Genomic DNA, 57671 nt, shown 5'->3' with positions numbered 1-57671 from the left:
CGGCGGCCGAAGCCGACGCTGCGTCCTCCGCCGGTGCCCGCCTGGCCGCGCCGCATGGTGTCCAGGCGTGTCGTGCCGCCGTTGACGTCGGAGAAGCGTTCCCAGCGGTGGTAGGGGACGGCTTCGACGGTCATCTCCAGGCCGACGCCGGACTTCTCGCGCCCGACGAGCCGGGCACCGCGCGGGGCGGTGAAGACGCTGGGCTGGTCGGTCAGCAGGCGCAGCAGTTCCGCCTCGTCGAAGCGGGCGCGCAGGTTCTTGGGCAGGGCCCCGATGATCTGCCGGGCCACCAGCTCGGGCGAGCGGAGTGTGGTGACGCCGGGGCCGTTGAAGAGTCCGGTGGGGCCGGTCCGTGCCGGTCCGTCGGCCGGGGTGCCGTCGCCGGGGTCGCCGTCGGGGTGGAGCAGGACGGCGGGCAGCCGACTGCCGTCGGCGAAGGTGACGGTGCGCGGCGCCGGGCCCGGCGGCGGGGCGTCCGGGCCGGTCATCAGGCGGGCGGGGCGGTGTCGTTCGAGCTGGGTCTCCAACGGGACCGGATCGCCACGGTCGGGCGTCTCGGTCTCCTCGGGGCTGTCGTCCGTCGTCTGCTCGACCGGCTTGGTGCCGCCGGAGTCCTGCCCGGTGAGGTCCGCCCCGACGGAGACCTGGGGGACCTCCTGCGACGGATCCTGCGGGAGCGGGGACGGGAGCGGGGACGCGGTGGCCGGGGCCTCGGACGCGGCCGGGTCCGCCACGGGTGGAGGCGGTGTCGTGGTCGGGGTCGGGAGCAGGGCGTCGAAGTGGTCGGTGCCGTTGTACGCCAGGTGCAGGGTGCCGCCGCTGCCGCCGGGGTGCAGCGACGTGACGGTCGAGCCGCCCGTGCGCGGGTCGGGCTGCACCAGCCGCAGATCCAGGTCCAGGGTGTGGGCCAGGGCTTCCGGGAGCAGGTCGGCGAAGGGCGAGGCCCACAGGCCGGGGTGTTCGGCGGCCGCGGCGACCAGGGCGCCCGGGCCGAGGCGGCGGGCCTCGGCCGGCGTGGGGGCGATGTCGGCGAGCTGGGGGTAGTCGCCGGCGCGCAGCAGCTGCCGCCACCTCTCGGGGTCGCCCCGGGTGACGACGGCTCGGGCGATGTCGTTCCACTCGGCGGTGATGCGCGCGCGCTCGTCGGCGTCGTCCACCCCCGCCAGGGCCCGCATCCGCAGATCGTCCACGACGGAGTACACCGGGTCCGGGAACGCCAGGGCGGCGGCATGGCCCAGCTCGGTGTTCGCGATCCGGTCGCGCAGCAGCCGGCGCAGGCCTGCGATGTTCCGCGCCGCCCACGCGGGCGGAACCGGCCGGCTGCGGGCGCTGTCGAGCAGTGCCCTGAAGAGGCAGTTGCCGCCGCCGGGCGTGTCCAGTCGCGTGAAGGCGTGACCGTCGGCGTGCACCGTGAGGGCGGGCCCGGTACCCGCCTTGCTGAGGGTCAGGTCCTCGGCGAGGCTTTCCGCCCGGCCGGGGGTGGGGGCCAGGTCGGGTCTGCGACGGGCGAGTTCGGCCGTGTCCTCCGGGCTGAGGGCCAGCTCGGAGAGCGGCAGCGGAGTGTCGGACAGCGACCAGGTGATCTGCGCGGACGGCGCGTAGGCCAGTCCGTGCACGTCCTGCGGCGAGACGAGGGTGGTGGGCGGGAGCGCGGGCGGCGGCGGAGGCAGCAGGGTGTCGAGTGTGGCATCGGGGCCCGAGGCGGAGCGCAGGCCGGCCGCGGCGCGCAGGAACCGGGTGTACTGCTCGCGGGTGGGCCCGTTCGCGGGGCCGGTGCCGGGGTTCTCGGTGGTACCGCTCCAGTCGGTGACCATCCGGCGGAGCAGGTCAGGAGTCATGCGGCCGTCGCCGTAGCGGGGCGCGGTGTCGGGGCTGCGCCAGCGCAGGCTGTCCACCAGGGCGAGACCCGCGAGCAACTCGCGATTCTCCGGGCGCTGCTCGGCGCCCGGGCCCAGTGCGTCCCGCAGCGTGCGGATCTGCTGGAGAGTGCGGGCGAGCGTGAAGGCGTCGGCCGGTTCGGGGCCGGTGTGCAGTCCGGCGTCGCGGGCCAGCTGGTCGAGGCGGGCGCCGGTGGGTTCGGGAGTGAACAGCCGCCAGCGGCCCGGCCCTTCGGGACCCTCGGTCAGAACGGCGCGGACGTTGCCGTCGCGGTCGCGGGCGGTGCCGACCTCGGTGGTCGGGGCGTACACCGGCCGCCCGGTGCGGTTGGCGACGTGCTGGGCGACGGGCAGGCCGGCGATCTGCGGCTGCCGTCCCGTCTCACAGGAGAACAGGACGATGGGCCGGTTCGTATCGCCGTCCCGCGACCAGGACTTGAGGACCTCGCCGAGCTGGACGCCGCTCACCTTCACGGTGGGGTGCGCGGCAAGCTCGGTGCCGAGCGTGACGGTACGGGAAGTGCCGTGCCCGGCGAAGTAGTCGGCGCCGCCCTCGGTGCCGGAGCCGGGCAGCGGGGTGGGCGGGCCCGTGAAGACGGTCCGGGGCACGTCGGGTGTGGCCTCGGGATCCGGGGCCGGGGGAGGGGGAGTGGAGACGGGAGTGGAGATGGTGCGCACGCCACGGAAGGTGTCCTGCCCGAGGAGCGCGCGGCGCCCTTCGCTGTGCGCCGTCCCGTCCTCGGTCGGGCTCTGCGAAATGGTCAACGTCCGTACGGCGCGGCCGGGTTGTGGCTGTGTGGTGGTGTCGGACACCCAGCGGCGGAGCTGCGTGACGGGCACGGTGTGGCCGGTGAGGGTGGTGACGACCTGCTGTCCCTGGGGCCGCGTCGTCGTGCTGTCGGCTGCGCCGCCTGTGCCCTCCGCAGGCCGCACGATGACCCGCGCGGGCGCCGGGGTGGCGGGAGCGGGGGCTTGGGAGGGCTCGTTGTCCGGTGTCGTCGGTGTCGTCGGTGTCGTCGGTGTCGTCGGTGTCGTGGGTGTTGTCGTTGGCGGGGGTGGGGCGGTGCCGTCGCCGGATTCCAGGTGGAGGCCGGTGGCGGGTTCCGCCCACGGGCGCGAGAGGGTGGCGAGCTTGGCCGCGGCGGGGAGGTCGAGGGCGGTGTCCACCGTCGTCCGGGTGCCAGGTGCCGGGGACTTGGCCTCGGACAGCACCTTGGCCGCCACGGGGTCCGTGGCCGGGGACGTCGACTCGGTGCGGAGAGGCTTCTCGCTCGGCGGGGGTGTGCTGTCGGCGCTGTCCGAGGTGGTGGTGGGGAGTTTCGGTCCGCTCTCGGTGGCGGGCCGGGGCGTGGGGCCGGTTGGTGCGGGTGCCCCGAGGGCGTCGGCGAGCGGCAGCAGCACGTCGGAGCCGGGGAAGGCGGCGTTGGTGTCCGCGTCCAGGTGCGTGTCCGCTGCGGCGGTGGGCGGCGGGCTCGCGAGCTTGCGTACCTGGACGGGCTGGCCCGGTCCTTCGCGAGTGAGCTCGACGGCCGCGCGTACCGGACGCCCCGCTGCGTCCGTCGAGCTCGGCGGTCCGAGCACGACGGCCCGGTCGGTGCCGGCGTCGTCCAGCAGGACTGCGGCTTCGGGCGATCCCTGCACCGGCGGCGGCTGCTCGGAGACGACGACGGTGAGCGGTGACGGGGTGGGTTCGGTGAGGACGGGCCCCCCGAGCTCCTTGTCGGCGGAGTCGGCTGCCGTGGCGTGGTTCTCCGGCGTGGTGAGTACGTCGCCGGGGGAGGGGGCGGTGTCGGAGGAGCTGGTCGTCGTCACCTTTGGCGCTGCGGACGCGAGGCCGTCCGGTGTACGGGCGTCCTGGGACGACGAGGAGGCGGGTGCCGATGTGCCTCCGGTGGTGACGCCGCCCGGCTTGGCTCCGGCTCCGGCTCCGGTGCTGGTGCTGGTGCTGGTGCTGGTGCCGGTGGCGGTGCCGGTGCCGGTGGCGTTCTGCGTGGCAGCAGCGGTCTGTGCGCCGGAGGTGGGCGAGCTGGTGGCGGCGGGACCGGTCGCCGTCTGGGGCGGAGGCGTCTGCGCCTGATCCTGGCTGACCCCGCTGGTCCGGCTGTCCTGGCTGTCTCGGCTCACCTGATCCTGGCTGGCCGGGGTGTCCGCGGCGAGCGTGATGTCGCCGGACAGCGGCGCGTCGACGGTGACCGGCACTCCGAGCGAGTCGAGGGCACGGCGGACGTCATCGGTGTCGATCTGAGCGGTCGGGCTGTTCCCCGTCGGCACCACCCGCACCTCAGGCCGCTGCGCCAAGCTGTCGTGCAGGGCGTCGCGCACGCCGATCTCGGTGCTGCCGGGGGACTGGGTGCCGCGAAGCGCGGCGATGTCGCGCAGCGCCTGTTCGCGTATCTCGGGTGTGCCGTGGTGGACCTGCTGCCACAGCGCGTTCTCGGCCGCGGTCACCGGCAGCGGGCCGGGGGAGTACGCCGGTGGGTCGACGCTCGTGTACGGCGGCGGGGGCGAGCCCGCGGTGAAATCGGCGGACGGCGAGAGACTGCCGTCCAGGGTGTCCGAGCCGGTGGTTGGCGTGGGAGCGGGCGTGGAGGTGCCGCCGCCGGGGGCGTCCTGGGAGGAGCCGCCGGTGCGGTCGCCCTCGCCCTTGCCGTCGCGGGAGCGTGTGGCATCGGTGGTGTCGTGGCCGCCGCCCGGAACCGTGGGCGGCTGGACGCGCAACTTGTCGATGGCGTGGCGCAGTTCCGCGCCGCTGTTGATGGCGATGTCCGTGAGGGTCGCCTCGACCTGGCTGCTGATGCCCGCGCCGACGAAGGTCGACCAGCTCGTGGACCAGTCGCCGTCGAAGGCGCCCTTGATCAGGATCTCCGCGAGGGCTTCGCCGGAGCCGGCGGCGAGGAAGTCGGCGGTGCCCTTCAGCCCGTAGTGGCCGGCCAGCGCGCCCGGCCGGTCGGCGTTGTGGCGCAGAAGCTGGTTGTTGCGCCACAGGGTGGGGTTGTTCCGGAAGGAGAGGGGGCCGTCCCGGAAGGTGGTCGGGGTGTCGCGGTGCGGGGTCGGGCCGTTCGGGGAGGGGCCGTTCGGCGACGGATCCGGGCCGGGACGGTCCTTCGGTGTGTGGTCGAGATGGGGGCCGGGACCGGTCTTCAGGTCGAGGTTCGGGGGGTTCTTGAAGCTGCCGTCGGGGCCGTTCTTGAGGAAGTTGTGGTCGTAGCTCTTGACGATGCTCTTGGCGAAGTCGTCGAAGATGCTGGTGAACAGGCCCGCGGCGGCGCCGAACGCGGCGGACTTGAGGATGTCGTTCCAGTCGAAGCCGTCGGGGCGGCGGCCGTTGGGGGCGAAGTTCATCATCGCCAGCCGCACCGCGAAGGTGGTGAACGCCTCGGCGAAGGCCTCCGTCAGGGACGGCGCCAGGTGCAGCCGCTGCAGCAGATGGCTGAGCGTGGTGAGGATCATGAAGCGGCTGCGCAGCTTGGCCATCATGATCTGGCTGGCCGAGGCGCCGCCGGTGAAGAAGGACATCGCCAGGTAGATGGCGATCTCGATGAGCAGCCGGATGACCTCGGCGATGACCTGCCACTTGGACTCCATGATGTCCATGGAGGTCTTGCGCCGGCCTTCGGCGATCTTGTCGAGCTGCTCGGCGAACTCGCGCAGGTAGTTCTTGCCGCCGTCGTCGATGAGCATGCCCATCGCCTTGGCGTACGACTTGGCCAGGTCGTCCGGCATGGACTCGGCGATGTCGTGGATCGACTTCTCGATCAGCGAGGACAGCCGGTCGAGTTTGCGGCCCAGCCCGGAGTAGGGCGTGCGGCTGTCGTAGGCCAGGTCCTCGTCGGCGTCGATGAGCTTCTCCCCGGTGAGGATGAAGATCATCGCGTTGACCTCGGGCGATGCCTGCAGACTCATCGGGGGCCGCCCTGAGCGGTGTGCGGGCAGCGCGGGGCGGCCGCTCCCGGCGCGGTGCGGGAGCGGCCGGTACGGCTCGGGTCAGCGGCGGCCATGCCCGGTCGGGCCCCCGTCGCCGTTCAGCCCGTCGGTCTCGATCCGGCTGTTGCGCTGCTCGATGCCCTCGATGTTGCGGTCGCGGGTGTCCTTCATCATCCGCACCTGGGCGAGGGTGGCGTCGGTGATGCCCACCAGGGCGTCGCGGATGGACATCATCGTGTCCTTGGTGGTCTGCCGCTCCTTCTGCTCCTGCGGCTTGGCCTTCTCGGCGAACTCCCCTTCGGTGCCGGGCCAGCGGACCGTGGGCGCCAGCTCGTCGAGGAACTCCTCGGTCATGCTCCGGGCGAGGGAGCCGATCTCCTCCAGCTGTCCGGCCAGCGCCTCGATACGGTGCGGGTCGACGTAGTACCGCTGTCCCACCGCTCAGTCCTCCCCGTCCTCGTCGAGCGCGTCCCGCCAGGCGGGGCCCTGCTCGGCGCCGCGTGCCGTGTCCTCGTCGTCGTCGCGCAGCACCTCGGGGCCGAAGATCCGCTCCCAGTCGACCTCGAAGCCCTTCAGCTCGGGCACGTTGCTGCTGGGCTCGGTGAAGGGAGCCATCGCCTTCATCACGTGCCGGTTCATCTTCAGTCGCGCCGCACCGGCCGCCTCCAGGACGCTGGCGGCCAGCTCCTGCGGAGACATGTCGCGGTACTTGTGCTCCAGGAACTCGATCCCGGTCAGTTCGCCCTGCGGGCCCACGGTCGCCCTGACCGCGCGGTCGGAGGAGAGCACCGCGAACGACGCCTGCCGCAGCTCGCGTTCGGTGCGTGCCACCGCCTCCTGGGCTGCCTGGAGCTCGGCCATCGCCTTCTCCAGGCGCTTCTCCAGCGGTTCCGTCACGCTCGCCCCCTCCCTTCTGCGTCCATCCGTGCGTGCGGGCGGACGTCCGTCCCCGTCACTCGGTCCGGCCGCCCGGACCGTCAACTGTCCTGCTGATCTTGCCTCGTTGCGCTCCCGACGGGAAACCCGGGGCCGCTCGGTGGTGCGCCGACCGCGCCGGTCACCGGCCGATGACGGCCGGCGCGCCGCCTTCGTCGGTGCCCCACACGTCCGCGTCCTCCTCCAGGTAGTCGGCGGACGTGGTGGCCCTGCGGCCCGGTTCCGCCTCCTCCTCGGAGGACTCGCCGCCGGTGGTCGACACCCGGGAGGCCGGCGCGAGGAAGGTGGCGTCGTCCTCCTGGCGGTTCCACGGGCTGCGCCGACGGCGGTTGCGCCGCTCGCTCTCCTCGGCCGCGTCGACGAGGACGGCGCGCACCCGCTCGCCGTTGCCCCGCTCACCGCCCGCACCCATGCCGCCCATGCCGCCCATGGGCATGCCGGGACTGCCGGGCATGCCGGGGCTGCCGGGGGCACCGGCCAGGGCAGCCGGACTGAGCGGAGTGGCCTGGCTCTCCGAGAGCGGGGCGGCACCCCCGGAACCGTCCGCGGCGAAGGACTCGCCCGCGGAGAGGCCGCCGGGAGCCGCGGTGCCGGCGGAGAAGCCACTGCCTCCGCCGAGGCCCAGGTCGGACAGCGGCACGTCCCGGGAGGTGGTGAAGTCGCTCCCGCCCCCGGTCGTGTTCAGGTCGCCCAGGCCGTCGAGTATGTCCGAACCGCCGCCGTCACCACGTGCGTTGAGGTCGCGCAGGTCCACGGTCTCGGTGCGGCCCTGCGGATCGGTGACCGTGGCCACTCCGGTGTCCGGGTCGATGACCTGCCTGCTGCCGTCGGGGAAGTCCGTGGTGAGCAGGCCGTTGTCCAGGCGGGTGGTGGAGCCGTCCGGGTTCGTGACCTTCGCCCCGTGGGTGAGGTCGGTGGTCGTCGTGGAGCCGTCCGGGTGCGTGGTGGTGAGCATCCCGTTGTCCGGGTCGAAGACGCTCTCGCTGCCGTCCCGGAACGTGGTGGTGAAGTCGCCGTCGGTGTCGAGCGAGGTGTGCCCCCCGGTGGGCGTCTCCAGGCCGGACCGGTCGATGTCGAAGCCGTTCAGATCGCCGAGATCACCGATCGACTCGGTCGTCACATCGGGGTTGAGATTCCCGAGGTCGCCGAGATCCCCGAGGTCACCGAGCTGGTTCTGGGCGTTGAGGTCCCCCAGGCTGCCGAGGTTCTCGGTGGTGGTCGTGCCGTCCGGGCGGGTGGTGGTGGCCTGGCCGGTGTCGGGGTCGACGGTCTGGGTGGTGCCGTCGGGGAAGGTGGTCGTGAGCTTGCCGTCGTCGCCGAGGGTGGTGGTCGAGCCGTCGGGGTTGGTCACCGTGGCGCCGTTGCCGAGGTCGGTGGTGGTGACGGAGCCGTCCGGGTGGGTGGTGGTGAGCACCCCGGTGTCCGGGTCGAAGGAGGAGCGTCCGCCTTCGGGGAACTCGGTGGTGAGGTCGCCGCCGCTGGTGAGCTGCGTGTTGCCGCCCGTCGGGGTGTCGAGCACCCCGTCGCCGCCGTTGATGCCTTCGAGGCTGCCCAGGTCGGTCGTCGTGGTCGTGCCGTCCGGGCGGGTGGTGGTGGCCTGGCCGGTGTCGGGGTCGACGGTGTGGGTGGTGCCGTCGGGGAAGGTGGTCGTGAGCTTGCCGTCGTCGCCGAGGGTGGTGGTCGAGCCGTCGGGGTTGGTCACCGTGGCGCCGTTGCCGAGGTCGGTGGTGGTGACGGAGCCGTCCGGGTGGGTGGTGGTGAGCACCCCGGTGTCCGGATCGAAGGAGGTGCTGCTGCCGTCCGGGAAACCGGTGGTGAGTTTGCCGCCGTCGAGCTGGGTGCTGCCTCCGGTCGGCGTGCGCAGAGAGGAACCGGGGCCGTTGTTCAGGCCGCCGAGGTTGCCGAGGCTCTGGGTGATCGTGTCGTCGGCCGCGTTGTTGTTCGTACCGCCGGGGCCGTTGTTCAGCCCGCCGAGGCTGCCCAGGTTCGTGACCGGGGGGATGCCGCCCGGCGTGCCCTGGCCGTCGCCGCCCGTGCCGTTCACGTCGCCGAGGCTCCCGGTGACCGGGATGTTCTGGTTCAGCAGGTCGTCGAGGCTGCCGAGGCTCTGCTGCTGCGGCCCGTTCGGGTCGTTCAGGCCGCCGAGGCTCTCCTCCATCGCCTTGCGCTGCTCCTCGGCCTCGCGCTTGGCCTCCTCCTGCTCGCGCTTCTGCTCCTCGCGCAGCTCGTCGGCGTACTTCTTGTCCTCGTCACGCTGCTGGTTCTGCTCGTTGCGCAGCTCTTCCTGGTACTTCCTGGCCTCTTCCTGCTCGCGCTCCTGCTCCGCGCGCAGTTCGTCCTGGTACTTCTTGTCCTCCTCGCGCTGCCGGTTCTGCTCGTTGCGCAGCTCCTCCTGGTACTTGCGGTCCTCCTCGCGCTGACGCTCCTGCTCCGCGCGCAACTCGTCCTGGTACTTGCGGTTCTCCTCGTTCTGCCGGTTGATCTCCCGCTTCTCGTCCTCCAGCTTCTTCCTCTCGTAGTCGTCGGCGGCCGTCGTGGTCGACTTCGGCTCGGGCAGGTTCTCCGAGAAGTCCTTGCCCAGATCGAGGAAGTGGTTGTTGAGGGAGGACTGCACCTGGGCGGCGGGCTTGCCCAGGTACTCGTCGACGCCCTGGGTCCAGATCTTGACCGCCTTGTCACCGACCTTCGCCCAGTTGGCGATGTCGGTGAGGTCGCCGTACTCCGGATGCTCCTGGAGGAAGCCGGCCTGGGGCGTGTGGTAGGTGGAGCTGCTGTAGCGCGAGTACGACACCTTGATGTCGGTCTTGGCGACGTTGTTCGCGTCCACCCACTGGGCGAGGTCGTCCAGCACGTAGCGCAGCACCTGGTGCGGGTCGTAGTAGGGGGACTTGGCCCAGTCGAGCCACGCCTTCAGCAGGGTGTCGGCGGCGTCCTCCAGGTACTTGCGGCCCAGGGACAGGGCGCGGGAGTAGACCGTGTTGCCCGTGCCGGTCTCGCTGCCGGAGCCCGGGCTGGAGTTGAACGTCTCGACGTAGTTGTCGTAGTTCTCGCGGATCTTCTTCAGCAGGCTGCGGAAGACCTCGGCCGCCTCGCCCTTCCAACTGGCGTCGTCCCGCCCGAAGCGGTCCTCCCAGTCCTTCAGCACCACCGCGTGGTCCTTGAAGAACTTGGCCGCGTAGTCGAAGGACTCGCCGGCGGTGTCGAAGGAGTTCAGGTCCACCACGTCGCCGCCGCCGACGCCCAGGTTGCTGAAGCGGGCGTCCTGGGTGCTGCCGCCGAGCAGGGCGAGGAGCGCCGCCCGCGGCCCGTTCATGTACCGGGCGAGCGGGATCGTGCTCATCTTGTCCTTGTTGTAGTCCGTGAACTCGTTGCCCTCACGGACCTGGGCGTCGTGCACGTTGTCGGCGTTGGGATTGGCGAAGATGATCTCCTCGCCGGCCTTCACCCGGCCTTCGAAGACGATCCGCGCCTGCTTGATCTGGGTCTTCTTGCCCCGGTCGAAGAACCAGATGTCGTAGTCCTCGCCGGTGTTCACCAGGAAGCCGGAGTCCTTGACGAGCAGGCTGAGGCTGCGGTCCTTGATGTCCATCCGGAACAGCTTGCCGCCGTGGTCCGAGCGCAGGGTGTCGAAGATCGTGGCGCGGTCGGGTACCGGATAGCCGGTGATGTGGGTGACCAGGGTGGCCCAGGTGTCGGACGACGGATCGCTGGCGTTGTCGAACTTGTCGAGGTTCGCAACGGAGTTGGGATCGTACCGATCGGCCACCGGGCGCCCTTTCTGGTCGGTGCCTGTCATCCGTGCCGGTGCACGGCGTCCTCATGCCGTGTGCAGCCGGGTGTGCCACGGGGCGTGCCGGTCGGTCCGGGAGCGGGGCCGGCACGCGCGGCGTGATGTCAGGTCTCGTCGTTGGTCCCGCCGGAACCGCCGGCGGTGAGGGTGTCCACCTCTTCGAAGGTCATCAGCAGCGTCTGCGCGTCGATGGCGGAGAGGTTCTTGTCCTTGGTCTTGTTGGCCTCGTCGATGGTGTCGCTGAGGGCCTCTTTGAGCTCTTTGAAGAGCTCCATCTGGTCGCCGAGGAGCTTGTCGATCGACTCGGCCGCGGCGCGCACGTCCTCGATCAGCTTCGGGCCGGACACCAGCGGCTCGGTGACCATCTTGCCGATGCGCAGGAGCTGCTGGTTCTGGTCCAGGTTGCCCGGGGTGGTGTGCCCGTCGATGAGGTGGCCGAGCGGGCGGATGTGGGCGCCGTCGCCGTCCTCGCGGTGCTTCTTCGCGGCGGTGTACACCGGCTGCACCTCGTTGTCCCGGAAGTTCTCCATCTGCTTGAGATCAAAGTGCTTGACGTCGGCCTTCTCACCGGCCATGGGACGTCCTCCTGCGACTTGGTGCCGGACGGGGGGCGGGCGGCACCGGCACGGCCTCCCGCCCGGCGTCCGGAGCGCGGGAAACCGTACCGGTGAGGGGCCGGACCGGTGCCAGCCGGCCCGGCCCGGTGCTAACGAGCCCGGACGTTGCCCCAGTTGTCGGCGCTCCTGCGCTCGTCACGGGAGTGGTTGTCGTGGATGCTCTGGATCAGCTCGCCGCTGTCACCGAGCAGCATGGCCATGTTCTTGGTGGCCTGGTCCCACTCGGCCTGGACCTGGACGTACATCTGCTGGTCGGAACCCTCCCAGGAGCTGACGAGCGGCTTGAGCTCGTCCTCCAGGGTGTTGAGGGTGTTGATGATCTGCTGGGTCTGGTCCCGCAGATCCTCGATGGCCCGCTGGACCACGGGATACTGCACGTCGATGATGCCGTCGGCCATGACGTCTCCTCTCGGGTGGCCGGGCGCCCTGGCCCGGGAAGCTCACGGGGTCCGGCCTCGTCCGGAGGGCCGATGCCGGAGGGGGAAGTCAGAGCAGTGCTTCGAAGACGCCCTGGGTGGTCTTGCTGTTGAGGACCTCGGTCAGGTCCTGGTTCTCCTTGGCCAGACGGTCGGCGGAGGTCACGTTCTCCTGGAGCGCGTCGATCATCTTGCTGATCTGGACGACGACCTTCTGCGCCTCGGCGTTCCAGCTGCGGAAGAGCTTGAGGAGGGCCTGGCCCTCGTCGCCGCCGACGCCGGAACGCGCGGCCAGTTCCGCCACGTTGGTCTGGATCTTCTCGACCTGGGTCCGGGCCGACTCCAGGGACGAGACGCCCCCCAAGCCCTTGGCGTAATCCGCTTTCCTCGCGGCACTGTCCGCCACGTCGCGCTCCCTTCGTTCGAGCCAGTCCTGATCACCACGTTGCTCGCCGAGGCTAAAGAGAACCTCGCGTTCCGCGCAACGCGCGCAGGGTTGTTTTTGAGCTTCGGTCGCTTCTTCAAGGACCTTACATACAAGTCGAGTTGCGAGGAGGTTTCGTCGGGGTGAAGGTATCGGCTTGTCCGGCCGACGCGTGCGCGGCCGTCTTTCCTCCGTGCCGCGCGATACGGGCAGGAAGCGGGCACTCGAAGGCGGCAAACGGTCACCGCGACGGCGCGTTTCCGAAATGTCCGCGCAGCCCGCGGTGATTTCGCGAGACTGCCCGCCGGTATTCTCTGAGCTTTATTTGAGCTTTCTTCCCGGCTTCGGGCATTTCTTGTGACGGCCTCCGGTGGCGGCGGGGGCCGGGGGCGGTTGTTTCGCCGCGCCCGGTGTCCACGCCCGGCCCCGCCGACTACGCGCCACCGCGCTTCAATTCGGCTGGAATTCGCCCTTGCCGCCGCCCCATTCCTTTTCGTTCGGTGTGTACGGGTCCCTTGTCCGGATCACTGCGGGGTGCCGACTGTGTCGGCCTTGTCCGCCCCGCCCTCCGCCGTGCGCTCGCCGCCCGCCGCGCGCTCGTCCTCCCGCTCACCGGTCGTGCACGTGGGGGCCGTGACCCTGGTCTTGGCGGCCCCGGAGGCGGCGGCCGGGTCCAGGTCCGCTCCGGTCGGGAAGGAGGCCAGCAGTGGCGCCGGCACCGAGTCGATGTCCCCGGTCTCGTAACCGAGCGCGGAGAGCGCGTCCTTGGAGGCGACCCGGTACTTCACGCCGTTGTCCGCCACCAGGTAGGTGGTGCCCGCGTGGGCGGCGCCGCTCGCGTGCAGCGCCCGGACCAGCGCGCCGTGCCCCGGCCGCACGACCGCCGCGTCCGGCGGCGCGCAGGCGGGCTCCAGCGGCTCGTCGGTGCCCTCCGGCACCGCCACGGGGGCGAGCTGGGTCAACGGCACCAGCACCGAGCTGATGCGGACGCCGCCGTCCGCGCCGTCCACCTTCGCGCACAGCGCGCTGCCCCGCGGCGTGGACAGCGCGGCGGGCGGGGCGTCGGGCAGCTCCGCGGACCCGGCCGGGGGCGCGTCCTTCGCCCGGTGCTCGCGCAGGGTGTCCGCGCCGACCGTGCGCACCTCGGGCGACTTCCCCTGGTAGGCGTCCTGCTGGGTGGCCGGATCGCCCAGCACCAGGGCGGCCCCGAGCCGGGTGAGCGGCACCAGGCCGTCCCTCTGGAGCAGGTGGTAGGTGCTGTCCCCACCGGGCACGCTCACCTTGAACAGCTGGCCGATCCGGCTCGCCTCGCCGCCGAGCTCGGGACCCGCCTCGCCGCGCCCGGGCACCTCGGGCGGGCTGAGCGCGGGACCGGGAGCCAGCGCGTCGAGGAAGGCCGCGGAGACCGGCATCGGCCGCTGGGAGCCGTAGCCGAGGGCGTTGCGGGCGTCGGAGGCGCGGTCCAGGGCCAGTCGGCTGCCCCGCCACACCAGGTACTCCACGCCGTCCGGGCCGCGCACCAGCACCGCGCGGTCACCGTCCATTCCGCGAGAATTCACGGGCGCCCCGGCGACCACCGTGGTGGCACCGGGCTTGTTCACTCCCGTGTCCGTCGCGGCCGGGGAGGTGCTGGGCAGCGCCCCCTGCGGCCCGGTGACGCACATGTGCCAGGCCCCGTCGTCGAGTTGACCGGCGTCCGGCACGGTGTCCGGGGCGCCGGGGATGCCGACCGGGGCGCCCACCGGGGTGCCTCGCAGCGAGGCGGTGCCCACGTCGCTGGTCTCCAGGTCGGAGCCGCCGATCAGCCGTGCGGAGGCGTAGTTGCGCACCGGGTGCAGCACACCGTCGGTGCCCGTCCACAGGTATCGGGCACCGGTGTCACGGTTGATCACCAGGTGCTCGCCGTCCCGCCAGCCGTCGTTGCCGCCGGGACGCAGCAGGCCGTACACGGTCGCGCCCGCGCCGATCAGGACGGTGAACAGCACGCCGAACACCACACCGCGGGTGGTCCGTCCGAGCGGGCTCTCCGGGGCGTCCGGGTCGGCCGTCAGCAGGCCCGAGCTGAGCCTGCCCATCATGAAAGCGTGGGCCTGTACCTGGTCGCGCTTGGACTGCACAGCCTCTCCTCAACTCGTTCTCGGTGAACCGGTGTCCGGACCTCAGCCGAACAGCCCCCGCAGCCAGCCGAACAGGCCCGCCACCCACAGGCTGAGCGGCAGCAACGCCACCGCCAGGCCCGTGTGCGCCAGCTCCGCCGCCCGGCCCCAGTACGGCAGCACCCGGCGGCCGGGCACCACCCAGGCGGCCACCACGAGCGCGGCCGCGGCGCCGAGCAGGACGGCCGTCACCACCGTGCGGCCGGTGTCGCCGCTGTCGAGGGCCCAGGCGCGCGCCAGCAGCAGCAGACCCCACACCCCCGGCACCGCGAGGGCCAGCCGCTGGGCGATGTGCACCAGGCCGCGGCTGTGCAGGAGCAGCAGCAGGCTCAGCGCCAGGCATGTGAGCACCTCGGGGAGGTTCGGGTGCTCGGCGAGGACCACCAGGGCGGCCGCCGCGACGGCGCCGGTGGCGGCGAACAGCGCGGTGACCCAGCGCCCGGCCAGTTCGGTGCGCTCGGCGACCTCGCTGCCCGCGTAGGGCTCGATGCCCTCCTGGAGCTGACCGGCGGACGACGGCAGCGCGGGCATCCGCATACCGGCCAGCTTGAAGGCGAAAGGCGCCACCGCGCCGGCGCCGAGCGCGACCACCGTCGCCACCAGCGCCGCCGAGGCCGGCGCGTCCAGGCCGCTGTAGCCGATCAGGGCCCCCGCGACGGCGGCGGCCACCGAGACGACGGCGGTGGCGGTGAGGGCCGGTGCGCCGACCGCCGTGGCGGCCAGCGCGAGGACGGCCCCGCCCGCGCCCGCGGCACCCGCCGCGAGCAGCCGCGCCCCGACGACCTGCGCCGCGTCCGGGCCGGTCGGATCGCCCCCGGGCAGCACCCAGCCGGCCACGGCCAGGCAGGGCGCGACCAGCAGACCGAGGGCCGCGGCCGAGAGCCGGTCCCCGACCGCGCGACTGGCCGTCCCCGCGCCGGCCAGCAGAAGCAGCCCGGTCACCCCCGCGTGGACCGGCCGCACGGAGGAACTCACCCCGGGCCAGAACACCAGCAGCAGAGCCGTCATCACGGTCGCCACCGCGGTCCCCACCAGCAGGCCGCGGGCCGCCCCCGGGTGCCAGTCGTGCAGCCGCCGGCCCGTGGTGTCGGCTATCCCGTCCACCAGGTCGTCGAGCCGGGCCTCCGGCAACGCCTCGGTGTGCGGGCGCAGATACAGCACCTCGCCGTCGGTCAGCCCGGCGTGGGCGAGCGTGGTCTCCTCGTCGAGCGGGGCGTCACCGAGCCGCTGGAGCACCCAGCCGGCGTGGTCGAGTCCGGCCTCCTCGGCCTCCTCGCCGACATAGCGCAGGAGCGTGGGCAGCAGATCGGCGACCGGCACGTCGGCGGGCACCGCCAGATCGACGGAGACGCTCGGCGCACGTACGGTCAGGCGGCACAGTTCGGCCACCGCACTGTCGGTCATCAGCTGAACTCTCGTCTTCCGTGGGGGGCTTGGCAGGGAAACGTCCCCCGGGCAATCAGGGACGGGTGAAGAGTACGTAAGGTATATGCGGGCCGAGAACACGGGCCCGGGGAAGGGGAATTGCACCACACAGGACCGCAAGCACCCTCCCCGCGTGGACAGGTCGCGTCGGGTGAATGCAGACTACTGCCGACGCCCGCCGGATTGTGCTGCGGACCGGACCAGCGCCGGACACGGAGCCGATCCACCCATGGAGTTGACCGCCCCTTCCCGCCCGGACACGCACCCGCTTTTCGCCGTGCCCGGAAACCAGCACGAGTCGGCCCGGTGCGACACTTCCCGCTACCGCCCCGCAGCGGCATTCGGAGCGGGCCGAAAGCCCAGTGAACCCGGAGGTTCTGTCCCTTGAGCGTGGTGCTGTTTCGCCGGTCGGCCCGCAGGCGCGGACCGGAGATGCCCGAGGGGCAATTGACCCTCCAGGAACCGCCGGTCCTGTCCGAGACGATTCCGGACACCTCGGCGATATGGACCTATTTGCCGATGGCGCTCATGTCGGTGTCGATGATGCTGATGTTCCTGCGCCCCGGCGGCGGCAACGGCGTCTTCATCTACCTGGCGATGGGCGTCATGGCCCTGTCCGCCGCCGCCATGCTGCTGGGCCAGCTGATGCGCCGCTCCAGCGAGCGCAAGCAGCGCCTCAGGGGCGAGCGCCGCGACTACCTGCGCTACCTGGCCCAGATCCGCAAGCGCGTCCGGACCACCATCGTCGAACAACAGCGGGCCCTCGCCTGGCGCCACCCCGAGCCCGCCTCACTGCGCTCGCTCGCCCGCACCTCGCGGCTGTGGGAACGCCGCCCCGCCGACGAGGACTTCGGCGAGGTCCGCCTCGCGGTCGGGGAACAGCAGCTCGCCCTCACCCTGCAGCCGGTCTCCACCCGCCCCGTGGAGGACCTCGAACCGCTGTGCGCCCACGCGCTGCGCCGCTTCATCCGCGCCTACTCCACCATCCCCGACCAGCCCCTCGGTCTCTATCTGCGCTCCTCCGCCCGGATCCTGCTGCGCCCCGAGGAGACCTCCGGCGACCCGTCGGCAGAGCCGGGCACCACCGGCGCCCCGGCCGGGAACGGGGGAAGCGACGCCGTCCGCGCCCTGGTGCGCGCCGCGCTCGGCCAGCTCGCGGTGTTCCACGCCCCCGAGGAGCTGTGGCTTGCGGTCTGCGCGAGCGACGAACGCCGACCCGACTGGGAATGGGTCAAGTGGCTGCCGCACGCCCTGCACCCGCACGAGGAGGACGGCGCCGGCCAGGTCCGCCGCATCACCGCCGACCTGACCGAGCTGGACGACCTGCTCGGCGCCGAGTTCGCCGAACGCCCCGGCTTCGACGCCGACGCCCGCCCCGGCCGCGACGAGCCCTACACCGTCGTCGTCCTGGACGGTGTCACCGTCCCCGAGGGACACCGCTGGGAAGGACACGGCTACCGCAACGCGGTCGTGCTCGACGTCTCCGGCGCGCTGCGCTGGCGACCCGGCCGTAACACACTGCGGCTGACCGTCGGACCCGAGCGGGTCAGCCTGGTGCGCACCGACCGCAGCCGCAAGGAGCGCTCCGTGCCGCTCGGCCGCCCGGACCGGCTCGGCCCGCTCGGCGCGGAGTCACTGGCCCGGCTGCTCACCGCCCGCCGCATCAGCCTGGGCACCGACATCGCGCAGCCCCTGGACACCGACGTCGAACTGACCACCCTGCTCGGCATCCCCGACCTGCACCGGCACGACCCGCAGACCCTCTTCGCCCGGCACACCGGCTCCGCCCGGCTCCGGGTGCCCGTCGCGGTCGGCGTGGACGGCCGCCCCGTGGAACTGGACATCAAGGAGTCCGCGCAGGGCGGCATGGGCCCGCACGGCATGCTCATCGGTGCCACCGGCTCCGGCAAGAGCGAGCTGCTGCGCACCCTCGTCCTCGGCCTGGCCCTGACCAACTCCTCCGAGACGCTCAACTTCGTCCTCGTCGACTTCAAGGGCGGCGCCACCTTCCTCGGCCTGGAGGAACTCCCGCACACCTCCGCCGTCATCACCAACCTCGCCGACGAGGTCGCCCTCGTCGAACGCATGCAGGACGCCCTGCACGGCGAACTGATGCGCCGCCAGGAGCTGCTGCGCGCCGCCGGCAACTACACCTCCGCCCTGGAGTACGAGCGGGCCCGCGCCGCCGGTGCCGACCTGACCCCGCTGCCCAGCCTCTTCGTCGTCGTCGACGAGTTCAGCGAACTGCTCTCCGCGCACCGCGAGTTCATGGACCTGTTCGTCATGATCGGCCGCCTCGGCCGCTCCCTCGGGGTGCATCTGCTGCTCGCCTCGCAGCGCCTGGACGAGGGCCGCATGCACCAGCTGGAGAGCCACCTGTCCTACCGCATCGGCCTGCGCACCTTCTCCGCCATGGAGAGCCGCGGCGTGCTCGGGGTCCCGGACGCCTACCAGCTGCCCGCGCAGCCCGGCAGCGGCTACCTGAAGTCCGGCGTCGAGGCACTGACCCGTTTCCGCGCCGCCTACTCCTCCGGCACCTACCGCCGCCGCACCGGCGCCGTCGTCCAGGCGCGGGTGGCCAGCCAGGTCGTCCCCTGGACCAGCGGCTGGGTCGTGCCGCGCACCCTGGAGGCGGCACCCGAACCCGAGCCGGAGACCAAGGAGACCGGCGACGAGGAGACCCTGCTCGACGTGGCCCTGGACCGGCTGCGCGACTCCGGCCCCGCCGCCCACCAGGTGTGGCTGCCGCCCCTGGACGAGCCGTCCCCACTCGACGCCCTGCTGCCCGGCATCGCACCCGACCCCGAGCGCGGCCTCACCGCCACCGGCTGGCCCGGCACCGGCAAGCTGCGCGTCCCCGTCGGCCTGGTCGACAAGCCCTTCGAACAGCGCCGTGACCCGCTGATCGTGGACCTGTCCGGAGCCGGCGGCCACGTCGCCATCGCCGGCGGCTCGCAGAGCGGCAAGTCCACTCTCGCCCGCACCCTGATCAGCGCCCTCGCCCTCACCCACACACCTGCCGAGATCCAGTTCTTCTGCCTGGACTTCGGCGGCGGCGGCCTCTCCCAGCTCGCCGGGCTGCCGCACGTCGGCGGTGTGGCGGCGCGCCTGAACCCCGAGCGGGTGCACCGGGCCGTCGCCGAGGTGATGACGCTGCTGGCCCGCCGCGAGCAGTTCTTCGTCGACCACACCCTGGACTCCATGCAGTCCTACCGGCGCCGCCGGGCCGCCGGCGAGTTCCCCGACGAGCCGTTCGGCGACGTCTTCCTGGTGGTCGACGGCTGGTCCACGGTCCGCCAGGACTACGACGACCTCATCCCGAAGTTCAACGAACTCGCCGCCCGCGGCCTCAACTACGGCATCCACCTGCTCATCACCACCACGCGCTGGGTGGAGCTGTCCGCCCAGGTCCGCGACCAGGCCGCCACCCGCCTGGAGCTGCGGATGGGCGACCCGATGGACTCCGAGATCGACACCCGCAAGGCCCGTTCCGTGCCCCGCAGCGGCGGCCGCGGCATCACCGCCGACACCAAGATGCACTTCCTGGCCGGGCTGCCCCGACTCGACGGCAGCGGCTCCCTCGACGACCTCGGCGACGGCGTCGCCCATCTGGTGGCCGAGGTCGCGCGGCACTGGCCCGGGCCGTCCGCACCGCAGATCCGGATGCTGCCGCACCGGCTGCCGCTCGCCGAACTGCCCGCGCCCGAGGCCACCGAGGGCGGCGGCATGCGGCTGCCGCTCGGCATCGACCAGGACGCCCTGGAACCGGTCTGGCACGACTTCAGCCGCACCCCGCACCTGATCGTGGTCGGCGACACCGAGAGCGGCAAGACCAACCTGCTGCGCCGCGTCTCCGAGGGCATCACCGCCCGCTACGCCCCCAACGAGGCGAAGATCATCGTCGTGGACTACCGGCGCACGCTCGTGGACACCGTGCCCGAGGAGTACCGCATCGGGCACGTGATCTCCCTGGACAACCTCAAGGAGACCGTCGAGGGCGCGGCCCGCGCCATGAAGACCCGCGTCCCCGGCGCCGACATCGCCCCCGCACGGATGCGCCAGTGCGACTGGTGGAGCGGCCCGCGCCTGTTCATCCTGGTCGACGACTACGACATGGTCTCCGGCAACGCCTTCCAGAGCCCCTTCGAGCCGCTCTTCGAGCACCTCACCCTCGGCTTCGAGATGGGCCTGCACCTGGTCGTCGCCCGCAGCGCCATGGGCGCCGGCCGCGGCCTGAGCGACGGCCTGCTGCGCCGCCTCGACGAGGCCAACAACCCGGCCGTGCTGCTGTCCTGCCCGCCCACCGAGGGCCGTCTGTTCGGCAACGCCAAACCGCGCAACCTGCCCCCGGGCCGGGCCCTGCACATCGCCCGCCGCCGCGAGCGGCTCATGCAGACCGCCCTGGTGGGCGAGGGCGAGGGGCAGCAGGCCTGAGGCGGCAGGCGCACGAGGAACGCACGGACAGCGGGGGCCACTCGAAGTGGCCCCCGCTGGTGGTTCCGTTCCCCGGTGGTCAGCTCATCCGCGGTCCGGCTCGCCCGCGCCCGCCGCGCGCCACCCGCGTGCACGGGCCCGCGGAACGGCGAAGGCGGCCCACAGGACGCACAGCACGGCCGCCGAGCCCAGGAGGACGAACAGGGTGGCGCGGCCGGTGGCGCGATCGGCGGCGGAGGTGTCGCGCAGGGACACCGGATCGGAACCGGCCCGGCCCCCCGTGGCCCCAGCCGCGTCGCCGAGGACGGCGGTCACGGCCGCGTAGGGATCCAGCTGAGGAACATCGCCGGGGTAGGCCGTGGCGGTCAGACGGCGCGTCACGACCGCAGGCGAGGCGCCCGGGTGGGCGGCGCGCACGACCGCGGCGGCCCCGGCGGCGTAGGCGGTGGCCACCGAGGCGCCGCCCCCGAGGTAGTGGCCGTCTCCACGCGGGCCGCCGGACACCACTCCCGCACCGGGGGCGGCCAGGTCGATGCCGCCGGTGCGCAGCGAGCCGTCCGGACGGGCACCGTTGGGCAGCATGTCGGCGACCGACAGCACACCGGGTTCACCGGCAGGCCAGTAGGTGCGCGCCGGAATCTCGTCGCCCGCACCCCGCGACGGCGGGTCGGGCGTGGCGGCCGCGAGCACCACCGCGCCCGCACGGCGCGCGTCGGCGATCGCGCTGCTCAGCCCGGCGTCACGGCGCGGCAGGGCGACGGCGATCGCGATCACCCCGGCCTCGGCCCGGGTCGCGTCGCGCACCGCTTCCGCGACCAGGTCCGCGTCCGCCCGCCCACGCTCGTCGGTGCCCCGCAGTGCCAGGATCCTCGCACGCGGCGCGACTCCGGCGAGGCCCGGTGTGCCACCCCCGTCCCCGGCGATCAGCCCGGCCAGGAAGGTGCCGTGCCCCACGCAGTCGACACCGGCCGCGCCTTGGGCGGTGACCCGGCCGTCCAGGCCGGTGGCGCCGGCGACGACCCCGGTGTCGATCAGGGCGACGGTCACGCCCGCGCCGGTGCCGTGCCGGTGCAGCCGGTCCAGGTCGAGGCGCTGGCGCGACCAGTCCTGCTTCTTCGCCTTCTCACCGGAGGCGGGGGTGCAGGCCGTCTGCCCGGCGTCCGGGTCGAGCGTGGCGGGCATGCCGGGCAGCCGCTGGCCCTGCCCGTCGGCCGCGGGCAGGACGGACGGGGCCAGGGCGTGCGCCGGAGCGGCCGGCAGCAGCAGGGCGGCGGCGAGACCGGCGCCGGACAGCAGACGGGCGGTCCCGTGGACCGGCGACCTCATCGGGGTGCCGCCTTCGGGGCCGCGGTCACGACGTCCTCGGGCAGGAGGATGCGCAGGTCGTCCAGGGTGGGCGCGGCCAGCGCGCTGAGCCGTCCCGCCTGCCGGGTGACCATCGACTCGACGACCTGGCGGGCCAGCCGGGCGTTGCCGAAGGAGCGGTCCCGGGGCAGCGCGTCGAAGTACTCCTTCAGCAGCGGCCCGGTGCCCGGACCGCACTCGTAGCCCATGCTCGCGGCCTGCGCGCGCACGATGGTGACCAGTTCCTCGGAGGAGTAGTCGGCGAACGCCACCCGGCGCGGGAACCGCGAGGACAGGCCCGGGTTGGAGGCCAGGAAGCGTTCCATCTCGTCGGTGTACCCGGCGACGATGACCACCACGTCGTCGCGGTGGTCCTCCATCAGCTTCAGCAGGGTGTCCACCGCCTCCTGCCCGAAGTCGTTGCCACCGTCGCGCGGGGTGAGCGTGTAGGCCTCGTCGATGAACAGCACACCGCCCCGGGCCCGTTCGAAGACCTCCCGGGTGAGCTGCGCGGTGTGGCCGATGTAGCGGCCGACCAGGTCGGCGCGGGCGGCCTCGACCAGCTGGCCCCGTTCGAGGATGCCGAGCTGGGACAGGATCTCCCCGTAGAGCCGGGCGACGGTGGTCTTGCCCGTGCCGGGCGGGCCGGTGAAGACCAGGTGGTGGCTGAGCGAGGGCACCGGCAGTCCGGCCGCCGCGCGATGGCGGGCGGTGGTGATGAGGTTGACCAGGTCCGCCACGTCGCGCTTCACCTCGGCCAGGCCGATCATGTCGCCCAGGCGGGTCAGCGGATCGTCCGCCGGAGCGGCGCTCTCGCCGGCCTGCGCGGCGGCCGTGGCGGAGACGTCCTCCGGCAGCAGCAGCCGCAGGTCGTGCTCGCCGACGTGCTGCTGGGAGGCGAGCCGTACCGCCTGGCGGTCCACCATCTCCTCGAACACCCCGCGCGCCGCACGGCCGTTGCCGAAGCCGGCGTCCCGGGGCATCGCCTCGAAGTGCGCGGCCAGGGCCTGCGCCGTGCCCTCACCGAGCTCGTACTGGTGCTGGGCGCACATGTTCTCCATGATCGCTACCAGTTCGGGCACCGAGTAGTTCTCGAACTCGACCGTCCGCGAGAAGCGGGAGGCCAGGCCCGGGTTGGAGCTCAGGAAGGACTCCATCTCACGGGAGTAGCCCGCGGCGACCACCACCACGTCGTCGCGGTGGTCCTCCATCAGCTTCAGCAGCGTGTCCACCGCCTCACGGCCGAAGTCGGCGCCGCCGTGATTGCTGTCGGACGTGAGGGTGTACGCCTCGTCGATGAACAGCACACCGCCGAGCGCGCGTTGGAAGGTCTCGGTGGTCTTGATCGCGGTTCCGCCGACGACCTGGGCGACCAGGTCCGCGCGGGAGACCTCCACCAGATGCCCGCTGCGCAGGGAACCCAGCTCGGCCAGGATCGACCCGTACAGCCGGGCGACGGTGGTCTTGCCGGTGCCGGGCGGGCCCGCGAAGACGAGGTGGCGGCTCATCGGCGGGGCCGCCATGCCGAGCTGCTCGCGCCGCTGGGCGAGCTGCGTCAGGTTGACCAGGGTGCGCACCTGCTGCTTGACGTTCTCCAGGCCGATCAGCGCGTTGAGGGCGCCCAGCGGCCCGTCGGCACGGTCCGTCGGGGGCGCGTCCGCCGCGCCGGAGCCGGCCGGGTCGGTGTTCTCGGCGCTGCCGGTGCCCCAGGCGTCCCGCTTGCCGTTGCCGGTGCTGTTCAGGCCCTCCACGGCGAGCCGCTCACCGGGGGCGGTCTGCACCAGGCCGCCGCCCTCGTTCTCCCGGGCCAGACAGTTGACCAGGGAGACCGGTGCGGTGGACTCCACCCGGAAACCGTCCTGCGCGCCGCCGGTGACCTCACAGCCGCTCAGCGAGGCGAGCGCGCCCTCACGCAGCAGGAAGCCGTGGCCCTGCGGGGCGTGCACCGCCGTGCGGTTGGCGGTCAGCTCACCACCGGCGGCGACGACCACGCCCTCCTCGCCGGACATCTCGACACGGAGGTCGCGGACCGTGACGTTGCCGCCGTCCTCGACGACCAGGCCGCAGGCCGCCGTGTCGGACACGGAGCCGCCGGCCAGATAGAGGGTGCTGCCCGAGGCGACGCGCACGCCCGCGCCCTGCGGCCGGACGATCTCGCAGTCCTCGACGCGCCCCCGGGCGTCCTTGGAGGCCGACAGGCCGTCACCCGAGGGCTCCACCAGCCTGGCCCGGCGCAGCAGCGGGTTGGCGCCACCGCGCACCAGCACCGCCGGTGCGCCGCCGATCACCTCCAGGCGGTCCAGCTCCGGTGCCGAGTCCTCCTCCAGAAGCAACCCGGTCTGCTCGCAGTCGCGGACCGTGAGGCCGGTGAGCGCCGGGGAGGCGGCTCCGGCCACCCGCAGCGCCGCCCCCTGCGCGCCGTCCACCCAGCAGTCCTCGAAGGTGCCCCGGGCCCGGTCGGTGACCAGCACGCCGTGGCCGCGAGTGCGCGAAACGCGGCAGCGGCGCAGCACCGGATCCGTGCCGGCGGCCAGCGTGATGCCGTTGCCGGAGGCCCCGGTGACGCGCACGTCCTCCAGCGTCGTACGGCCCGCGCTGCTCAGGTGCACCCCTGTACTGGTGTCGTGCACCACGGTCCGGATCACCGACAGGGAGCAGTTCTGCTCCAGGGCCAGGGAGGGCTTGTCGGTCGAGGAGAGGTCGCAGTCCTCCACGGTGCCCCGGGACTCGCCGTTGGCCAGCAGCCCGTTGCCGCGGGCGTCGCGCACGGTACAGCCCCGGATGCGCGCCTCACCCTGCTCGGCGAGAACCACACCACTGGTGCCCAGGTGCTCGAAGGTGCAGGACTCCACGGTGGTGGGAGTGGTCGAGGTGACGACGACGCCCGCTCCCTGCGCGTTGCTCACCCGGCAGTCCCGCAGGGCGAGCGAGCCGGTACCCCCGGCCAGCAGCGCGGTCCAGGCGGCGCCGACGACCTCGCAGCCGTCCAGCGCGGCCTGCCCGCGCCGCACGTCCACGGCCGGCTGCTCGGCGTCGCCGCCGCGCAGGGTGAGTTCGGAGAGCATCACGGCGTCGGCGCGCAGCGCGAGCACGGTGCCCGAACGCGGCCTGATCTCCACGGTGCCCCGCCCCTCGGCGGCGGCGAGGGTGACCCGGGTGTGGATCACCAGATTCTCCGCGTACGTCCCGGGCCGGACGCTGATGAGCGCGCCGGTGCGGGCAGCCGAGAGCGCCTCACCGATCGTCCGGTAGCGGTCCCGGTCTCCCGGACCGACCGTCAGTACCTGGCGCGACACGCACCAACCTCCTTGCTACGGCGTCGTCTTCAGCGTGCGCCCCGCCCGGACCGGGGGGCGCGTGTCGGCGAGCCGACGGTGCCATCATGTCCCGCCCTGGCCCGGGCGGTTGCCGGGAGGGGTGCTCCCGGCCGTGCGGAGCCCGGTCAGACGCTCCACTTCTGGTTGTCGGTGCCGGCACACGTCCACAGCTGCAGCACGGCCCCGTTGCCCCGGTTGTTGTCCTTGATGTCGACGCACTTGCCCACCACGGTGTTCACCAGGTCGTGACTGCCGTTCAGCGTGAACTTCTGCGCGGCGTTGCCGTTGCACCAGGCGATCTGGATCGGCGTGCCGTCGCCGTAGTTCGCGCCCGCCACGTCCAGGCACTTGCCCCCGATGCGCATGGTGCCGTCCGAGGCGAACTGCCACTTCTGGGCCGGGCTGTTGTTGCAGTCCCACACCCACAGCTGCTTGCCGTCGCTGAAATCGCCGTCCGGCACGTCGACGCAACGGCCCGAGAGATGGCTGCGCAGGGACACCGGGGAGCTGAACGTCACACCCGAACCCGCCGCGGCCGGACGGTCGTTGCCGCCGGACGTACCGCCGCCACCCCGCGAGGACTGCCGCTCCTTCGCCGGAGCCTTCGGCTGCTCCTTCGCAGCGGTGTCCTTCTTCGGCTCGTCCTCGTCCTTGTCGCCGCCGGCGGAGGGGGCGGGGGCGTCCGGTGCGGTCGTCCGGGGCTTGCCGGTGCTCTTGCGCACGTCCGCGGAAGGGCTGCTGTCGGGTGAGGCCACCACGAATTGGCCCGGCGCCTCCTGGCCGTCGTCGCCGAGCACGGTTCCGGCGCCCGCCGACGCCTTGCGGCCCTCGTCGTCGTTGCCACCGAGGACCAGGAACGGCACCGACACCAGCAGTGCGCCCGCGACGGCCGCCCCGGCCAGAACCGCCTTGCTGGGCCGTCCGACCGGGGCGGCCTGCTGCCGGGGCCGGTCGATGGCGGTCTCGGTCATGGTGCGCACGAGTGCGGGCAGCCTGCTCTTGGCCGCCGCGGCGGCACCGGGGTCGGCCTCGGTGGTGGAGCGGGGAGCGGGGGAGTCGCCGGAGCCGCCGGAGGCGCCGGTCTCGGAGTCCACGGATGCGGAGACCGCCGTCGTGGCCGGGGCTTCGGCCTCGGCTTCTCCCGTGGCCGTCGTACGTGTGGACTCTGCGCCGGAGCCGGAGCCGGAGCCGGAGCCGGAGCCGGAGCCGGAGCCGGAGCGCGGGCCGGGGCCGGGGCCGGGGCCGGAGGCGGATCCGGAACTGGGGCCGGATTCGGAGCTGGCTTCGGGTGCGGGGGAGGGGGAGGGGGAGGCGACGGCGGACTTCACGGCGGGCGTCGTCCCGCCCTCGGTACCGGACTCCGTACCCGCCCCCGGAGATGCGGAGGGCTGCTGGGCGGATCGCGTCACGGGGTACTCCCTGTGGTGGGGGGCCAGGGTTCGGACAAGGCATCGTCCCGGGGCGCGACAGGGGACGCGGCCTCGGAGGCGGCCGGCTCCGCCGGGGCGGTGCCGGGCAGGTCGTCGGCCGGGACGAGCAGGGGAGCGGCGGCGCCGGCGTTGACCATCAGCAGGGTGCCGGGCCCGCTCAGCGAGCGGGCCAACTCCCGCACCTGCACGGTGTCGTGGTGAAGTGCCGGGGACATGAACGCGTGGACCGGTGAGGTGAACAACAGCACCACGGGAGCCCCGTCGCGTCCGGCGGCGACGAGGGGCCGGCCGTCCGGCCCGCGCACCACGCTCACCTCGGCCTCGGCCAGCGCCGCGAGAGCCTCGTCCACCGTGCCGTAACCGGTGGCGGCCCGCTGCGCCGCGGCGTCCACCGGATCGGTGGGCTCCGGCCAGCCGAGCGTCCGAGCCGAGGGGCGGTAGACCGGATTCTCGCGGAACCCTGTGACCTCGCCGCTCTCGTCCGACTGCCATTCCCCGACGACCGCCCAGTCCGGCGGTGTCCGCTCCTCGGCCCACTCCGGGTCCACCACACCGATCCAGTGGCCCGGGGCCTGCCGTGCGGCGGCGCGCACGGCGTCGGGTATGTCAGGGGTGTCGGCGGGCTCGGGCAGGTCGCCTTGGCTGACCACGTGCCGTTCCTGGGGCCGCATCTCCACTGAACTCTTGGGTCCCTACGCCTACTTGGGGTGCCGAACGGCATCGTCTGCATGCCGACGCTGATCAGTCGGGAGCCAACAGGATGCCACACGAACTCGGCCCGTGGGCGCCCGGGTTGGCTCCGTTTGGGCCGCCGGTGTGCCCGTTTTCCGCCCGGGTGGGGAACGTTCCGGGACCAGCGAGGCGACGGGGGGCAAAACGACGGGGGTGGTGGAGAGGGCAGCGCGGTCGTCGTCCGGGATACGGGCTAAGTTGGCCTTGTCGTCGATCTCGTCGACGTACAGTGCGTGCCGTCCGGCCGGACGGCCAGGCCGGAGCCGCACGGGGGAGCGGGCGATCCGCAGGGCGTCGGACCGGCTGCCGGCCGCCGACTGCCGGGCCGGTGCCGGGCGCATGACCGGATCAGGCCGCCGCGCCGTCCCCTGCCCACCACCGAGAGCTCCGCCACCGAGGAGGAGTAAGCAGCATGTCCCCCCAGCACCACACCCCTGGCGCGAAAGCGGAGAGGGCCGCCGAACCCGGCCCGGAGGAGGCAGGCACCCCGCCGGAACGCTCCGCATCCGACGTGAAGGAAACAGGCGTGCAGAAGACGGGCGTGCAGGAAACGGGCGTGGAGGAAACGGCCCCGGCCGCCACGTCCGAAGCGCCCTCGGGTGCCGCCGCGGTCGGGAAGCCGGCCGCCTCCGAAGCGGGCTCGGACGGCACAGCGCCGGATACCGCGCTGGCCGGGAAGCCGACCGCGACCACAGCCGAGCCGAGCAGCGCACCGAGCGCATCCACGGCGCCCGAGGCGTCGACGGCGCCCGAGCCGTCCGCGCCGGGCGGCGAGACATCCACCACGCCCGAGACATCCACCGCCCCCGAGACGTCCAAGTCCCCCGACGCGGCCGCCACATCCGACGTCTCCGCCACCCGTATCGGCCTGGCAGCGGCCGTCGCCGCCACCCCTCCCGGTGTCACGTCAGCGACCGGCGTGGACAGGGGACGGCCCCGGAAGCCGGTCCTGGCCGGAGCCGCGGTCGTCGGCGCCGTCCTGATCGCCGTACCGCTGCTGCTCGCCGGCGGCGGCAACGACGATGACGGCCCCGACGCCTCCCGCACCGTGGCGGCGGAGGACGTGGACACCGTGCTGGGGCAGGAGTCGGCGCCCGCCGCCCTGGACGACTACGTCGCGGAGAAGCCCAGCGCGTCCCCGAGCAGGAAGAAGCCGAGCAAGAGCGCCGCGCCGGTCGCCGCGCCCCCGCCCGTGGCGCCCGCGCCGCAGCCGAGCAGCTCACCCACGAAGACCGCGAAGCCCAAGCCCAAGCCGAAGCCCAAGCCCAAGCCCAAGCCGAAGGAGACCCCGCGGCCGAACTGGAGCACCGAAACCGTCTACGCCGTCAGCGTCCTGGAGGTCAACCAGGCCTGGACCACCAACCGCATCCGCATGGTCATGCAGACGGACGGCAACCTCGTGGTCTACGACGAGAAGGGCAAGCCCATCTGGGCGTCGATGACCTTCGGCCAGAATCACAGGGCGATCTTCCAGGGCGACGGCAACCTCGTCATCCACAACGCCGCCGACCGCCCCATATGGGCTTCCAAGAGCCACGGCCACGACGGGGCACAACTCGTCCTGCGCGCCGACGCCAAGGTGGTCATCGTGCACAACGGGCAGGTCATCTGGTCGACCTGACGGAGGGTTCGCCCGCGCCGCCGCCCTCAGCGGCGCTTGATGCCCGGCTGGGCCGCCGGGGCGAGGGCCGGCCCGGTGACGGGTACGTCCCCGAGCGCCCGGTCGACGGCGGAGAGGACGTCGTCGGAGAGCCGTACACCGGAGGCGGCGGCGTTGGCGTGAACCTGTTCGGGACGGGAGGCGCCGGTGATGGCGGAGGCGACCTCGCCACGGCGCAGAACCCAGGCGAGGGCCAGTGTGGGCATGCTCAGCCCAGCCTCCTCGGCGATGGGCACGAGCCGCTGCACCGCCTCCAGGGCGGCCTCGCTGTAGACGAGGTCCTTCGACACCGCCATGTCCGCGGAGGCGAACCGGCTGCCCTCCGGCACGGGCTGCCCGGGCTTGTACTTCCCGGTGAGCACGCCCTGGGCGAGCGGCGACCACACGATCTGGGAGATGCCGTTCGCGGCGCACAGGCCGAACACCTCGGCCTCGGGGGCCTGCCACAGCATGGAGTACTGCGGCTGGGAGGAGACGAACAGGTCCGGGCCCGCGATCTCGACGGCCGTGCGGATCTGTTCGGGGGTCCACTCGCTGAAGCCGATGTACCGGGCCTTGCCCTGCTCGACGACCTTCCGGAACGCCTCGACGGTGTCCTCGACGGGCACGGTGGGGTCGAACCGGTGCGCCTGGTAGAGGTCGACGTGGTCGGTCCTGAGCCGGGTGAGGGAGGCGTCGATCTGCTTCGCGATCTGCTGCGGTGACAGGCCCCGGTCGGCCGGGTCGTCGGACATCGGGAAGTAGACCTTGGTGGCCAGGACGTAGGAGTCGCGCGGGTGCTTCGAGAGGATCTCGCCCCAGGCCGTCTCGGCGGCTCCCTGTCCGTAGACGTTGGCGGTGTCGAAGAAGTTGATGCCGGCGTCGAAGGCCGCCTCCGTGCAGGCACGGGTCTCGTCGGCCTCGATGCCGCCGGAGTAGGTCAGCCATGACCCGAGGGAGATCTCCGAGACCTGAAGATCCGAGTTGCCGAGTGTGCGGTACCGCATGGATGCTCCTCGCTTCGTAGGGCGTACCTGACGGCGATTACCCCGTCACCGCCGCCGGACCACCGGCTCCTGGCACGGAATCGGTGAACCCACAGAGGAGACCCGGGCTCGGTCACGGCGCCTCGTCCGGGCGGTGCCGCTCCTGGTGCAGTACGTCGTCGAGGTCGGCGAGCCGGTCCAGGCCTTGCACCGCGCGCCGCATACGGGGGTTGCCGGACAGACGGTCGCGGTGCCGGTGCAGGAAGGCCCAGTACCCGGCGGTGTACGGGCACGCGCGCGGCCCCGTGCGGTCCGTCGGCCGGAACGCGCACCCCCGGCACAGGTCGCTCATCCGGTGGATGTAGGCGCCCCCGGAGGTGTACGGCTTGGTCGTCATCCGGCCACCGTCCGCGTACTGGGACATGCCGACCACGTTCGGCAGCATCACCCAGTCGTAGCCGTCGACGAAGCAGCGGTGGAACCAGTCGGTGACGGCGGCCGGATCCCAGCCGCGCTGCAGCGCGTGACTGCCCAGCACCATCAGGCGGGGGATGTGGTGCGTCCAACCGGTGTCACGGACCTGGGCGAGCACCTCGGCCAGGCAGCGGGCGGTGACGGCGTCCGCGTCGAGCTCGGTGAAGTAGGCCGGCAGCTCCGCCGTGTGCCCGAGCGCGTTGCCGTGCCGGTAGGCCTCGCCGAAGTGCCAGTACAACTGCCAGACGTACTCCCGCCAGCCCGCGACCTGCCGGACAAACCCCTCGGCGCTGTTGACGGGCACGGACCCGTCCCGCCAGGCGCGCTCGGCCTGTTCCACGCACTCGGCGGGGTGGAGCAGGCCCAGGTTCATCGAGGACGACAGCAGACTGTGGGCCATCACCGGGTCACCGGCGAGCATCGCGTCCTCGTACGGCCCGAAGGAGGCCAGCCGGTGCGCGACGAAACGGCGCAGCGCCGCCAGGGCCTCGCGCCGCGTGGCGGGGAAGCGGCGGGGGCCGTCCCGGCCGACGAACCGCACGCCCTCCTCGCGTTCCCACCGGTCGAGGTCCGCGCGCACCTCGGCGTCGATGTCGTCCTCCCGTGGCCGGTAGGGCCTCGGCACGTCCAGCATGGCGGTTCCGCGCGGTGGAGGTTCGCGGTTGTCGTGGTCGTGGTTGTACCGGCCTCCGGCGGGGTGGTCTGCGTCCATGAGCAGGTCGTGCCGTTGGCGCACCCAGTGGTAGAAGTTCTCCTGTAGCAGCCGCCGGCCGCCGAGTCGGGCGGCCCACCCGGCGAACTCCTCGTGCGCGACCAGGAAGCCGCGGGCGGGCAGGACGCGCACCCGTGGCAGGGACCGCACCAGCCGCAGCGCCGCGTACGAGGTGGGGTGGCACACCGTCACGTCCGCGTCGCCCACCGCGCGGCGCAGCCCCTCGCGATAGGTGTCCGCCCGCACGTACGTCACCCGGTCACCCAGCTCCGCCGCTCGGTGCCGCATGGCCGAGAGCACCAGATGGGCCTTGGCGCGGTGGAAGCGCCTGCGCCGGAAGACCGACCGCGCCTCGATCATCACCACGGGCGCCCCCTGACCGGGGCCCCGCTCACCGGCGGGCGTGAGGAAATGCGGGCCGAGCTGGTCGCCGAAGAGCCAGTGGGGGGTGGTCATGACAGAGAGCCTTCCGTCGGGGGCGGCGCGGGCGAACGCGCCGTGAGGAATTCGCCCACGGGAGCGCCCCGGATGCACCCGATCGCAGCACGCTCCCCCCCCCCGACAGTCGCGGCCGAGGCCCGGCCGGGCCCGTCACCCGAGTGCGAGCATCGCCTCCGCTACCTCACCCACCGCCGCGTCGGGGAGCGCGGTGGCGGCCTGCTCCAGGACCAGCAGGCGTGCGCCGGGAATCTCGCGCGCGAGCGCCTCGCCGTTGCCGACGGGGAAGAACCGGTCGCGGCGGCCGTGGACGACGAGCGTGGGGACCCGGATCTCGGGCAGGCGCTCGCGCCAGCGGGGTGCGCAGTCCAGCCTGGAGAACACCATGCCCAGCTGGTTGGCCATCTGGACCGGAGGCGTGGTGCCGGGTGTGCGGTCCCAGATCCGCGCGGCGAGGGCGCGCGCCGCGTGGGGGTCGTCGCCCAGGATCTGCGCACCGGCGGCGACGAACCCCGCGACCGCCTCGCGGTCGGTCCACTCGGGCAGGGGACGCGCGAACAGCCGGCGCATCGTCGCCCGGTCGTGGTCGGGGAGGTCGTCGTCGGGCGGGCCGGGGGCGACCGCGCGGGTGCCGACCAGCGTCAGCGCCGAGAACGCGCCCGGATGGTCGAGCGCGGCCACCTGGGCGACCATCCCGCCCACGCCGATCCCCGCGAGGTGGGCGGGTGTGCCACCCAGCGCGTCGGCGAGTGCGGCCGCGTCGGCGGCGAGGTCGCGCAGGGTGTAGGCGGGCGCCTCCGGGTCCCTCGTCGTGGAGTGTCCGCTGTCGCGCAGGTCGTAGCGCACCACGCGGCGGCCGCCGGCGGCGAGGCGCTCGCACAGCGCGTCGGGCCAGGAGAGCATCGTCGTCCCGCCGGCGAGCAGGACGAGGGGCGCGTCGTCGTCGCCGAACGACTCGATGCCCAGGGTGATCCCTCCGACATCCACCGTGGTCACCGGATCACCTCGAAACGACGTAGGTCAGTGATGATGCGTGTCATGCCAGGGCAGACTCGATCCACCGCCGTATGTCATCGCTCGTGCGCCCCTGGGCCGGGACGACCTGAGTCCCGGTGCTGTCACACGCCACGGGGCCCGCCGGTGTGGCGGGCCCCGTGGGTACGTGCGGACGCTCAGGCGGGTGCCGGCCGGGTCCGGTCGCGGGCCGGTTCCAGGCGGACGACGATGCCCTTGGACGTCGGCTGGTTGCTGATGTCGGCGACGCTGTCCAGTGCCACGAGGACGTTCGTCTCCGGGTAGTAGGCGGCGGCCGAGCCCTTGGCGGCCGGGTAGGACACGACCTTGAAGTCCTCCGCCCGCCGCTCGGTGCCGTCGTCCCACACGCTCACCAGGTCGACGGGATCACCCTGGGCCAGGCCGAGTTCGGTGAGGTCGGCCGGGTTGACGAGGACGACGCGGCGGCTGCCGTGGATGCCGCGGTAGCGGTCGTTGTCGGTGTAGGGGACGGTGTTCCACTGGTCGTGCGAGCGCATCGTCTGCAGCAGCAGGTGCCCCTCGGGCGCCCGGGGCACCACGGGCTCATTGCACGTGAACAGGGCCTTGCCGGCCTTGTTGTTGAACACACCCTCGTTGACCGGGTTGGGCAGCTGGAAGCCGCCGGGCCGGGTCACCCGGGCGTTGAAGTCGTGGAAGCCCGGCACGACGCGGGAGATGCGGTCGCGGATCGTGCCGTAGTCGCCCTCGAACGTCTCCCAGGGAATCTCCGGCTTGCCGTCCAGGGTGCGGCGGGCCAGCCGGCACAGGATGGACACCTCGCTGAGCAGCAGCCGGGAGGCCGGTTCCAGGCGGCCCTGGGACGTGTGCACCTCGCTCATGGAGTTCTCGACGGTGATGAACTGCTCCCCGTCGGCCTGCACGTCCCGCTCGGTGCGCCCCAGGGTCGGCAGGATCAGCGCGGTGTCGCCGCAGACCGTGTGGGAGCGGTTGAGCTTGGTCGAGATGTGGGCGGTCACCCGGCACGAGCGCATGGCCTCCTCGGTGACCGCGCTGTCGGGAGCCGCGCGGACGAAGTTGCCGGCCAGGGCGAGGAAGACCTTGACGCGGCCCTCGCGCATCGCCCTGATCGCGTTCACCGAGTCCATGCCGTGCGCACGCGGCGGGTCGAAGCCGAACTCCTCCTGCAGCGCGTCGAGGAAGGTGTCCGGCATCTGCTCCCAGATGCCCATGGTGCGGTCGCCCTGCACGTTGCTGTGGCCGCGCACCGGGCAGGCGCCCGTACCGGCACGCCCCAGATTGCCGCGCAGCATCAGGAAGTTGACGATCTCCCGGATGGTGGGCACGGCGTGCTTGTGCTGGGTGATGCCCATCGCCCAGCAGACGATGACGCGTTCGCTGTCCAGGACCTCGTCGCGGACCTTCTCGATCTCCTCGCGGGTCAGTCCGGTCGCCGTGCGCACGTCGTCCCAGTCGATCGTGCGGGCGTGCCGGGCGAACTCCTCGAAGCCGGTGGTGTGGGCGTCGATGAAGTCGTGGTCCAGCACGGTGCCGGGCCGGGCGTCCTCGGCCTCCAGCAGCAGCAGGTTGAGGGCCTGGAACAGGGCGAGGTCGCCGCCGGGCTTGATGTGCAGGAAGCGGTCGGCGATCTGGGTGCCGCGTCCGACGATCCCGCGCGGCTTCTGCGGGTTCTTGAAGCGCCGCAGTCCGGCCTCGGGCAGCGGGTTGACCGCCACGATCCGGCCGCCGTTCCGCTTGGCCTCCTCCAGGGCGGTGAGCTGGCGCGGGTGGTTGGTGCCCGGGTTCTGCCCGACCAGGAGGATCAGGTCGGCGTGGTGGAGGTCGTCGAGGCTGACGGTGCCCTTGCCGGTGCCCAGGGTCTCGCTCAGGGCGAAGCCGCTGGACTCGTGGCACATGTTGCTGCAGTCGGGCAGGTTGTTGGTGCCGAAGGCGCGCGCGAAGAGCTGCAGGATGAAGGCGGCCTCGTTGCTGGCGCGGCCGGAGGTGTAGAAGACGGCCTCGTCGGGGGTGTCCAGCGCCCGCAGTTCCCGCGCGAGCACGCCCAGGGCGTCGTTCCAGCCGATCGGCTCGTAGTGGTCGGAGCCGGGCCGTTTGATCATCGGTTCGGTGAGCCGGCCCTGCTGGTTCAGCCACTTGTCGGAGCGGCCCGCGAGGTCGGAGACACTGTGCTCACGGAAGAAGTCCGCGGTGATCCGGCGCGTGGTGGCCTCGTCGTTGATGTGCTTGGCGCCGTTCTCGCAGTACTCGTTGCGGTGGCGCCGGCCCGGGGCCGGGTCGGCCCACGCGCAGCCGGGGCAGTCGATCCCGCCCACCTGGTTCATGGTCAGCAGGTCCACCCCGGTCTTGCGTGGGCTGGTCTGCTCCAGGGAGTACTCCAGGGCGTGCACGACCGCGGGGACTCCGGCGGCCCACTTCTTCGGCGGTGTCACGGAGAGGGTGGTCTCCGGCTCCTCACCGGGCGGGTTCTGCATCGGTTCGCCTTTCTCTCGCCGTGTCCGGCACACCGTTCAGCCGACGGGCCACTGGGCCACGCGGCTCCTGGGCGGTTCCGGGTGGTCGTGTTGGACGCGTCCGTTGCGGATGGTGCCGCGCCAGGCCCCGCCCTCCTGCCCCAGACCCTCGATGAAGTGCTTGAAGTTCAGCAGCTCGCCGCGCACGAGCCGGGCGGTGAGCCGGGTGGCCCGCGACGAGCGGGTGAGGACCTTCGCGGCTCCCCGCGGCTCCAGGAGCATCCGGACGGTGATCGCGGTGCCGCCGGAGCCCGTCGGCCGGAACTCGACCTCGCCCTGGTGAGCGGGGTGCTGCTCCAGGCCCCGCCAGGCCAGGTAGGCATCGGGGTCCTGCTCCACGATCTCCACGGCGAAACGGTGGCGCAGGGGACCGTAGCCGATGCTCCAGGCGGTCACCGTGGGCCTGATCTGCTCGACGTCGCGCACCACGGCCGAGAAGCGCGGGAAGGTCTTGAACTGCGTCCACTGGTTGTACGCCGTGCGCACGGGCACCGCGATCTCGACCGTCTCCTCGACGTGCCGCTCCCGCAGCGGACGACGGCGCCTGACGCCGTCGCCGTCGGTGCGCGGTCCCGGCGTGTCCGGCACGGCCTGCTGGGCGTCGTCTGCGTGCGCCATCGCGGTCTCTCCTCCGGTGAGGGAGCCGGGCGTCGGGGCACCCGGGCCTCCCCTCGTGCGTCAGGGCTGCTCTTCCGGTTCCCTCATCGAGTCCTTCGAGTCCCCCAGAGCGCGCCCGTCTGCGGGCGATGCCGCCCAGGGGCAGGGACGGGCCAGGGGCGACGTCTTCCCACGGCGGCCGGCCGAGGGCCGAGCCCGGGCCTGCCGGCCGGTGCGCACCGGCCGGGGCCGCGGGAGACGAGCTGTTTTCCACCAGCTTCGTCCCCTGCCCGCCCGTCCGCCACTCCCGTGCTCCACCAGGGGGCCGACGGTCACCGAGCCGGATCTCAGCGCAGCCTGCGCACCCGCAGCACGAGGTCGTCGGCGTGGTGTGCGCCGGCGCCGCCCTCGGGGATCACCCGCGGCCGCTGCTCGTCCACCTCCACCTCCCAGTCGTCGTCGAGCAGGCCGGCGACCGTCGAGGGCCACACATAGTCCGCCGGGTCGAATCCGCTCTCCTGGGCCTGGCGGGTGTCCACCCCCGCGTGGTGCACGAACAGCAGCACGCCGCCGGGCGCGACGGCGGCGAGCAGCGCCCGCTCGGCCGCGGCGTCGGGGGTGCGCAGCAGGGCCGGGTACTGGGCGGACACCAGGTCGAAGGAGCCCGGCGGGAACAGCGCCCCGGTCAGTGCGGCATGCACCCAGCGAATCGTGACGCCGGCGTCCCGCGCGTGCCCGGCCGCACGCTCCAGTGCGACGCCCGAGACGTCGAGCGCGGTCACGTCCCAGCCACCGCGTGCGAGCCAGATGGCGTCGGCGCCCTCACCGCAGCCGACGTCGAGCACGCGCCCGGGCGCGAGCCCGGCGACCTCGGCCACGAGCGCGCCGTTGGGCCGGCCGCTCCACAGATGCTGCCGGTCGGAGTAGCGGTCGTCCCACTCCGCCCGTACGGCGGGGTCACCGACGTAGCCGTCGGTGGGGGAGGGCAGGTCGGACGCGGGCGGTCCCGCTGCGATGTCGTCGGTCACGCACCCACCGTCGCCCACCCCACCCGGGCCCGCCCACTTCTGTTGCCGGAACGGCAAACGGCTCCCCAGCCGGCCGCCCGGTCACTCGAAGAACTTCAGGCTGAAGCCCGTGTCGGTGGGGGAGCCGGGCACATTGGCCCGGCGGTAGGTCGTGCCGCCCCACCAGACGGCCGTGCCGGTGTACCAGTAGCGGTTGGCCCAGGAGTACGGCGTGCCCTTCTGGACCGCGTGGAACATGGTCGGGAAGCGAGGGCCCGCGGGCGGGCCGGCGGCGACGTCTCCGCGCGGCAGGACGAAGGTGTGGTGTCCGGGGCCGTCGACGTACAGGGTGGCGTGCCACCCCTCCATCATCGTCGAGGCGTGCGATCCGAACAGGCAGCCGTTGCTCTTGTACCAGTCCCACACGTACGTGGGGTCGCCGCCGGACCGCAGCCGGAGGTCGGCGATGCAGTAGTCGCTGCTCCAGCTGCCGTTGGCGGAGTAGGCGATGTGCAGGCGGCCGTCCGGGTCGACGACCGGCTGCGGCGCCTCGTTGATGTAGGGGTTGCCCACCACGCGCTCCCAGGGCTCGCGCGGCTGGGAGATGATGTGGCGACCGCCCGTGGCCGCGGTCGGGCTGCTCATCCGCGCGATGTACAGGTTCTGTTCGACGTTGGTGTCCCCGGCCCAGCCGGACCACACGAACCAGCGCTGACCGCCGAACGTGAACGGCACCCCGTCGATCGCCCACTTGTCGTCGGGCAAGGCGACCTTGGTGGCGGGGGAGTAGCCGGTGTCCGGGCGCGTGGAGCTGATGTGGTACATCCGGTGCGCGGCGCCCGTACCGGCGGCGAAGTAGATGCGGTACTGGCCGTCGTGGTGCACGATCTCCGGGGCCCAGACCTCGCCGAGTCCGCCGGTGTCGTTCCAGACCTGGCGCTTGGGAGCGGCGGCGATGCCCTCCAGCGTCGTCGCCGTGCGCACCGCGATGCCGCCGTCCACGGACTTGGCGGCCACGTACAGGTCGCCGACCTTGATGACACTCGGGTCGGCGCCGCCGAGCGTGGTGCGGCCGCGTACGGAGGAGGTGCCGTCCGTGCCCGCGGCGGCCGCGTGCGCGCGTCCCGCGGGAGCCGCGACCTCCCCGACGACGAGCGCTGCGACAAGGCTGAACGGCACGAGGACCGCCAGCCACCGGCGGGAGGGGGACATCCGGGCCTCCTAACAGCTCGATCATGCTCAGGTCATGCCCACGTCAGAGAGCGCTCTCAGATGGTCTCCGCCCCGCGGAGAAGCGTCAATAGAGCGCGCGGCCGGTGGGCGTCGCCCGCCCCCGGCACGGGCGACGCCCACCGGCCGCGCTACAGCCAGGTGCTCACCCGGTGACCGGCTGACGCTCGTAGGGGATCTTCTCTCCGGCCTCGATCGCGACCGGGAGCCGGTTCTCGGCCGGCGGCAGCGGGCAGGTGGCGAAGTCGGTATAGGCGCACGGCAGGTTGGTGGCGCGGTTGAAGTCCAGCACCACGGCGCCGTCGGGCCCCGGGGCGTCGAGGTGCAGGGCACGGCTGGCGGGGTACGTCGTCACACCGGACGTCGCGTCGGTGAACAGCACCAGCAGGCTGCCCGGGGTGCCTCCCGGGAAGGCGGTCAGATCCAGCTCCTGACTGTCGAGGGCGAAGCGGATCCGGCCGGGCGCGTCGTAGACGTGCTGCAGTCCCTCCACGGCGGCGCCCACGGTGGTCGGCCGCGGTTCGGCGAACGGCGTGTACGTGCCGCTGACCACCCAGCGCCGGTCCGGCGCGTACGCGGGGGTCCCGGTGAACGCGGTGCGCAGCGGGTGCCCAGGGTGCCGTGGGCGGACGAGGTGCCGCCCGCCCCGCTTGGCCACCTCGATCACCGCGTCTCCCCAGACCGCGTCGACGCCGCCGCGCTCGGGGATGACTCCGAACGTGTGCCGCCCGCGTACCGCGGTCCCGTCGACGACGAGCTCCTCGTCGTCGTCCAGCTCGACGGTGACGCGCCCGTCGCCTGTCGACCAGGCGCCGGGCGCACCGGGGAAGCGCTCGGGGGTGGCCTCCGGCCAGTACTGGCCGGTGACGGCGAGGAACCCGTGCTCATGGGCGAGCGCGGCGTCCTTCCGCCGGTGCCACGCCTCCCAGCCGGCGGCGAAGGCGTCGACATCGGCGGGGGAGCCCTGGACGGTCATGTTCGCTCCTGCGGAGTCGGGGTGCTGAAGTACTGGAGTCGGGGGGAACTGCCCGTGTCAGGGCAGGAGTTCGCGTACGAGCGCGGCGACCTGTGCCACCTCGATGAGGAAGCCGTCGTGGCCGTGCGGGGACTCGATCAGCCGGAGCCGATCGGCCGTGCTGATGCCCGCGGCCAACTCGGCCTGCTGGGATGCCGGGTAGAGACGGTCCGAGTCGACCCCGGCCACGAGGGTCCGGGCCGTGACCCGGCTCAGAGCGGCCCGCACACCACCGCGCCCCCGCCCGACGTCATGGCTGTTCATGGCCTCGGACAGCACGACATAGCTGGCCGCGTCGAAGCGGTGTACCAGCTTGGCCGCGTGATGGTCGAGGTAGGACTCGATCTGGTACCGGCCGCCGCTCCACGGGTCCTCCGTGCCCTGGGGCGAACGGCCGAAGCGAAGCTGCAGTTCGGGCTCGCTGCGGTACGTGACGTGGGCGATGCGCCGCGCCAGGCCGAGCCCCTCGTGCGGGCCCCGCCCGCTGTCGTGGTAGTGGCCGCCGCGCCAGTCCGGATCCGAACGGATCGCGTGCGCCTGGACGTTCGCCCAGGCGATCTGTTCGGCACCGGCCGCCGCCGCCGTGGCCAGCACCAGCAGCGCGCCGGTCCGTTCGGGATGGGACACCGCCCACTCCAGCGCCCGCATCCCGCCCATCGAACCGCCGGCCACCAGCGCCCACCGGTCGATGCCCAGCGCATCGGCCAGACCGGCCTCGGCCGCCACCTGATCCCGTTGCGTCAGGAACGGGAAACCACCGCCCCACCGCCGGCCGGAGGGGTCGGGCGAGGAGGGACCGGTGCTGCCCTGGCAGCCGCCCAGCACGTTCGGCGCCACGATGAACCAGCGGTCCGTGTCGAGCGCCCTGCCCGGCCCGACCAGCCCGTCCCACCAGCCCGGCGTGGGATGGCCGGGTTCGGCTGGGCCCGCCACATGGCTGTCACCGGTGAGGGCGTGCAGAACCAGCACCGCGTTGGACCGGTCCGGCGCCAGCCGCCCCCAGGTCTCGAACGCGAGCCGCACACCCGGCAGTTCGCCACCCGCCTCCAGAGCGAGCGGCCTCTCCCGCCGGTACCACTGGCGACGCCCGGGCGGGTCCCCCTCCCGCCAGGCCCCGGAGGCCGGCGGGAGGGGGACCTGAGAAGGCGTCAGCACGGTGTTCAGGACGCGCCCTTCGCCGCGCGGAACCCGGCCTCCAGGTCGGCCTTGAGGTCGGCCAGGTTCTCGATGCCGACCGAGAGGCGCACCAGACCGGGCGAGGCCCCGGTGGCGGCCAGCTGCTCCGCGTCGAGCTGACTGTGCGTGGTGGAGGCAGGGTGGATGATGAGGCTGCGCACGTCACCGATGTTGGCGAGATGACTGAACAGCTCCACGGCGTCCACGAAGCGCTTCCCCGCCTCCGCGCCGTCCCGCAGCTCGAAGGAGACGATCGCTCCCGCGCCTCGCGGCAGGTACTTCCGCCCGGCCTCGTACCACCGGCTGGACGGAAGCCCCGGGTAGTGCACGGCGGCGACCTCGTCGCGCTGCTCCAGCCACTCGGCGAGCGCCAGCGCGTTCGCGGAGTGCCGCTCGATGCGCAGGCTGAGCGTCTCGACACCTTGCAGGAGCAGGAAGGCGGAGTGCGGGGCGAGCGCGGGACCGAGGTCGCGCAGCAGTTGCACCCGCAGCTTGACGGCGAAGGCGCCGGGGCCGACGGCGGGCCAGTACCGCAGGCCGTGGTAGCTGGGGTCGGGCTCGGTGAAGTCGGGGAACCGCTCGGCGTGCGCCCCGAAGTCGAACGTGCCGCCGTCGACCACGACGCCCGCGATGGCCGTGCCGTGTCCGCCCAGGAACTTGGTGGCCGAATGCACCACGATGTCCGCGCCGTGTTCCAGCGGCCGCAGCAGATAGGGGGTCGGGACGGTGTTGTCCACGATCAGCGGCACGCCCGCCTCGTGGGCGACGTCCGCGATCGCGCGCACGTCCAGGACGTCGCCGCGCGGATTGCCGAGGGCCTCCGCGAACAGCGCCTTGGTGTTCGGCCGGATCGCCGCCCGCCAGGCCTCGGCGTCGTCCGGGTCCTCCACGAAGGACACCTCGATGCCCAGCTTCGGCAGCGTGTGCCGGAACAGGTTGTACGTGCCGCCGTACAGCGAGGTGCTGGAGACGAGGTGGTCGCCCGCGCTCGCCAGGGTGAGGATCGCCAGGGTCTCCGCGGCCTGCCCGGAGGACAGCGCCACGGCCGCGACCCCGCCCTCCAGCGCGGCGATCCGCTGCTCGAAGACGTCCTGGGTGGGGTTGTGGATGCGGGTGTAGATGTTGCCGGGCTCGGCGAGCGCGAACAGGTCGGCGGCGTGCTGGGTGTCGCGGAACACGAACGACGTCGTCTGGTAGATCGGCGTCGCCCGCGCTCCGGTCGTGGGATCGGGCGCGGCACCGGCGTGGATCTGCTTCGTCTCGAAGGACCAGGCCGAGGTGTCGGGCCCGGACGGCTCGTCGTCGGGGGTGTGGCCGGCGGTGACGGAGTCGAGGGGCTGGCTCATGGTGGTGCTCCCTTGTGCGGAGGGGAAGGCGCGCAGGCGCGAAGGAACCGCGCAGCCGCGGGGGCGCCCCTGAACAGGGCGACGATCAGCGCGGATACGGCGGGAAAACGGGGAAGAGACTGCTCGGAAGCCGGAGCGAGGCGTCAGCTCGCGGCGTGACAACCCGTGGTGGTGACACGCACGTAATCGACGTGGCGGCGGGTCACGAGCACGGTCATGGAGCCAGGTAACCACATACGAGCCGCGCCGCACCAGAACATCCGGCAGATCTCACCCCTCGGAACACGGAGCGCGAAGAGTGCGTTGAAGCCGCCCTCCCGATCCGCCTCACCGCCGCAGACTGTCCGCCAGCCTGAGGGCGTCCTCCGTCTTCGGGTGAGCGCTGCCGAGCCGGCTGCGCAAGATCTCCGCGCCCCGACGCGCGGGTTCCGCGGCGGACGGGTCGTTCAGCGCATCCAGGGCCTTGGCCCGGAACAGCAGGGCGTAGCCGATGTACAGATGGTCCGGCGGGTAGTGCGCCTCGCGGATCCTCAGGGCCCGTTCGATGTACGGCAGGGCTGCCGCCGCATCGCCGAGGTCGAAGTGGACCGTCGCCAGGGCGACCAGGTCGAAGCTCACGTAGGGGTCGTCCGGCCCGTGCGCGGCTTCGTCGATCCGCAGCGCCCGCTCGGCCAAGGGCAGTGCGGCCCGGTGCTCGTCGAGCAGGCACAGCGTCCGGGCGAGGGTGGCCAGGTCCGTCGCGATGACGGGGCTGTCGGCGGGCAGACAGGACTCGTGCAGGCGCAGCGCTCGTTCCGCCAGAGGGCGTGCCGTCTCCGGTGCACCGAGGTCCCGGTGGATCTGCGCCAGGGTGATCAGGTCGAAGCCGACCTCCGCGTCCCGGCCGTCGAGGGTTTCGTCGAGCGCGAGGGCGCGCTCGCACAGGGGCAGCGCCAGGGCGCGGTCCCCGATCGCGAGGAGGAACTCGGAGGCCAGGCGCAGCAACTGTGCCGTCTCGGCCGCGTACGGCACCGGCGGGTCGTCCTTGGTGACGGCCAGCACGTGGGGGAGCAGGGTGTGCCAGCGCGGCTGGGCGCCCGGGTCGCCGTGGATGTCGTGCGGCACGGCCTCCAGCAGGGCCCGGCACAGCCGGGACCGGGATGTCGTGAGCGCCTCCGCGGTCATCGAGGCCCGGACGGCCGCCTGCACCAGCCTGTGCAGCACCAGGGCGGAGTCCTCGCGCCGCGCCAGGCCCAGGCCGGCCAGCGAGCCGACCGTCGCGTCCCACGCCAGGGGATCCCCGGCCGCCGCGATCAACGGATCCGGGCCGCCGCTGAAGAGAGCCAGGGGGATGGGCTCGGGAGCCAGCAGGGAACACAGCTGCAACAGCTCGACAGCCTGCGGGTGTTGTTCTCGCAACGTGCGCACACTCAGCTGCCACAGGGTGGAGGCGACCACCGCCGGCCGGTCGGCCAGTTCCCCTCGCGCGATCATGTCTTCCAGGCGCGTGGACAGCAGCGCCGCGTACTCGTCCGCAGGCGTGTGGTGGAAGTTCATGTAGCCCGCGGCCTGCTCCAACGCCAGGGGCAGGTCTCCCAGTTGCTCCGCGATCCGGCCCGCCGTCGCGGCACTCGTGCCCGGCACGCGGTGCATGAGCAGGTCGACGGACTCCTGCCGCGAGAACTCGTGCAGATCCATGACATCGGCCGTGCCCGACCACGCGCTCACCCTCGTCGTGACGAGGACGTGGCCGTTCCTCGCCAGGTCGCCCGACGGCAGGGCGTGCAGCAGCGGCCCCGGCTTCTCGGCATTGTCGAAGATGATCAACCAGGGCCTGCGGTCCTGCAAGGTGGCGTACACGCCCGGGACGACCTGCCCCGAACCCGAGTCGGTCAGGCCCAACTGACGTGCCAGCGACGTGAACTGTGCGGCCATCAGGTCGGGGTCCTCCGCGTCGACGAACGCGACGAACCGGTACTTCGACAGGTGGCGGTACGCGTACTCCACCGCGAGCTGCGTCTTGCCGACGCCACCCAGCCCGTGCACGGCCACCGTCGAGACCTCACCCGCCGAGCCGAGCTGCCGTCGCAGCTCGCGCAACGCGGTCTCGCGACCGGTGAAGTGGGTGTTGCGCGGCGGCAGACGGTATGTCATCGGAGCGGCGGGACGGTGATCCGAACGGTCACTGCGCGACTCGGATCGCAGCCCCACCCAGGCGAGTGGCACCAGGAGCAGCAGCACCACCCACGGATGGAGGCGCACGAAGTCCAGCGGCCCCGGCCACCGGCTCTGCTCCGAGGCGGCGTTGAAGGCGAGACTGCCGACGAACAGCACCACCAGACCAGCCACCGCGCCGACCAGTCTGCGCCACATGGGCTTCCTCCCCGGCCGCTTCGACGACGGCCGACGCGATCGTAACCGAGGACCGGCCCGTCGACGCATGGGTGACGCGAGCCCGCAAGCCGTCCCGGTGCGCTCACCGGGACTCGTCCGGAGGGTGATCCTGACCGATGGTCGCCAACAGGCGGGTGACCAGGGGATTGTGGTCGTCCTCGCGCCAGGCGACGGCCACTCGCGTACGGGCCGTGCCGGGCTCGATCCGGCGGAAGGCGACCCCTCTGAGGCGGATCCGCCGGATGCCGGCCGGGGCCAGGGAGACGCCCAGGCCGGTTTCCACGAGGGCGCACACGGTCTGCCACTCCACCGCGTGCTGGACGATCCGCGGTGTGAACCCGGCTGTCGTACACAGGCCGACGATCTGGTCGTACAGCGTCGGACCGACCGCGCGGGGCAGCAGGACGAAGGGTGACTCGGCCAACTGGGCCAGCTGTACCGTGCGTTTCCCGGCCAGGGGATGAGTGGACGGCAGCACGGCCACGAAGGGCTCGCTGAGCACCGTCCTGAAGTAGAGCCCTGTTTCGTCGCTGGGAGGTTCGCGCAGGAGGCCGATGTCGATGGTCTTGTCGTGCAGGGCGGCGATCTGCGGAGCGGTGGTCATCTCACGGATGTCCAGGTGCGCGTCCGGCGACCGGTCACGGAACGTGCGCAGCAGACCGGGCAGAACCGTCAGGGCGAGGGAGGCGGCGAAGCCGATCCGCAGGCTGCCGGCCCTGCCACTGCCGACGGCCCGGGCCGCGGCCAGGCCGTCCGCGAGGTCGGTGAGAGCCCGCCGGGCCGCCGGCAGCAGCTCGTTGCCCGCCGGTGTCAGGGCGACGCGCCCCGGGGCGCGGGTGAACAGCGCGTGACCGACCCGGTCCTCAAGGCGGCGGATCTGCTGGCTCAGCGGCGGCTGGGCGATGCCCAGGCGGGCCGCCGCGTGGCCGAAGTGCAGTTTCTCCGCGAGCACGACGAAGGCGTGCAGCTGCGGCAGCGGAATTTCGGGGCGATCCATACGCCCAGGGATATCAGACGATGCACATGCCCGTATTGGACGTATCGGTGCCGGACCCTTAGCGTGCGGCGCATGACAGAGCGACGCGCGATCCTCAGCGGCTCGACCTTCGAGGAGCGGATCGGTTATGCCCGCGCCGTGGTCGACGGCGACCGGGTCCATGTGTCCGGGACGACCGGATTCGACTACGCCACCATGACGATCTCCGACGACGTGGTGGAGCAGGCCGAGCAGTGTCTGCACAACGTGCAGACCGCCCTGGCCGAAGCGGACTGCACACTCGCCGACGTGGTGCGCGTGCGCTACCTCCTGCCCGACCGCGAGGACTTCGAGCCCTGCTGGCCGGTCCTGCGCCGCTGCTTCGGCGAGGTCCGGCCGGCCGCCACGATGCTCGTGTGCGGTCTCGCCGACCCGCGGATGAAGATCGAGATGGAGGTGGACGCGCGGCGCCGCGTCCCGCCGCACACCGAAAGCGCCACGCGCCACGACTCCACAGATCCGGTCAGGCCCGTCGAGGCATTCGAACCCCCCTACTACGTCGCTGTCTTCACCACGCTGCGCACCCGGAACCAGACCGACTACGGCAAGACCAACGCCCGCCTGGAAGAGCTGGTCAAGGACATCCCCGGATACCTGGGCATGGACCACGCGCAGACCCCTGGCGGCCTGGGCATCACCGTCGGCTACTTCCGTGACGCCGACGCCCTGACGCAGTGGCGGAACGACGCCGAGCACCGTGCGGCGCAGGAACGAGGGCGAGCCGAGTGGTACCGGAGCTACACGCTGCACGTGGCGAAAGTGGAACGGAGCAGTGGATTCACGTCGGGTGACGCGGACGGAAGCCCTGCTTGACGCGGACGGAAGTTCTGCTTGACGCGGGTGAATGACTCCCGGAACCCGTGCCGCACCCGGCCGAACGCTCCGCTGCTCGATCTCCGACCCCGGTTAAGGCCCTGCCCCCTGCTAGCCGCCGATCGCGTTCAACTCGGCAAGGTCCTCGTCCGAGAGGGAGAGTCCCGCGCCGACGACGTTCTCCCGCAGGTGCGTCACCGACGAGGTGCCGGGGATGAGCAGGATGTTCGGCGACCGCTGCAGCAGCCAGGCCAGGGCGACCGACATGGGTGTCGCCCGGAGCCGGGTGGCGACGGCGGACAGTGCCGCGGACTGCAGCGGGGTGAAGCCGCCGAGCGGGAAGAACGGCACGTACGCGATGTTCTTGGCGGCGAGGTCGTCGATCAGTGCGTCGTCGTGGCGGTGGGCGAGGTTGTACAGGTTCTGCACACACACGATCGGTGCGATTTCCTGCGCCTCGGCGACCTGTTCCGCGGTCGCGTTGCTCACTCCCAGGTGTCGGATCAGTCCCTGCTGCTGGAGTTCGGCCAGCGTCTCGAAGGGCTGGGCGAGGGATTCGGGCCGGGGCCCCTGGGCGTCACCGAGCCGGAGATTGACCACGTCGAGTGCGTCCAGGCCCAGGTCCTCCAGATTCTCGTGGACGGCACGGCGCAGCTCCTCGGGCTCCCGGGCAGGCGGCCAACCGCCCTGCGCGTCGCGGACCGCACCCACCTTCGTCACGATGTGCAGCGACGCCGGGTAGGGGTGCAGCGCTTCACGGATCAGCCGGTTGGTGACGCGAGGCCCGTAGGCGCCGGCGGTGTCGATGTGGGTGATGCCGAGCTCCACGGCCTCCCGCAGTACTTCCAGCGCCCCGTCCTGGTCTGCGGGTGGGCCCATGACCCCGGGACCAGCGAGCTGCATGGCGCCGTAGCCGAAGCGGGTGACGGTCAGGTCGCCCAGAGGCCACATGCCGCCGGGCAGTGAGGTCGTAGATGTGTACATGGCTGTCTCTTCCTGGCTTGGCCGGACGTCTCAGGAGGGCTGCGTGTCGCGTGGCCCACCGCTTGCGCGGCATCGGATCCCCGTACCGGTCACCGGCCCGGGGTTCGCCGCTCCCGTTGCGTTGATGTTCGCCCGGCCGGAAGAGGTGCGACCAATACCGATACGGTGCTCTGTGATACCCCGCAGGTATCACGGCGTACGCTGAACCGATGAAGAGGATGGAGCCCCTGCAGTCCTTGGGAGCCGAGGGAGGAACCCAGGAAACCCTGGAGACCCGCGAGCTGAGGTACTTCCTGGCGGTCGCTGAGGAACTGCACTTCGGCCGCGCCGCCGAGCGCCTCGGTATGGCCCAGCCACCGCTGTCCCGGGCCATCCAGCAACTGGAGCGGCGGCTCGGCGTCCGCCTGCTGGAACGCGACCGCCGCGGCGTCGCCCTCACCGACGCGGGGGAGGTGCTGCTCCACGAGGGGCGCGCAGCCCTGGACGCGGTCACCGCCGCCGCACGCCGCACCCGCCGTTCCGCCGGCGCCGACGATCCCGCCGGTCGCCGTAACCGGCTGGTGCTGGCGGTGAAGGCAGCGGCCTCCCACGAGCTGCTGCACAAACTCCTCGACGCGTACGCGGCCGAGCCGGACGCGGTCGAGGTCGAGGTGCTGCCCAGCGGGACCTGCGAGCAGGGCGACATGCTGCGCGACGGCCGCGCCGACGTGGCGCTCATGCACGCACCGTTCAACTCCCTCGCCGGGTTCGACAGCGAAGAGCTCCTGACCGAAGGGCAGATCGCCATCCTGCCCGCCAGACATCCCCTCGCCGCGCGCAGGACGCTGACCCTGGCCGACGTCACCGACATCCCGGATCTTCCGCTGGCCCGCTGGTCCCGCGACGGCACCTTCCTCCCCGGCCCGGGCCCCGAGATCCACGACCAGACGCAACTGGCCCAACTCATCGCCCTGGGACGGACCGTGGCGATCTTCCCCGACTCGGCCCGAGCCTGGCTCTGGGCCGAGCACACCGCCGTCCCACTGACCGACGCGCCTCCCGTAGTCACCCACATAGCCTGGCCCGCACACAGCCGCTCCCTCCCCCTCGCAGCCCTGATCCGCACGGCTACACGGCTCTAAGCCCGTGGGCGCGGCTGCCTGGTTGAGAGGGAGACAGCAACAGGGCGGCACCAGACCAGGCCGGCAGCAGCATGCGGCCGCCAGTCCTCCGCTACGGTCTGGGCATGACCATCGAGCACGTGGGGGGTGGCTTCGCCGCCGCAGTCACGGGAGTGCTGGCCATCGGGTTCGCGTTCGTGGCTCTGAGCCGCTGCCGCCTGAGGCTGCGGGGTGTGCGCACGACGGGTGAGCTGGTCGGATTCCGGACTGCGGTGGCGGAGGACGGCGACCTGCTGTACCGCCCGGTGGTGGCCTTCACGCTGCCGGACGGCGTGAAGATCGAGGCGGAGGGCGAAAGCATGTCCCACGCGCCGCACGGCGTGCAGGAAGGTGACCGCACGGAGGTCGTCCATGACCCAGCGGCACTCGGCACCATCGCCCTGCCCTCCCTTCTGCCGGGCGGGCTCAGGGGACGGGAGATCCTCTCGTGGGGCGCTGCGTCGGTCGCTCTGGGCCTCATGACGTATCAGATCGTCGTCGAGACATTCTGAGTACGGCGGCCGCCGCACGTCCCGAGTTGTCGGCGGGTGAGGAGGCACCGGGCACTTGGAGGACTGCCTCGCGGACGTCGGCCGACCGGTTGGTCAGGGTCGCTGTTCGGGTGGCATGGGGCGTGTGGCTGCCTGGTAGGCGGCGAAGTCGGCCCTGCCGCCCGCGCCCAGGACCCCGGTGTCCGCGGCGAGCCGGCTCGGTGGCTGTCGGCGTAGCTCCTGGCGGGCGAGGCGGGAGACGAGGGCAGGGAAGGCGGGCCGCAAAGGCTGGCACCAGCGCAGCCAAGGCGGCGCGTAGATGTGCCGGGCGCGGCGCGTGATGCCCGAGGTCAGCCATGCGGAGACCTCTTCGGTGCCGTGGACCTTCCGGGCGAAGCGGGGCTGATTGCGGCGCAGGGCCTTGAGGACGGGATGGTCGTCGATGCCGGTGATCATGTCGGTTCCGGTCCAGTGCAGGTAGGCGATACCGACGTCGACCCCGTCCGGTTCCACCTCGCCGCGCAGGGCCAGCGCGAACGACTCCGCTCCCGCCTTGGAGGCGCAGTAGGCGCTCATCATCGGGGACGAGCCGAAGGCGGCGGTGGACGCGATCTGGAGGAAGTAGCCCCGGGTGTCCATGAGGTGAGGCAGGAAGGCGCGGGCTGTGTTGGCGGAGCCGGTGAGATTGACGTCGATGACCCGCTGCCACAGGTCGGCCGGCGTGTGCACGAAAGGCCCGCCGGTGGCGATCCCCGCATTGGCCACGACCACGCTCGCCTGTCCCAGCGCCTCACTGATCTCGCGGGCGGCACGATCGAGCGCGTCCCGGTCCGTGACGTCGGTCTCGACGCACAGACTCCGGCCCGGCAGGGACTCCGCCGCCTGACAGAGGGTGGCCTCCTCCCGCCCGATCAGCGCGACCAGCATCCCCGCGTCCGACAGGCGCCGCGCGAGAGCCGCCCCCACACCGCGGGCGGCACCCGTCACGACCGCGACCCGCCCCGCCAGCGGCGATCCGGCCGCCTCTCGGGGCCGTCCCGACCCGGGCATCTCCCTCATACGTCCCTCGCTCCCGTCACCACGCCGTCCCGCCGACGGCGCCCTCGAATCCCTTCCGTCATACCCGGCCGAATGGATGCGCTCGCGACGTATGGCGCATTCGGCGTCACCGCTCCCCACGGAGAGGGTCTGGTCACCCCCTGGATAGACATGGCCGTGGCGATCGAGCAGGGCGCCCCCCCCGGACGCCGCCCCCCCCCAGCCGGCGCGTCAGCATGCCGTCAAGGTCGCCCGGAGTGCCGTCAGTGTTCCGTCAGGGGCGTCCCCCGGGGGCGGGCAGCGGGCCTAGCGTCGCTGGTGAGCCCCGGTCCGCCTCCCCGCGTCCGGGGCCTTCGACAGCACACCTTCCGACGGCTGGAGGCCCCCATGGCAGTACTGCTCGACGGTGACGAGTCCGAACCTCCGGATCGGTTCCCGGCCGGACCGCTGTATGTGCCGGTCCGGCCGGGACCAAACGGGTACGGGTACATGGTGCGGTTGTTCCGCTCACCCCTCGGCGTCCGCACCACCGTCGGCTTCACCTGCGAACGCAGGCTGACCGCCACGCTCGGCCCCGGCCAGCGGTGGATCCGGCTCGCGGAACCGGCCCTGCGGGCCATGACCGCCCCGCTCGGCATCACCACCGTCACGGTCGACCCTCTCTTCGCCGCCCCGCCTCCCGCCCTGGCTCCCGTCCCGGCTCCCGTCCCGGCTCCCGCCCCGACGCCCGCCCCGGCTCCCGCGCCGGTCACCACCCCGGCATCGGCATCCACCGTCGCGCTGCTGACCACCTGAGAGGGGCCGAGACCATGACCACAGTCCACGAACCCGCCACCCCACCCACACCCACACCCAAGCCCAAGCCCGCCGGAGGGTCGGTGTGGCCCGCGTCCAGCACCGAGCCCGCGCGCGGTGAGCTCGCAGTGGGCGGCGTTCCGCTCGCCGAGATCGCCGACCGCTTCGGCACACCGGTCTACGTCCTGGACGAAGCCGAGGTCCGCGCCCGCTGCCGCACCTACCGCGAGACCTTCCCCGACGCCGAGGTCCTCTACGCGGCCAAGGCCTTCCTGTGCCGGGCCATGGCCCACTGGACGGCCGAGGAGGGCCTCGGCCTCGACGTCTGCTCCGCCGGCGAACTGGAACTGGCCGTCACCACCGGATTCCCGCCGGAGCGGATCGTGCTGCACGGCAACGCCAAGTCCCCGCGCGATCTGGACACCGCACTGCGCCTGGGCGTGGGACGGATCGTCATTGACAGCCCCGGCGAGATCGCCCGGCTCGCCGCCGCCGTCGGCCCGGACGGACACCAGAAGGTGATGGTCCGCGTCGTGCCCGGGGTCAGCGCGGGCGGTCACGAGAAGATACGCACCGGCACCGACGACCAGAAGTTCGGCCTGCCCATCGCCGACGGCTACGCGGCGCACGCCATCGCGCGCATCCTCGGCCAACCGCAACTCCAGCTCACCGGTTTGCACTGCCATGTGGGATCCCAGATCACGAGCGTCAGGCCCTATCTCGTCGCGGTCCGCCGCATGGTCGGCCTCATGAGCCGCCTCCACGAACAGCACGGCCTGGTCCTGCCCGAAATCGACCTCGGCGGCGGACACGGCATCGCCTACTGCCCCGGTGACCAGGTCCTCGACCTGACGGTCCTGGCACGCGGGGTCCGCACCGAGCTGGCCGAGGCGTGCGGCAGGGCCGGCCTGCCAGTGCCCCGTCTCCTCATCGAGCCCGGGCGGGCGATCGTCGGACCGGCCGGCGTCGCTCTCTACCGTGTCCTGTCCGTCAAACACACGGGCCGCGACGTGTTCGTGGCCGTGGACGGCGGTATGAGCGACAACCCGCGCCCGGCCCTGTACGGCGTCCGCTACGCACCGCGTCTCATCGGCCGCCGCAGCACAGCGGGCCCGGTCAGGATGACCGTGGTCGGCCGTCACTGCGAGGCTGGCGACATCCTGGCCACCGGCGCGGAACTCCCCGGTGACGTGCGCCCCGGTGACCTGCTCGCCGTCCCGGTGGCGGGCGCCTACCACCTGTCGATGGCCTCCGGCTACAACCTGGTCGGCCGTCCGCCGGTCGTCGCCGTACGCGACGGTCTGGCCCGTCTCCTGGTCCGCCGGGAGTCGCTGGAGGATGTCCGCAGCCGGGACGTGGGCCTGTAGCGGCCAAGGGTCCTAAGCTCCTGCCATGACCACTTGGTACGTCCTCGTGGAAGAGGACACACGGGAGACCAAGTACGCCGAGGGAACGGAACTGCGGCTCCACCGCTGGAAGTTGGTGGCCACCCGGGGCATCAGCCCGACTGTGGAGGAGGCGACCGTGGAGGAGGCGGCCGCAGAGGAGGCGGCCGCGCAGGAGGCGGCCGCGGAAGCGGAGCGGCTCGCTCTGCAGCATGTGCCGGCCGTGATCGCCCGGCACGCCAGACCTGGCGATCAGCCTGCCAGAGAGGCCTACCTCACTGCCGACGGCGCATGGGTGGTGTCCGTCAGGCAGCGCGGCCGGGAAGCCCACGTCCGAGTGAGCGTCGCCCGGCTGATGCACAAGCAGGAGGAGAGCGAGGGCCCTCCTCCGCCGAGCTGGAAGCACAGGCTGCGCAAGGCATTCTGACGCCCAGTCGGACATGGAAAGCGGGCAGGGTGGTGTATGACACCTTGCCCGCTTTTCGCGTATCCCCTTTCAATTGTTGCGGGCACAACAGATGAATCCCGATTCATCGCTGCCCCATTTCCATCAGGGGTTTCAAATCGGCCTGCTTTCCCGGCCGTCGCGCGGTCTGCACCAAATCCAGGCTCGGTCAGGCCGCCGGTTCCACAATCGCTTGCTGTGAAACCGGCGGCGTCTACCCGGAATTCCAGCGGCCACGTCGGTCTCGCCCGCATGGGCACAGATTCTCGACACGATGCCCGCATGAGCGTCGGCCCTGTGATGAGCAAGTGTGCGGAGGTGGTGGCTGGTTCGGGCGCCTCCGACCTGCCGTTACGGCAGCGATCCGCTTGAAGTCCTTGATCTGCGCACATCAATGAGTCAGGTTCGAGGCGGCACCGACGCAGGTTCGGTCCGCACTCCACACCCCCCACACCACCTGACGAGGAGAACCCTCATATGGCATCTCGCGCATTCACACGCAGAATGCAGCTCCTCACCGCCACCACGGTCGTCGCGACCCTGACGGCCATCGGTACGGCCCACGCGCACACGGCACCCGAACCGACCCCGGCTGAGGGCACTGTGTACGGACTCGGCACGAAGGGCGCCGTACCCGGCAGCTTCATCGTCACGCTGGACGAAAAGGCGAACAAGTCCGCGCTCGCCAAGGAGTACGGCGGCGAACTCCAGCGCACGTACTCGTCCGCCCTCAACGGCTTCTCCGCCAGCGGCCTGTCGTCGGCCGAGGCCAAGCGTCTCGCCGCGGACTCGGCGGTCGCCAAGGTCGTACAGGTCAAGAAGTTCAGCATCGACGCGACCCAGGACAACCCGCCCTCCTGGGGCCTGGACCGACTGGACCAGGCGGACACGGCCGGCGACAGCAAGTACACCTACCCCGACGGCGCGGGCGAGGGCGTGACCGCGTACGTCATCGACACCGGTGTGCGGATCACGCACAAGGACTTCGCGGGACGGGCCAGTTCGGGCTTCGACGCCGTGGACAACGACAACGACGCGAGTGACGGCAACGGTCACGGCACCCACGTCGCCGGCACGATCGCCGGCACGGCTCACGGCGTCGCCAAGAAGGCGAAGATCGTCGCTGTCCGGGTGCTCGACGACAACGGTTCCGGAACCACCGAGCAGGTCATCGCCGGCATCGACTGGGTCGCCAAGAACCACCAGGGCCCGTCCGTCGCGAACATGAGCCTGGGCGGTGGCGCCGACCCGGCCATCGACGAAGCCGTCAAGAAGGCCATCGCGGCCGGGGTCACCTTCGGTGTCGCCGCCGGCAACGACTCCGCGGACGCCGGGCAGGGCTCCCCGGCCCGGGTCGCCGAGGCCATCACCGTCGCCTCCTCGACCAAGGACGACCAGCAGTCCGACTTCTCCAACTTCGGTTCCGTCGTGGACATCTACGCCCCCGGCTCGGACGTCACCTCCGCCTGGAACGACAGTGACGACGGCACCAAGACCATCTCGGGCACGTCCATGGCCACCCCGCACGTCGTGGGCGCCGCGGCCGTCTATCTGGCGGGCCACAAGGACGCCACGCCCGACCAGGTGGCCAAGGCCCTCACCGACGGCGCCACTCCCGACAAGATCTCCAACCCCTCCCAGGGCACCGCGAACAAGCTGCTCAAGATCGTCGAGTAGCCACAGATGACAGGCGCCCGCCGTATCGCCCGACCGGGGCTGCGGCGGGCGCCGTACGTGCACTGCTAGCCCTTCGCCCCCTCGGGACACTGCACAACTGGCACTGCACAACTGGCACTGGCACTGGCCATGGCCGGTAGTCGCTGTCAGGTGGCATCGAGGGCGGCTGCACGCAGGGCAGCCGCCACCCGGGTGACGGGTTGCGTGGGCCGGCCGAGGTGGGCCAGGAGCAGTCGCCGTTGTTCCTGAGGGCCGCCGCGCACGGGGAGGACGCGGACGCCCTCGGGTGCGGCCGGGGCGAGGGCGGCGGGCACGGTGGTCAGTCCCAATCCGGCGGCGACGAGGTGGAGTTTGGCGAACCAGTCGCGTGCGGTATGGGCGATCTCGGGCCGTTCGTCCAGGCCCGGCCAGACGCCCATCAGGCGGTCCTCGCCGTAGGAGGGGCCGGCGATCCAGCGTTGTCCGCGCAGGTCGGCCACGTCGACGAAGTCGGCGCGGGCGAGCGGATGGGTGGCCGGCACCGCCAGCCGCAGGGCGCGTTCGGCGAGTGTCTCGACCACGAGCGGAGGCGTCTCGGTGTCCGGCGGCCGGAACGGCGGCGCGGAGCCGAGCAGAACGAGGTCCAGGCTGCCGGCGCGCAGGGCCCGTACGAGGACGGGCGTGGTGCCCTCGCGGCTGACGACGTTCAGGCCGGGGTCGGTGCGGCCGAGCTCGGTGAGGGCCCGGGGGAGGAGGACGGCTCCCGCGCTGGGGATCCATCCGAGGCGGACGGTACCGGCCGCTGCGGGCAGGCCCGACAGTTCCCTGGCGGTCGCCTCGATCTCGTCGAGGACGACCGTCGCGTGGCGCAGGACGGTGCGGCCGGCCGTGGTCAGCCGTACTCCTTCGCGCCGCCGCTGCAGCAGTTGCGTGCCCGCGGCCCGCTCGATCGTTGCCATCTGGCGGGACACGGCGGACTGGGTGTAGCCCAGTGCGGCGGCGGCCGCGGTGAAGGTCCCGTGCTCGGCGACGGCGCGGAAGACGCGCAGCGCGGTGAGGGAGACGTCCTCGAAGTCCATGACGATTACGCATACCAGATGTTCCGAACTTTCGTTGGACGCATGGCGCGCGGCGTTCTTAGCGTGGCAGGCATGAACGCTTCTCGCATCGCTCTTGTCACCGGCGCCAACCAAGGCCTGGGCCGCGCCCTGGTCGAGGGACTGGCGGCCCGGATGAACGAGAACGATCTCGTCCTGCTCACCAGCCGCAGCCACCGGCGTGTGGCGGAGGCCGCCCGCGAGGTCGGCCGGCTGCCCGGCACTCGCGCCCACGTCGATGGCCGCGTCCTGGACGTCACCGACACCGAGGCCATCACCCGTCTCGCCGGGGAGCTCGCGGCACGCCATGGCGGGGTCGACGTCGTCGTGTCCAACGCGGTCGCCCGCCTGCTGCCCGAGGAGTCCCAGTCCGAACGGGCCGATGAGTTCATCGACGTCTCCAACACGGCCACCCATGCGGTCCTGCGCGCCTTCGGCCCCGTGCTGCGCCCGGGCGGTCGGCTCCTGGTCGTGGCCAGCAGTCTGGGCACGCTCGGTCATCTCGATGCCCGGCTGCACCACCTCTTCGACGGTGCGAGCCTCGACCAGGTCGAGTACGCCGTGGAGTCCTGGCGCAGCGCCGTTCACAGCAGGACGGCGCAGGAGGCGGGCTGGCCCCTGTGGCTGAACGTGCCGTCCAAGGTCGCGCAGGTCGCCGCCGTCCGCGCGGTCGCCGCCGAGCGCCGCGCACGCGACCTCGCCGACGGCACCCTGATCGCGGCCGTCTGCCCGGGCATGGTCGACACCGCCACCTCGCGGCCCTGGTTCAGCGACCACAGCCAGGCCCGGTCACCCGCCCAGGCCGCCGAAGCCGTCCTCGACCTGATCTTCACCGAGCACACCGACCCCGCCCTGTACGGCGAACTGGTCCGGTTCGGCACGGTCCTGCCCTGGCACGACGGCACACCCCCCGTGGAACAGGACCGGATGCTCACCCCCTGACCCCCTGAACACGCATGGCCGGTTTCGAAGACACAGCAGATCACGGAGCTCGTTCATGAGCCTCATCACCACCCCCTTCGGTTTCTCCAGCACGACGGACGAGGTGACGCGGGGCGTCGACCTCAGCGGCCGTCGTGCGGTGGTCACCGGTGCCTCGTCGGGGCTCGGCGCCGAGACGGCCCGGGCTCTGGCCGCCACGGGCGCGGAGGTCACCCTCGCCGTACGGGACGTCGCCTCCGGCGAACGCGTCGCCAAGGACATCACCGCCTCCACCGGACGTCACGAGGTGCACGTGGCGCAGCTGGACCTGTCCGATCCCGCGTCCGTCACGGCCTTCGCCGCCGCGTGGCGCGGCCCGCTCCACATCCTGGTGAACAACGCGGGCGTCATGGCCTGCCCCGAGCAGTACACCGAGCAGGGCTGGGAGTGGCAGTTCGCCACCAACCACCTGGGTCACTTCGCTCTCGCCACCGGCCTGCACCGGGCACTGGCCGCCGACGGCAACGCCCGCGTGGTCACGGTGAGTTCCTCCGGTCACCAGCGCTCGCCGATCGTGTGGGACGACGTCAACTTCGCGTTCCGCCCCTACGACCCATGGCTCGCCTACGGCCAGTCCAAGACCGCGAACGTCCTCTTCGCGGTCGAAGCGACCCGCCGTTGGGCCGCGGACAACATCGCCGTCAACGCGTGCATGCCCGGCGCCATTCACACGAAGCTGCAACGGCACACCGCCGGCCGCGGCAGCGGGCTGGTCCCGGCTCATCTGATCAAGACGGTCGAGCAGGGGGCGGCGACCTCCGTCCTGCTCGCCACCTCACCGCTCCGCGAGGGCGTGGGCGGCCGCTACTTCGCCGACTGCAACGAGACCGAGGTCGTCGACCGCCGCACCGGCACCTTGCACGGCGTCGCCCGCTACGCCGTCGACCCGGACAACGCCGGGCGCCTGTGGGCCCTGTCGCAGGAACTCCTCGCACAGGCCCGCTGAGCGCCTCCACCGGACACGACCGACCGCAGACCCCCGCAGCGCGCGCTCCTCACCCCGTTCCCGGCCGGCGGGTCTCCGACTGGCTCCGGCCGGTCCCGGACTGATCTCCGGCCGGTCTGCACCCGGCCGCCGGCCGGTCCCCGACTGATCTCCGCCGGACCCCGACTGATTTCCGGCCGGTCCTCGACCGCTCTCCGGCCGGTCTTCAGCCCTGCGGCCGTGCCCGCAGCCCGTCGAGAATGAGCGCCAGCATGCGCGGAGCACGGTCCTCGGGGACGGCGGCGGCACGCCAGAGCGCGCCGGTGAGCTGGAGGAAGTCACCGGGGTCGGCGTCCGCGCGGATGCTTCCGTCCTTCTTCCCGGCGTCGAGGAGCTCGGTGATCGCGGTGATGACCGGACCGTAGCTCTGCTCGCTCATCGCCTGGTGCGCGCTCGGGCTGAGGGCCTCGCCCAGGCCGTGTTTCCTGCGCATGGCCTCGACCAGATCGAGCGTCCACGTGCGCAGCGCCTCCAGCGGCGGCATCCGTTCGAGCAGGTCGGGCACGGTGCCGGTGATGCGGGTGACCTCGTCCTGGTAGACGGCCAGGACCAGCGCCTCGCGGGTGGGGAAGTTGCGGTACAGCGTGCCCGGGCCGACGCCGGCGCGCTGGGCGATCTGGTTCATCGACGTGCCGCCGTCCTCGCCCAGCGCCTCGCGGGCGGCAGCGAGGATGCGCGCCCTGTTCTCACGGGCGTCGGATCGGACCACGAGATCTCCCCTTGCTAAGTGGAGAACTCTCCACTACGTTATTCGGAGAGCTCTCCACTTACTTTAGAGGGGCACCATGCGCTACATCAAGCTCGGCACCACCGGCCTGGACGTGTCAGCGATCGCCATCGGCGCCATGACCTACGGCGAACCCGACCGAGGGCACCCCGTCTGGTCGAAGGGCGAGGAGGAGGCCCGCCCGCTCATCAAGCACGCCCTGGAGGCGGGCATCAACTTCTTCGACACCGCGAACATGTACTCCAACGGCTCCAGCGAGGAGATCCTCGGCCGCGCGCTGAAGGACTACGCCGACCGGGACGCCGTGGTCATCGCCACGAAACTGCGCCACCCGATGCGCCCGGGCCCGAACGGCCGCGGACTGTCACGCAAGGCGATCATGACCGAGGTCGACCACTCCCTGCGCCGCCTCGGCACGGACTACATCGACCTCTACCAGATCCACCGCAACGACCACTCCACCCCCTGGGAGGAGACCCTCCAGGCCCTCAGCGACCTCGTGCAGGCCGGCAAGGTCCGCTACCTCGGCGCCTCCTCCATGCACGCCTGGGAGTTCGCCAAGGCCCTCCACCTGCAGAAGCAGCACGGCTGGGCGCGGTTCGTGTCGATGCAGAACCACTACAACCTCCTGGCTCGCGAAGAGGAACGGGAAATGATCCCGCTGTGCCTGGACGAAGGCGTCGGCACCCTCATCTGGTCCCCCCTGGCCCGCGGCCGCCTGGCCAGGGCCTGGGACGACGCCCGCTCCACCAAGCGCGCC

The 57671-nt window shown here is 72.3% G+C and carries 41 protein-coding genes and 1 pseudogene (2 of these 42 cut by a window edge); 13 read left to right on the top strand and 29 right to left on the bottom strand.

Annotation, left to right across the window (positions count from 1 at the left end):
- From CHR28_RS09585 to eccD, 9 genes are all read right to left on the bottom strand, one after another.
- On the bottom strand, positions 1 to 5780 hold the beginning of the coding sequence (locus CHR28_RS09585; protein ID WP_143655796.1) for a WXG100-like domain-containing protein. The gene continues 10249 nt to the left of window position 1, outside the view; only the first 5780 of its 16029 coding nucleotides appear in the window; its start codon is at positions 5778 to 5780; its stop codon lies off the left edge, out of view.
- 81 nt (positions 5781 to 5861) lie between these two features.
- A complete protein-coding gene (locus tag CHR28_RS09580) occupies positions 5862 to 6239 on the bottom strand; it encodes a hypothetical protein (RefSeq protein WP_094053086.1) in 378 nt (125 codons plus the stop codon).
- A 3-nt stretch (positions 6240 to 6242) separates the two neighbouring features.
- The gene (locus CHR28_RS09575) at positions 6243 to 6698 is read right to left on the bottom strand and encodes a YbaB/EbfC family nucleoid-associated protein (protein ID WP_094053085.1); all 456 of its coding nucleotides are present in this window, start codon (positions 6696 to 6698) and stop codon (positions 6243 to 6245) included.
- Positions 6699 to 6858: 160 nt separating this feature from the next.
- The gene (locus tag CHR28_RS09570; RefSeq protein ID WP_094053133.1) at positions 6859 to 10503 is read right to left on the bottom strand and encodes an AAWKG family protein; all 3645 of its coding nucleotides are present in this window, start codon (positions 10501 to 10503) and stop codon (positions 6859 to 6861) included.
- Between the two features lie 128 nt (positions 10504 to 10631).
- Complete coding sequence (locus CHR28_RS09565) at positions 10632 to 11102, bottom strand: type VII secretion system-associated protein (RefSeq protein WP_094053084.1); 471 nt, start codon at positions 11100 to 11102, stop codon at positions 10632 to 10634.
- A 131-nt stretch (positions 11103 to 11233) separates the two neighbouring features.
- Positions 11234 to 11542 (bottom strand): WXG100 family type VII secretion target, encoded by a 309-nt coding sequence (locus CHR28_RS09560; protein WP_094053083.1) that lies wholly within the window; start codon positions 11540 to 11542, stop codon positions 11234 to 11236.
- An 88-nt stretch (positions 11543 to 11630) separates the two neighbouring features.
- Positions 11631 to 11966 (bottom strand): hypothetical protein, encoded by a 336-nt coding sequence (locus CHR28_RS09555; RefSeq protein WP_094053082.1) that lies wholly within the window; start codon positions 11964 to 11966, stop codon positions 11631 to 11633.
- Between the two features lie 542 nt (positions 11967 to 12508).
- Positions 12509 to 14101 (bottom strand): type VII secretion protein EccB, encoded by a 1593-nt coding sequence (eccB, locus tag CHR28_RS09550; protein WP_094053081.1) that lies wholly within the window; start codon positions 14099 to 14101, stop codon positions 12509 to 12511.
- Positions 14102 to 14143: 42 nt separating this feature from the next.
- The gene (eccD, locus tag CHR28_RS09545; RefSeq protein WP_094053080.1) at positions 14144 to 15544 is read right to left on the bottom strand and encodes a type VII secretion integral membrane protein EccD; all 1401 of its coding nucleotides are present in this window, start codon (positions 15542 to 15544) and stop codon (positions 14144 to 14146) included.
- Positions 15545 to 15997: 453 nt separating this feature from the next.
- Here eccD and eccCa point away from each other — a divergent pair, with 453 nt between their 5' ends.
- A complete protein-coding gene (eccCa, locus tag CHR28_RS09540) occupies positions 15998 to 19999 on the top strand; it encodes a type VII secretion protein EccCa (protein WP_094053079.1) in 4002 nt (1333 codons plus the stop codon).
- 84 nt (positions 20000 to 20083) lie between these two features.
- Here eccCa and CHR28_RS09535 read toward each other — a convergent pair whose 3' ends face one another.
- The 4 genes from CHR28_RS09535 to CHR28_RS09515 form a co-directional block, all read right to left on the bottom strand.
- A complete protein-coding gene (locus CHR28_RS09535; RefSeq protein WP_094053078.1) occupies positions 20084 to 21325 on the bottom strand; it encodes a S8 family serine peptidase in 1242 nt (413 codons plus the stop codon).
- Positions 21322 to 24639 carry a right-handed parallel beta-helix repeat-containing protein gene (locus tag CHR28_RS09530; protein ID WP_094053077.1) on the bottom strand — a complete coding sequence of 1106 codons (3318 nt, stop codon included), beginning with the start codon at positions 24637 to 24639 and terminating at the stop codon, positions 21322 to 21324. The genes CHR28_RS09535 and CHR28_RS09530 overlap by 4 nt, the downstream gene beginning before the upstream one ends.
- 146 nt (positions 24640 to 24785) lie before the next feature.
- Positions 24786 to 26069 carry an RICIN domain-containing protein gene (locus CHR28_RS09525; RefSeq protein WP_179272365.1) on the bottom strand — a complete coding sequence of 428 codons (1284 nt, stop codon included), beginning with the start codon at positions 26067 to 26069 and terminating at the stop codon, positions 24786 to 24788.
- Positions 26066 to 26761, bottom strand: coding sequence for a type VII secretion system-associated protein (locus CHR28_RS09515; RefSeq protein WP_094053076.1), 696 nt, complete (start codon positions 26759 to 26761; stop codon positions 26066 to 26068). The genes CHR28_RS09525 and CHR28_RS09515 overlap by 4 nt, the downstream gene beginning before the upstream one ends.
- A 587-nt stretch (positions 26762 to 27348) precedes the next feature.
- Between CHR28_RS09515 and CHR28_RS09510 the strand changes: the two genes are divergently transcribed.
- Positions 27349 to 28443: a mannose-binding protein gene (locus CHR28_RS09510; protein WP_256984185.1), complete on the top strand. Its 1095-nt coding sequence runs from the start codon at positions 27349 to 27351 to the stop codon at positions 28441 to 28443.
- 26 nt (positions 28444 to 28469) lie between these two features.
- On the opposite strand, the gene CHR28_RS09505 is transcribed toward CHR28_RS09510, so the two are convergent.
- The 12 genes from CHR28_RS09505 to CHR28_RS09450 form a co-directional block, all read right to left on the bottom strand.
- Positions 28470 to 29468, bottom strand: a complete 999-nt coding sequence (locus CHR28_RS09505) for an aldo/keto reductase family protein (RefSeq protein WP_094053074.1) — start codon at positions 29466 to 29468, stop codon at positions 28470 to 28472.
- A gap of 112 nt (positions 29469 to 29580) precedes the next feature.
- Positions 29581 to 31089 (bottom strand): cryptochrome/photolyase family protein, encoded by a 1509-nt coding sequence (locus CHR28_RS09500; protein WP_094053073.1) that lies wholly within the window; start codon positions 31087 to 31089, stop codon positions 29581 to 29583.
- Between the two features lie 135 nt (positions 31090 to 31224).
- On the bottom strand, positions 31225 to 32067 hold the full coding sequence (locus CHR28_RS09495; protein ID WP_094053072.1) for an alpha/beta fold hydrolase: 843 nt from the start codon (positions 32065 to 32067) through the stop codon (positions 31225 to 31227).
- 176 nt (positions 32068 to 32243) lie between these two features.
- Positions 32244 to 34556 carry an FdhF/YdeP family oxidoreductase gene (locus CHR28_RS09490; protein WP_094053071.1) on the bottom strand — a complete coding sequence of 771 codons (2313 nt, stop codon included), beginning with the start codon at positions 34554 to 34556 and terminating at the stop codon, positions 32244 to 32246.
- Between the two features lie 36 nt (positions 34557 to 34592).
- A complete protein-coding gene (locus CHR28_RS09485; protein WP_094053070.1) occupies positions 34593 to 35213 on the bottom strand; it encodes an SRPBCC family protein in 621 nt (206 codons plus the stop codon).
- 326 nt (positions 35214 to 35539) lie between these two features.
- Entirely contained in the window at positions 35540 to 36220 is a 681-nt protein-coding gene (locus tag CHR28_RS09480; protein WP_094053069.1) for a class I SAM-dependent methyltransferase, read from the bottom strand.
- Positions 36221 to 36301: 81 nt separating this feature from the next.
- A complete protein-coding gene (locus tag CHR28_RS09475) occupies positions 36302 to 37411 on the bottom strand; it encodes a glycoside hydrolase family 43 protein (RefSeq protein ID WP_094053068.1) in 1110 nt (369 codons plus the stop codon).
- 163 nt (positions 37412 to 37574) lie between these two features.
- Complete coding sequence (locus tag CHR28_RS09470) at positions 37575 to 38405, bottom strand: DUF1684 domain-containing protein (RefSeq protein WP_094053067.1); 831 nt, start codon at positions 38403 to 38405, stop codon at positions 37575 to 37577.
- 57 nt (positions 38406 to 38462) lie between these two features.
- The gene (metX, locus tag CHR28_RS09465) at positions 38463 to 39599 is read right to left on the bottom strand and encodes a homoserine O-acetyltransferase MetX (RefSeq protein ID WP_179272364.1); all 1137 of its coding nucleotides are present in this window, start codon (positions 39597 to 39599) and stop codon (positions 38463 to 38465) included.
- Positions 39600 to 39604: 5 nt separating this feature from the next.
- Positions 39605 to 40966, bottom strand: coding sequence for a bifunctional o-acetylhomoserine/o-acetylserine sulfhydrylase (locus CHR28_RS09460; protein ID WP_094053066.1), 1362 nt, complete (start codon positions 40964 to 40966; stop codon positions 39605 to 39607).
- 327 nt (positions 40967 to 41293) lie between these two features.
- Positions 41294 to 43318 (bottom strand): FxSxx-COOH system tetratricopeptide repeat protein, encoded by a 2025-nt coding sequence (gene fxsT, locus CHR28_RS09455; RefSeq protein ID WP_256984184.1) that lies wholly within the window; start codon positions 43316 to 43318, stop codon positions 41294 to 41296.
- A gap of 103 nt (positions 43319 to 43421) precedes the next feature.
- Positions 43422 to 44336, bottom strand: coding sequence for a LysR family transcriptional regulator (locus tag CHR28_RS09450; RefSeq protein ID WP_094053064.1), 915 nt, complete (start codon positions 44334 to 44336; stop codon positions 43422 to 43424).
- A 72-nt stretch (positions 44337 to 44408) separates the two neighbouring features.
- On the opposite strand from CHR28_RS09450, the pseudogene CHR28_RS38250 reads away from it, so the two are divergent.
- Both CHR28_RS38250 and CHR28_RS38245 read left to right on the top strand, forming a co-directional pair.
- Positions 44409 to 44786 (top strand): annotated as a pseudogene (locus tag CHR28_RS38250) (RidA family protein); the annotation flags it as partial.
- Positions 44766 to 45188 carry an antibiotic biosynthesis monooxygenase family protein gene (locus tag CHR28_RS38245; RefSeq protein WP_256984198.1) on the top strand — a complete coding sequence of 141 codons (423 nt, stop codon included), beginning with the start codon at positions 44766 to 44768 and terminating at the stop codon, positions 45186 to 45188. The pseudogene CHR28_RS38250 and the gene CHR28_RS38245, both read left to right, overlap by 21 nt.
- 111 nt (positions 45189 to 45299) lie before the next feature.
- Here CHR28_RS38245 and CHR28_RS09440 read toward each other — a convergent pair whose 3' ends face one another.
- Entirely contained in the window at positions 45300 to 46172 is an 873-nt protein-coding gene (locus CHR28_RS09440; protein WP_094053062.1) for an aldo/keto reductase family oxidoreductase, read from the bottom strand.
- Positions 46173 to 46381: 209 nt separating this feature from the next.
- On the opposite strand from CHR28_RS09440, the gene CHR28_RS09435 reads away from it, so the two are divergent.
- Entirely contained in the window at positions 46382 to 47293 is a 912-nt protein-coding gene (locus tag CHR28_RS09435; RefSeq protein ID WP_256984183.1) for a LysR family transcriptional regulator, read from the top strand.
- Between the two features lie 104 nt (positions 47294 to 47397).
- Positions 47398 to 47823, top strand: a complete 426-nt coding sequence (locus CHR28_RS09430) for a DUF3592 domain-containing protein (protein WP_094053060.1) — start codon at positions 47398 to 47400, stop codon at positions 47821 to 47823.
- 93 nt (positions 47824 to 47916) lie between these two features.
- On the opposite strand, the gene CHR28_RS09425 is transcribed toward CHR28_RS09430, so the two are convergent.
- A complete protein-coding gene (locus CHR28_RS09425) occupies positions 47917 to 48861 on the bottom strand; it encodes an SDR family oxidoreductase (protein WP_094053059.1) in 945 nt (314 codons plus the stop codon).
- 366 nt (positions 48862 to 49227) lie between these two features.
- Between CHR28_RS09425 and CHR28_RS09420 the strand changes: the two genes are divergently transcribed.
- The 4 genes from CHR28_RS09420 (at position 49228) to CHR28_RS09405 (ending at position 53142) form a co-directional block, all read left to right on the top strand.
- Entirely contained in the window at positions 49228 to 49635 is a 408-nt protein-coding gene (locus CHR28_RS09420; protein ID WP_256984182.1) for an SAV_915 family protein, read from the top strand.
- A 14-nt stretch (positions 49636 to 49649) separates the two neighbouring features.
- Positions 49650 to 51002, top strand: a complete 1353-nt coding sequence (gene lysA / locus CHR28_RS09415) for a diaminopimelate decarboxylase (protein ID WP_094053058.1) — start codon at positions 49650 to 49652, stop codon at positions 51000 to 51002.
- Positions 51003 to 51027: 25 nt separating this feature from the next.
- Positions 51028 to 51447: a hypothetical protein gene (locus CHR28_RS09410; protein WP_094053057.1), complete on the top strand. Its 420-nt coding sequence runs from the start codon at positions 51028 to 51030 to the stop codon at positions 51445 to 51447.
- A gap of 495 nt (positions 51448 to 51942) precedes the next feature.
- Positions 51943 to 53142, top strand: coding sequence for a S8 family peptidase (locus CHR28_RS09405; protein ID WP_094053056.1), 1200 nt, complete (start codon positions 51943 to 51945; stop codon positions 53140 to 53142).
- Positions 53143 to 53288: 146 nt separating this feature from the next.
- On the opposite strand, the gene CHR28_RS09400 is transcribed toward CHR28_RS09405, so the two are convergent.
- A complete protein-coding gene (locus tag CHR28_RS09400; protein WP_094053055.1) occupies positions 53289 to 54200 on the bottom strand; it encodes a LysR family transcriptional regulator in 912 nt (303 codons plus the stop codon).
- A 72-nt stretch (positions 54201 to 54272) separates the two neighbouring features.
- On the opposite strand from CHR28_RS09400, the gene CHR28_RS09395 reads away from it, so the two are divergent.
- Both CHR28_RS09395 and CHR28_RS09390 read left to right on the top strand, forming a co-directional pair.
- Positions 54273 to 55160, top strand: a complete 888-nt coding sequence (locus tag CHR28_RS09395) for an SDR family NAD(P)-dependent oxidoreductase (protein ID WP_094053054.1) — start codon at positions 54273 to 54275, stop codon at positions 55158 to 55160.
- Between the two features lie 55 nt (positions 55161 to 55215).
- A complete protein-coding gene (locus tag CHR28_RS09390; RefSeq protein WP_094053053.1) occupies positions 55216 to 56145 on the top strand; it encodes an SDR family NAD(P)-dependent oxidoreductase in 930 nt (309 codons plus the stop codon).
- Between the two features lie 205 nt (positions 56146 to 56350).
- On the opposite strand, the gene CHR28_RS09385 is transcribed toward CHR28_RS09390, so the two are convergent.
- Positions 56351 to 56893: a TetR/AcrR family transcriptional regulator gene (locus tag CHR28_RS09385; RefSeq protein ID WP_094053052.1), complete on the bottom strand. Its 543-nt coding sequence runs from the start codon at positions 56891 to 56893 to the stop codon at positions 56351 to 56353.
- 76 nt (positions 56894 to 56969) lie between these two features.
- Between CHR28_RS09385 and CHR28_RS09380 the strand changes: the two genes are divergently transcribed.
- Positions 56970 to 57671, top strand: the 5' portion of a protein-coding gene (locus CHR28_RS09380) for an aldo/keto reductase (protein WP_094053051.1). 348 nt of this gene lie beyond the right edge of the window; only the first 702 of its 1050 coding nucleotides appear in the window; its start codon is at positions 56970 to 56972; the stop codon falls past the right edge of the window.

This window comes from Streptomyces sp. XY006 (assembly GCF_002237655.1).
GTDB classification, from domain to species: domain Bacteria; phylum Actinomycetota; class Actinomycetes; order Streptomycetales; family Streptomycetaceae; genus Streptomyces; species Streptomyces levis.
Note: the sequence above shows the minus strand (reverse complement) of the source record. Positions and strands in the feature narration are given on the sequence as shown.

Excerpts from the sequence above, each read along its gene's own strand:
- CHR28_RS09390 (WP_094053053.1), top strand. The coding sequence starts at position 55,216 with ATGAGCCTCATCACCACCCCCTTCGGTTTCTCCAGCACGACGGACGAG.
- lysA (WP_094053058.1), top strand. The coding sequence starts at position 49,650 with ATGACCACAGTCCACGAACCCGCCACCCCACCCACACCCACACCCAAG.
- CHR28_RS09450 (WP_094053064.1), bottom strand. The coding sequence starts at position 44,336 with ATGGATCGCCCCGAAATTCCGCTGCCGCAGCTGCACGCCTTCGTCGTG.
- CHR28_RS09490 (WP_094053071.1), bottom strand. The coding sequence starts at position 34,556 with ATGCAGAACCCGCCCGGTGAGGAGCCGGAGACCACCCTCTCCGTGACA.
- CHR28_RS09410 (WP_094053057.1), top strand. The coding sequence starts at position 51,028 with ATGACCACTTGGTACGTCCTCGTGGAAGAGGACACACGGGAGACCAAG.
- eccCa (WP_094053079.1), top strand. The coding sequence starts at position 15,998 with ATGCCCGAGGGGCAATTGACCCTCCAGGAACCGCCGGTCCTGTCCGAG.
- CHR28_RS09500 (WP_094053073.1), bottom strand. The coding sequence starts at position 31,089 with ATGACCACCCCCCACTGGCTCTTCGGCGACCAGCTCGGCCCGCATTTC.
- CHR28_RS09400 (WP_094053055.1), bottom strand. The coding sequence starts at position 54,200 with ATGGACTTCGAGGACGTCTCCCTCACCGCGCTGCGCGTCTTCCGCGCC.
- CHR28_RS09505 (WP_094053074.1), bottom strand. The coding sequence starts at position 29,468 with ATGCGGTACCGCACACTCGGCAACTCGGATCTTCAGGTCTCGGAGATC.
- CHR28_RS09565 (WP_094053084.1), bottom strand. The coding sequence starts at position 11,102 with ATGGCCGGTGAGAAGGCCGACGTCAAGCACTTTGATCTCAAGCAGATG.
- CHR28_RS09475 (WP_094053068.1), bottom strand. The coding sequence starts at position 37,411 with ATGTCCCCCTCCCGCCGGTGGCTGGCGGTCCTCGTGCCGTTCAGCCTT.
- fxsT (WP_256984184.1), bottom strand. The coding sequence starts at position 43,318 with ATGTGGCGCAGACTGGTCGGCGCGGTGGCTGGTCTGGTGGTGCTGTTC.
- eccD (WP_094053080.1), bottom strand. The coding sequence starts at position 15,544 with ATGACCGACAGTGCGGTGGCCGAACTGTGCCGCCTGACCGTACGTGCG.
- CHR28_RS09395 (WP_094053054.1), top strand. The coding sequence starts at position 54,273 with ATGAACGCTTCTCGCATCGCTCTTGTCACCGGCGCCAACCAAGGCCTG.
- CHR28_RS09405 (WP_094053056.1), top strand. The coding sequence starts at position 51,943 with ATGGCATCTCGCGCATTCACACGCAGAATGCAGCTCCTCACCGCCACC.
- CHR28_RS09430 (WP_094053060.1), top strand. The coding sequence starts at position 47,398 with ATGACCATCGAGCACGTGGGGGGTGGCTTCGCCGCCGCAGTCACGGGA.
- CHR28_RS09425 (WP_094053059.1), bottom strand. The coding sequence starts at position 48,861 with ATGAGGGAGATGCCCGGGTCGGGACGGCCCCGAGAGGCGGCCGGATCG.
- CHR28_RS09460 (WP_094053066.1), bottom strand. The coding sequence starts at position 40,966 with ATGAGCCAGCCCCTCGACTCCGTCACCGCCGGCCACACCCCCGACGAC.
- CHR28_RS09485 (WP_094053070.1), bottom strand. The coding sequence starts at position 35,213 with ATGGCGCACGCAGACGACGCCCAGCAGGCCGTGCCGGACACGCCGGGA.
- CHR28_RS09560 (WP_094053083.1), bottom strand. The coding sequence starts at position 11,542 with ATGGCCGACGGCATCATCGACGTGCAGTATCCCGTGGTCCAGCGGGCC.
- CHR28_RS09515 (WP_094053076.1), bottom strand. The coding sequence starts at position 26,761 with ATGCGGCCCCAGGAACGGCACGTGGTCAGCCAAGGCGACCTGCCCGAG.
- CHR28_RS09440 (WP_094053062.1), bottom strand. The coding sequence starts at position 46,172 with ATGTACACATCTACGACCTCACTGCCCGGCGGCATGTGGCCTCTGGGC.
- CHR28_RS38245 (WP_256984198.1), top strand. The coding sequence starts at position 44,766 with ATGGAGGTGGACGCGCGGCGCCGCGTCCCGCCGCACACCGAAAGCGCC.
- CHR28_RS09535 (WP_094053078.1), bottom strand. The coding sequence starts at position 21,325 with ATGAGGTCGCCGGTCCACGGGACCGCCCGTCTGCTGTCCGGCGCCGGT.
- CHR28_RS09420 (WP_256984182.1), top strand. The coding sequence starts at position 49,228 with ATGGCAGTACTGCTCGACGGTGACGAGTCCGAACCTCCGGATCGGTTC.
- CHR28_RS09470 (WP_094053067.1), bottom strand. The coding sequence starts at position 38,405 with ATGACCGTCCAGGGCTCCCCCGCCGATGTCGACGCCTTCGCCGCCGGC.
- CHR28_RS09435 (WP_256984183.1), top strand. The coding sequence starts at position 46,382 with ATGAAGAGGATGGAGCCCCTGCAGTCCTTGGGAGCCGAGGGAGGAACC.